Below are 57,671 nucleotides of genomic sequence, written 5' to 3'. Positions count from 1 at the left end.
AATCGCCGACACCCTGGGCGTGGCGCGGTCCAACGTCAGCAACAGCCTCAAGGAACTGCAAGCCTGGCGCCTGGCCAAGGTGGTGCACGTCATGGACGACCGCCGCGACCATTTCGAGACGTCCACCGACATCTGGGAACTGTTCAAGCTGATCGTAGAAGGCCGCCGCCAGCGCGAGATCGACCCCACCCTGACCGTGCTGCGCGACAGCCTGGCCAGCCCCGAGATGGCCAACGAAAGCCAGCTGACCGAACAACGCGTGCGCGAAACGCTGGAATTCATGGAAATCCTCACCACCTGGTCCGACGAAATGCTGCGCATGAAACCGGAAACCCTGATGAAGACGCTAGGCATGGGCGCCAAGATCAGCAAGACGATGCGGCGCGGCAAAAGCTGATGCGACGGGCCTGGGGCGGCTTGGCCAACATTGCCGTCCTTGAGCCCCTTTTTTTTAAACCATTATTTCTGTCTATACAGAAATAACAGAAATAAAAGAATCGATCGATGCACCCACCTGACGAGGGCAACGGCATGAACATCCTGGTCTGCGGCGCCAACGGCTTTGTCGGCCGGGCCCTGTGCGAGGCCCTGCTGCAAGACGGCCACCGGGTCCTGAAAGGCGTGCGCCACCCCATGCAGCCCGACGAGATCGCCATCGATTACCTGGCGGACACGGACCCGGCCGCCTGGACCGACCGGCTGCGCGGCATCCACGTGGTGGTGAACGCCGCCGGCATCCTGGTCGAGCGCGGCGACGCCACCTTCGACCGGATTCACCGCCGCGCACCCATCGCGCTGTTCGACGCCGCCTGCCAGGCGGGCGTGCGGGGCATCGTGCAACTGTCGGCGCTGGGCGCCGCCACGGGCGACACGCCCTACTTCCAGAGCAAGCGCGCGGCCGACGTGCATCTGCAATCGCTGCCGGTGGCGCACTGCATCCTGCGGCCGGCGCTGGTCTATGGCGCGCAAGGGGCATCGGCGCGGTTCTTTCGTGCGCTGGCGTCGGCGCCGCTGCACTGGCTGCCAGCAGGCGGCCTTCAGCGCCTGCGCCCGATGCAGGTGGACGAGCTGGCCGAGGTCGTCGTGCGGTGGCTGCGCGGATGGACAGCGGGCCCGGACGACCGCGCCGCCGTATTGGACCTGGTCGGCGGCACCGAGGTCACGTACCGCGACATGCTGGCCGCCTATCGGGCATCGATGGGCTTTGCGCCGGCCTGGCGGGTCACCGTGCCCGGCTGGCTGATCGGCGCCAGCGCAGCGCTGCTGGACCGCGTGCCCGGCTCGATGCTGACGCGCGACACCTGGCGGATGCTGCGGGCGGGCAACACGGCCGACGTCGCCACCACCGCCCAGGCGCTGGGCCGCCTGCCGGCCGGCATCGACACCTTCATCCGCCCGGCGGATGCCCCCGCCCTGCGCCAGCAAGCCCTGGCCGCCTGGCGGCCCGGCCTGCTGCGCGGCGCGCTGGCGCTGATCTGGCTGTGGACGGCGGTGTGCAGCGCTTTTCTGTATCCCGTGGACGGCAGCCTGGCGCTGCTGGCGCCGGTGGGCCTGCATGGCACGCCCGCCCTGGCGGCCCTGTATGGCGCGGCGGCGCTGGATTTCGGGCTGGGCATCGCCACGCTGTGGCGGCCCGGCCGCCGGCTATGGACCCTGCAAGCCGGGCTGGTGCTGGTCTATTCCGTGGTGATTGCCGTGGCGTTGCCGGCGTTCCTGTTGCATCCCTTCGGCCCGGTCCTGAAAAACGCGGCCGTGCTTGCCCTGTTAATCATGCTGCTCAGCGAGGAAACCCGGCCATGAATGCGTATCTCACGATCAAGACCCTGCACATCCTGTCTTCAGTGCTGCTGGTGGGCACGGGCTTTGGCACGGCGTTCTACCTGTTCTTCGCCAACCGCACCGGCAATATTGCGGCGATTGCGGCCGTGTCGAAACTGGTGGTGCGCGCCGACCTGTGGTTCACGACCCCGGCGGTGATCTTCCAGCCTTTGTCGGGCCTGTGGCTGGCGCATATCGCCGGATGGCACTGGACGACGCCGTGGGTCAGCCTGTCGATCGGGCTGTACCTGCTGGCGGGCGTGTGCTGGCTGCCGGTGGTGTGGCTGCAATACGAAATGGCCAAGATGGCCGCCCAGGCGCACAGTGGCGGCGCGGTGGCCTTGCCGGCGCGTTACTGGCGCTTTGCCACGTGGTGGGAACGGCTGGGCTACCCGGCCTTTCTGGCGATGGTGGCGGTGTATTTCCTGATGGTGGTCAAGCCGGCGCTGTGGGCGGCTTAGGTAGCCACGCATTCCGCCCGCTGGCGTGTCGGCGGCCTTTACCGCGCAGCACACGCCAGTCCACTTTGACGCAATTTCGCTGAACCAGAATCGGCCGCCTTCCCGCCCATGGGGCGGCCGACGTACCGTTTCCCCAGGGAGCCGCCCACCGCTCCCCCCGCCCCGGTTTTCCTTGCGCCACCGACGCCGTGTTTTCCCTCATGGACACAAAGTGTCCTGAAAGACACATTGCGCCCGACGGTCCGACCGGCGTTTCCCGGCCGGCCGCAATCAAGGGGAACCGCTTTGAACGTTTCAAGAGTCTTTACCGCAATGGGCCTGGCCCTGCTCTGCGCGCACGCCGCGCAGGCCGGGACCACTTTCGATACCGTGAAGAAGCGCGGCTTCGTGCAGTGCGGCGTCACCACCGACCTGCCGGGCTTTGCCTACACCGACAGCAAGGGCGTGTGGCAAGGCATCGACGTGTCCACCTGCCGCGCCATCGCCGCCACGATGTTCGGCGATGCCACGAAAGCCAAGATCGTGCCGTTGACCACCCAGGCGCGTTTTACCGCGCTGCAATCGGGCGAGGTCGACGTGCTGACGCGCAACACCACCCAGACGATGACGCGCGACACGACGCTGGGGCTGATCGGCACGGGGGTCAATTACTACGACAGCCAGGGCCTGATGGTGCATACCGCGCTGGGCGTGAAAAGCGCCAAGGAACTGGGCGGGGCCACCGTGTGCGTGCTGCCGGGCACCACGACCGAACTGAACCTGGCCGACTGGTTTCGCGGCAACGGCCTGGAATTCAAGCCTGTGGTGCTGGAACGTTTCGACGAGATCCTGCGCAGCTTTGCCGCGGGCCGCTGCGACGCCATCACGGCCGACAAGTCCATGCTGGCCGCCACCCGCCGCAACCTGGGCGAGGCCGACCTGGTGATCCTGCCCGAACCGCTGTCCAAGGAACCGCTGGGGCCGATGGTGCGCCAGGGCGACGAGCAATGGTTCAACACCGTGCGCTGGACGCTGAACGCGTTGCTCGAAGCCGAGGAATACGGCATTACCCAAGACAACGTGGACGCGCAGTTGAAGTCCGGCAATCCCAATATCCAGCGCATCCTGGGCGTGACGCCCGGGCTGGGCAAGAACCTGGGCGTGGACGACAGGTGGGCCTACAACATCGTCAAGCAGCTGGGCAATTACGGCGAAATCTACGAACGCACGCTGGGCATGCAAAGCGCGCTGAAGCTGGAACGCGGCATGAATGCCCTGTATACGCACGGCGGCCTGATGTACGGCTGGCCGATCCGCTGACCCCGAACCCCTTTTGCGCCCATTCCAGGAGCCCCGCATGAAAGCGCGCGACCCGCACCCCGACGTTCACTTCGCCACCCAGGCCATCCACCACGGCTACGACCCGGCCGCCCATCAGGGCGCGGTGTCGCCGCCCGTGTTCCTGACATCGACCTATGCGTTCGAGTCGACCGCCGAGTTCGACGCCGTGTTCACCGGCGAAAGCGACCGCTGCGTCTACGGCCGCCAGCAGAACCCCACGCAGCAGTTGCTGGAAACGCGGCTGGCGGCGCTGGAAGGCGGCCAGGCGGCGCTGGTGACGGCATCCGGCATGGGCGCGATTGCGTCCACGCTGCTGTCGTTGCTGTCCGCGGGCGACGAGATCGCCGTGCACCACACCATCTACAACACGGCCAGCGCGTTGATGACCGAGGGGCTGCCGCGCTTTGGCATCAAGGTGGTGCGCGGCGACCTGAGCACACCGCAGGGCACGGCGGCGGCGATCGGGCCGGCCACCAGACTGGTGTATTTCGAGACGCCGATCAATCCGTCGGCCGACGTGCTGGATATCGCCCGCATCGCCGCGGCGGCGCAGCGCGCGGGCGCCCGGGTGATCGTGGATTCGACCTTTGCGTCGCCGGCCCTGCAACGGCCACTGGAACTGGGCGCGGACCTGGTGATCCATTCGCTGACCAAGTACCTGAACGGCCACGGCGACGTGCTGGGCGGCGCGGTGATCGGCGACCGCGAAACCATCGACCTGATCCGCGCGTCGGGCACCAAGTACCTGACCGGCGCGACGCCATCGCCGATGTCGTGCTTTCTGGTGCTGCGCGGGCTGAAGACGCTGGACCTGCGGATGCGCCAGCACAGCAGCAACGCGCTGGCGGTGGCCGAGATGCTGCAAGGCCACCCGGCCGTGGCCAAGGTGACCTATCCGTTCCTGGCGGGGTTTGCGAACGGGGACATTGCGCGGCGGCAGATGTCGGCCGGCAGCGGCATGGTGTCGTTCGAGTTGCAGGCCGGCTATGACGGCGTGGCGCCGATGATGGACCGGCTCAGGATCATTTCGCGCGGCATCAGCCTGGGCGATACGGATTCGCTGATCTACCACACGGCCGGCATGATCCGCGCCCGCCAGAAGGTCAATCCGGCGCTGCGGCTGAGCCCGGGCGTGTCGCCCGCGCTGGTGCGGCTGTCGGTGGGGCTGGAAGACGTGCGCGATCTGCTGGCCGACCTGGAACAGGCCTTGTCGCCGGTAAGATGAGGATTGCTTCTTCCCTGCCCCGCCGTCGCCATGCCCCGAGTCGTCAAAGCCGTCGAACTGCCCGTCCTGTCGCCGCTGGACCGCCAGGCCGGCCCGCTGGGCCGCCAGTTGGCCGCGCAACTGCGCGACGCGATCCGCAGCGGCGCCTTGCGGCCCGGCGAGCTGCTGCCGGCCACGCGCCTGCTCGCGGCGTCGCTGGGCGTGGCCCGGGGCACAGTGGTCGACGCGTTCGACCAGTTGGCCGCCGAAGGGCTGCTGCAACCGAAAGGCGGCGGCGGCACCCGGGTGGCGCGGCAGGCTGCCAATCGGGCCGCCACGGCCCCCGCGGCGCCCGCCGACTATGTGCGGCCGCTGCCGGCCGCCGCCGCGCGCTACGCCGAGATCGCCGCCACGATGTACCCGCTGCCCGCCGCGCCCTTCGCCATTTCGGTGCCCACCGGCCGGGTCGCGCCCGACGACAGCTGGCGCAAGCTCAGCAACCGGGTGCGCGCCACGCGGGTCGGCGCGCCGGCCGGCTACGCCGATCCGCAAGGGCTGCGGTCGCTGCGCGTGGCCATTGCCGACTATGTGCGCCGCGCCCGCTCGGTGGTGTGCACGCCCGACCAGGTCATCGTCACGGCGGGCACGCAGCAAGGGCTGTACCTGGCCTGCGCCGTGCTGCTGGGGGAAAACGACCAGGCGTGGGTCGAAGACCCGGCCTATCTGGGCATCACGGCGCTGCTGGAAAGCACGGGGCGGCCCGGCCGCATCGTGCGGGTGCCGGTGGACGCCGACGGGCTGCGGGTGGACGAGGGCCTGCGCCGTGCCCCGCACGCCCGCGCCGCGTTCGTGACGCCCTCGCACCAGTACCCGCTGGGCATGCCGATGGCGCCGCCGCGGCGCGAGGCGCTGCTGGCCTGGGCGCGGGCGCGCAACGCCTGGATCGTGGAAGACGACTACGACAGTGAACTGCGCTATGCCGGCCACCCCTACCCCGCGCTGCAAGGGCAAGACAGCCGCCATGTGGTCTACCTGGGCACGTTCAGCAAGATCCTGTTTCCGTCGCTGCGCATCGGCTACCTGATCGCGCCGCCCGACCTGGCGCCGGCGTTCTGCGGCGCGCGCATCATGATGGACCGCCATCCGCCCACGGCCGACCAGCACGTGCTGGCCGCCTTCATTGCCGAAGGCCTGCTGGACCGCCACGTGCGCCGCATCCGCAAGGCCTATGCCGACAGCCGCAGCGCGCTGATCGCCCTGCTGCGCGCGACCCTGCCCCCCGGGCTGGCCGAGGTACAGCCCATCGACCAGGGCGTGCATCTGCTGGTGTGGCTGCATGCATCGCTGGACGACGTGCGCCTGGCGCGTCAGGCGGCCGAGGCCGGCGTGGCGGTGCGGCCCTTGTCGGTGACGTATTCGGCGCAGGCGCCGCAGCGCCGCCCCGGACTGATCCTGGGGTTTGGCGGCTATGCGCTCGACAAAATGACCCAGGCCGCGCAGACGCTGGCCGCGTTGATCGCGCAATCCGCGCCAGGCCGCTGACCCGGCGCCTGGGCGTGCCAGGGTCCGCGTCCGGCCCTGGGCCGACGAGCCCCTACTTCAACCCCAGCATCCCGCGCATCCGCGTGCGGATCGCGCCGGCATACGCCCAGCACCACACCGCCAAGGCCAGCATGGCCACGGTGAAATAGGCGCGCGCGTCCAGCGGCACCGGGTTCAGTTCGGACACGGTCTTGAACGGCTCGAAACCGATGAAGTCGCTGGCGGCCAGGGCGCTGAACAGCATGGCCAGCACCGGGCCGGTGAAATGCGGGCGTTCGCCGCGCGTCTGCGGGTCGGCCCGGAGTTGCCAGTGAATCAAACGGAATAGCTGGATGACGACGGCCACCAGCGGGATGACCAGGGCAAGCTGCAGAACCAGCAGCGCAACGATGACTTGAGTAGGAAGCATGGCCGCGATTTTACGGGCATCGGGACAACCCCTATTACTCGGCCGGTTTCAAACAACTATCGTATTCGAGAATTATCAAATAAGAGAATTCTCGCTTCCGACAAACATGACGACAGACACGCTGTACGACTACGCCGTGATCGGCGCCGGCATCGCCGGGGCATCCGTGGCCTACCGCCTGAGCGCGGCGGCTTCCGTGGCGGTGCTGGAACGCGAAGCCCAGCCGGGCTACCACTCGACCGGCCGCTCGGCGGCCATGTTCATGGAAACCTACGGCACGCCCCAGATCAAGGCGCTGACCCGCGCCAGCCGCGCGTTCTACGAACAGCCGCCACAGGGCTTTGCGGACCATCCGCTGCTGCATCCGCGCGGCGTGCTGTACATCGCCACGCCTGAACAGCGCAACCTGCTGCACGACGTGTTCGACGATTTCCGCCGCCAGTCGCCCAACGTGACGCTGATCGACGCCGACCAGGCCGTGGCGCGGGTGCCCTGTCTGCGCGGCGACCAGCTCTGCGGCGCCATCGAGGAACCCGACGCCCGCGACATCGACGTGCATGCGCTGCACCAGGGGTTCCTGCGCGGCATGGCGCGCCAGGGCGCGGTGCTGCGCAACCAGGCCGAACTGACGGCGGCGTCTTTTGACGACGGCATCTGGACGCTGACGCTGGCGGGCGGCGCCACGCTGCGGGCGCGGGTGGTGGTCAACGCTGCGGGCGCCTGGGCCGACCAGACCGCGGCGCAGTGCGGCGCCCGGCCGGTGGGCCTGCAGCCTTGCCGACGTACCGCCTTTACCTTTGCCGGCCCGGCCGACGTGGATTTTTCGCACTGGCCGGCGGTGGTGGGCGTGGACGAAAGCTATTACTTCAAGCCGGACGCGGGCCAGTTGCTGGGTTCGCCCGCCAACGCCGACCCGGTGGCCGCGCACGATGTCATGCCTGAAGAACTGGACGTGGCCACGGGCATCTACCGCATCGAAGCGGCCACCTCGATGACCATCCGGCGCCCCAAACACACCTGGGCCGGCCTGCGCTCGTTCGTGCGCGACGGCGATTTCGTGGTGGGCTGGGACGCCGATGCGCCCGCCTTTTTCTGGCTGGCGGCCCAGGGCGGCTACGGCATCCAGACGGCCGCCGCGACGTCTGAACTGGCCGCGGCGCTTTTGACTCACCAGCCCGTACCCACCCATTTACAGGCGCACGGGGTGGATGCCCACGCGGTACGCCCCGAGCGCTTGCGCTGAACGCAGTCCCCGTTGTATCCCCTTCATCCCTTTTCGAGCGGAGCGGTTGCATGAAGATATTTTCCGGGTCCCTGGCGACCGAAACGAACACCTTTTCCCCCATCCCGACCGGTCTGTCGGCCTACCGGGCCCGCGGCTATTACCCCGCCGGCCAGCACCCGGATCGCATGCAGATGTTCTCGGGGCCGCTGTGGGCGGCGCGCCAGCGCGCCCAGGGCAAGGACTGGACGCTGGTCGAGGGCATGACGGCGGGCGCGACCCCGGCCGGCATCACCACCCGCGACGCCTACGAAACCCTGCGCGACGAGCTGCTGGACGACCTGCGCCGCGCCGGCAAGGTGGACATCGCCCTGTTCGGCCTGCATGGCGCCATGGTGGCCGACGGCTACGACGACTGCGAAGGCGACCTGCTGCGCCGGGCCCGCGACATCGTCGGCCCGGACACGGTCATTGGCGCCGAGCTGGACCCGCACTGCCACCTGACCGACACCATGGTGCAAAGCGCCGACTTCCTGGTGTGCTTCAAGGAATACCCGCACACCGACATCCTGGACCGCGCCTACGACCTGGTGGACCTGTGCGTGGCGCGCGCCGAAGGCCGCATCAAGCCCACCCGCGCGGTGTTCGACTGCAACATGATCTCGATCATGCACACCAGCCGCGAACCCATGCGCAGCTTCGTCGACCGCCTGCTGGCCATGGAAGGCAAGGAAGGCGTGCTGTCGGTGTCCATCGCCCACGGCTTTCCGTGGGGCGACACGCCGGACATGGGGTCCAAGGTGCTGGTCTATACCGACGGCGACCAAGGCCAGGCGGACGCGCTGGCCAAGGCCCTGGGCGAAGAACTGATCGGTTTCCGCGACCGCCTTGCCCCCCCCTACCCCGGCGCCGACGAGGCGCTGGACCAGGCGCTGGCGCGGGACGCTTTTCCGGTGGTGCTGGCCGACTCGGCCGACAACGCCGGCGGCGGCGCGCCTAGCGACGCGACCTTCATCCTGGACCGGGTGCTGGCGCGCGGCATCCGCGACGTGGCCACCGGCCCGTTCTGGGACCCGGTGGCCGTGCTGCTCTGTTTCGAGGCGGGCCAGGGTGCGCGCATCCAGCTGCGCATCGGCGGCAAGGTCGCGCCGGTGTCGGGGCAACCCCTGGACGTGGAAGGCGAGATCGTGGCGCTCAAGCGCGATGCCGTCATGACCGGGCTGGCGGGCACGCCGGCCTTGCTGGGCGACGTGGCCGTGGTGCTCTGCCAGGGGGTGACGATCGTGCTGACCACCAACCGCATCCAGGCCATGGACACCGACCTGTTCACCCAGTTCGGCGTCGACCTGAACGCGATGAAGCTGATCATCGTGAAATCGTCGCAGCACTTCTATGCCTCGTACTCGAAGGTGGGCCGCCACGTCATCTATGTGGAAACGCCGGGCGCCATCACCAACGACCTGAACGCCTTGCCCTTCACCAAGCGCAAGCTGCCGAAATGGCCCTTCACGGGCTGATGCCTTCAATCGCTGACATCACAGCCGCCGCCCACGCAGGCGGCGGCCGACAAGACCAAGGGGATGACCATGATGAAACGTTTCAGCCTGCTGGGCGCAGCCGCCCTGCTGGCGCTGGGCGCGGCCACCGCGCCGCAGGCCCAGGCCCAGCCCAAGCCAACCACGCTGCGGATGGTGCCGCACGCCGACCTGAAGACGCTGGACCCGCTGTTCAACACCGCCTACATCACGCGCAACCATGGCTACATGGTGTTCGACACCCTGTTCGCGCAGGACAGTCATGGCCAGCCCAAGCCGCAGATGGTGCAAAGCTGGACCACCTCGCCCGACGGCAAGCGCTGGACCTTCACCTTGCGGCCCGGCCTGAAATTCAATGACGGCACGCCGGTCACCGCCGAAGACTGCGTGGCTTCGCTGCAGCGCTGGGCCAAGAAAGACACGCTGGGCCAGGCGATGATGGCCGCGGGCGCCGAACTGGCCGCCACCAGCGCCGATACCTTCACGCTGACGCTCAAGCAGCCGTTCGGCCTGGTACTGGACGCGCTGGCCAAGCCGTCGGGCATGCCGCCGTTCATCCTGCCCAAGCGGCTGGCGCTGACCGACCCGAACACCCAGGTCACCGAGATGGTGGGTTCGGGCCCGTTTCTCTTCAAGCGCGATGAATGGGTGCCCGGCAACAAGGTGGTGTACGTGAAGAACCCGGCCTACGTGCCGCGCGCAGAACCCGCCGACGGGCTGGCGGGCGGCAAGGTGGCCAAGGTCGACCGGGTGGAATGGATCTACATCCCCGACGGCAACACGGCCACCGCCGCGCTGATGAATGGCGAAGTCGACATGATCGAGCAGACCACGCCGGATTTCCTGCCGGTGCTGGAAAGCAATCCCGACATCACCTTGAGCACGTCCGTGGCCTCGCAGGGCATGGTGATCGTGAACGCGCTGCACCCGCCGTTCGACAAGCCGCAGGCGCGCCAGGCGCTATATTACCTGGTGAACCAGAAGGAAATGGTGTCGGCCATCGGCTACCCCGAGAAGTACCGGGTGGACTACTGCCCCACGTTGTACATCTGCGGCTCGCCGCTGGCCACCGACGCGGGCGCCGCGCCCTACGCCAAGACCGACCTGGCCCGCGCCAAGCAATTGCTGCAAGAGGCCGGCTACCAGGGTGAAAAGGTGGTGCTGCTGTACCCCACCGACCACATCAGCGCCCCGGCGGTGATGGTGATGGCGCAGAACATGAAAAAGGCCGGCATCAATGTCGACCTGCAATCGATGGACTGGGCCTCGCTGGCGGCGCGCCGCCTGAAGAAAGACCCGCCCGCCCAGGGCGGCTGGAACGTGTTCCTGACCTGGGGCGGCTATTTCGACGCCAGCACGCCGGTCACCAACCCGTGGCTGTCGGCCGCCTGCGGCAACAGCCTGCCGGGCTGGCCCTGCGACAAGGAACTGGACACGCTGCGCACCCAATGGATCCAGGAAACCGACGCCGCCAGGCGCAAGGAGATTGCCGCGCAGCTGCAAGCGCGGGCCTACCAGACGGTGCCGTACGTGATGTGGGGCGAATTCAAGCCGGTATCGGCCGTGCGCGGCCTGAAACACACCGAGTTGATGAAGACCGGCATCCCCGTGATGTGGAACGTGGAAAAGCCGTAGCGGCCGGCGTATCGGACAAGCGAACAAGCGGCACCCGGGCGCCTTGCGCGTCCGGCCGTCCGCCAGGGGGATAGCCACCGTGAAATACATCCTGCGCCGCGTTGCGGCCGTCATACCCGTCATGGCCGTGGTCGCGGTCGTGGTGTTCATGCTGATCCACCTGTCGCCGGGCGACCCGGCGGCGGTCATCGCGGGCGACAACGCCACGGCCGACGACGTGGAAAAGATCCGCCAGAACCTGGGGCTGGACAAGCCGCTGCTGCAGCAATTCGGCATCTGGCTGGGGCACCTGGCCACCGGCGACCTGGGCACGTCCATCGCCACCCAGATGCCGGTGGCGCAACTGATCGGCCAGCGCCTGGGGCCGACGCTGTCGATTGCCGCCTTCACCATGCTGTTTGCCGTGCTGATCGCCGTGCCGCTGGGCGTATTGGCCGCCTGGCATGCCGGCCGGCTGCTGGACCGGCTGGTGATGGTGGGCGCGGTGTGCGCGTTTTCGGTGCCGGTATTCCTGATCGGCTACTGCCTGGTGTATGGCTTTTCGATCAAGCTGGGCTGGCTGCCGGTGCAGGGCTACAAACCGCTGGCCGACGGGCTGGTGCCGTATCTGCGGCACCTGGTGCTGCCGTGCCTGTCGCTGGGCCTGGTGTACATCGCGCTGCTGACGCGCATGACCCGCGCCACCATGCTCGAAGCGCTGTCCGAAGACTACATCCGCACTGCCCGGGCCAAGGGCCTGTCGGCCGGCCCGGTCGTCTGGCATGCGCTGAAAAACGCCGCCAACCCCATCGTCACCACCATCGGCGTGGGCGTGGCGCTGCTGATCGGCGGCGTGGTGGTCACCGAGACCGTGTTCGCCATTCCCGGCCTGGGCCGCCTGACCATCGACGCCGTGCTGCGCCACGACTACCCGGTGATCCAGGGCGTGCTGCTGGTGGCCTCGGGCATCTACGTGCTGATCAACCTGCTGGTCGACCTGAGCTATCGCCTGTTCGACCCGCGCATCCGTTATTGAAAGGGGCCACCCATGACCACCGCTACCCTGCCCCTGGCTGTTGCCCGACCGCGCTGGCGCCGCGCCGCCCGGTCGCTGCGGCGCCATCCCATGCTGTACGTCGGCTGCGCCATCCTGGTGGCCCTGGCCCTGATGGCGCTGGCCGCGCCCTGGCTGGCCACCGTCGACCCGCAGGACATCAACCCGATGGCGCGCATGAAGCCGCCGTCGGCCGAACACCTGTTCGGCACCGACGCGCTGGGCCGCGACGTGTATTCGCGCACCGTCTGGGGCGCGCGGATCTCGCTGCTGGTGGGCGTGGTGGTGGCGCTGGCGGCCACCGTGGGCGGCGTGCTGCTGGGCATGCTGGCCGGGTATTTTCGCCGGCTGGATGCGCTGATCATGCGCATCATGGACGGCCTGATGGCCATCCCCGGCGTGCTGCTGGCGATTGCGCTGATGGCCACCCTGAAAGGCGGGCTGGGCACGGTGATCGTGGCGATCGTGGTGCCGGAAATTCCCCGCGTGGTGCGGCTGGTGCGCGCGCTGGTGCTGACGATCCGCGAGCAACCCTACATTGAAGCCGCGGTGGCGTCCGGCACGCGCGTGCCCGCCATTTTGCTGCGCCACATCCTGCCCAATCTGTTCGCGCCGCTGATGGTGCAGGCCACCTTCATCGCCGCGTCCGCCATCCTGACCGAGGCCGTGCTGAGTTTTCTGGGCGTGGGCATTCCGCCGCACACGCCCAGCTGGGGCAACATCATGGCCGAGGGCCGCAATTTCGTGGCGGTGGCGTTTCACATCATCCTGTATCCGGGCCTGTTCCTGGGCGTGGCCGTGCTGGCCGTCAACCTGGTGGGCGACGGGCTGCGCGACATGCTCGATCCGCGCCTGGCGAAAAAGATCTAGGAGCCGCCATGCGATCCGATCCCGTACTCAAAGTGCATGACCTGACCACCTGTTTCGATGGCGACGAGACCACGGTCGTGGCGGTGGACGGCCTGTCGTTCGACCTGATGCCGGGCGAAACCCTGGGCCTGGTCGGCGAATCCGGCTGCGGCAAGAGCGTCACGTCGCTGTCCATCATGCGGCTGCTGCGCGCCCCGGGCCGGGTGGCCCGCGGCCGCGTCGACTTCGAAGGCCGCGACCTCTTGGCCCTGCCCGAGAAAACCATGCGGGCGATCCGCGGCAACCAGGTGTCGATGATTTTCCAGGAACCGATGACGTCGTTGAACCCGGTGTTCACCGTGGGCCGGCAGATCAGCGAATCGTTGATGCTGCACCAGGGTCTGACCAAACGGCAGGCCTTGAAACAGGCCGAGGCCTTGCTGGAACTGGTGCAGATTTCGGACCCGGCCCGGCGGGTGCGTGAATATCCCTACCAGCTGTCCGGCGGCATGCGCCAGCGCGCCATGATCGCGATGGCGCTGGCCTGCCAGCCCAAGGTACTGATCGCCGATGAACCGACCACGGCGCTGGACGTCACCATCCAGGCGCAGATCCTGCACCTGCTGCGCGACATCCAGGCGCGGCTGGGCACCGCCATCGTGCTGATCACGCACGACCTGGGCGTGGTGGCGCAGATGTGCCAGCGCGTCATCGTGATGTATGCCGGGCGCAAGGTCGAGGAAGGCCCGGTCGACGACATCCTGGACCACGCCGCGCATCCCTATACCCAGGCGTTGATCCGGTCGCTGCCTGATTTTGTCGACGGCCAGGACCATACGGCGCGGCTGGCGGAATTGCCCGGCATCGTGCCGGTGATGACGCCGGACTCGCGCGGCTGCGCCTTTGCGGCGCGCTGCCCGCAGGCGTTGCCGCGCTGCACCGATGAGACGCCGCCAGAGGTCGCGGCCGGGGAACGCCACCGGGTATGGTGCTGGGCGCGGCTGGAAGAACCGGTGGCGATGATGACGGGAGAAGCGCGATGAACCTGCACGATGCACCGCTTGCGCCGGACGTGTCTGCGTCCGCCATGTCTTCGCCCGCCTCGAACTCGCCCCCATCGGCCCCGCCGCTGTTGCAGGTCGAAGGCCTGAAGAAGCACTTTGCCGTCGAAGGCGGCCGCGTGCTGCGGGCCGTGGATGGCGTATCGCTGTCGGTTGCGCGCGGCCAAACGCTGAGCCTGGTGGGGGAATCCGGCTGCGGCAAGTCCACCACCGGCAAGTGCCTGATCCGCCTGACCGACCCCACCGAAGGCCGCATCCTGCTCGAAGGCGCGGACCTGGCCGACATGAACAGCCGCGCGCTGCGGGCCATGCGCCAGCGCATGCAGTTCATTTTCCAGGACCCGTTTTCGTCGATGAACCCGCGCATGCGGGTGCGCGACATCATCGGCGAGCCGCTGCGCAATTTCGGCCACGGCCAGGGCGCCATCCGTGAACGCGTGGCGCAGTTGCTGGCCCGCGTCAGCCTGCGGCCGGATGCCGCCGACCGCTACCCGCACGAATTCTCGGGCGGCCAGCGCCAGCGCATCGTGATCGCGCGCGCCCTGGCGCTGGACCCCGGCCTGATCGTCTGCGACGAACCGGTGTCGGCGCTGGACGTGTCGGTGCAGGCGCAGGTGATCAACCTGTTAATGGACCTGCAACGCGACCTGGGGCTGACCTATGTGTTCATTTCGCACGACCTGAGCGTGGTGCGCCACATCAGCCACCGCGTGGCCGTGATGTACCTGGGCAAGATCGTCGAAACCGGCAGCCGCGACGCGGTGTTCAACCAGCCGGCGCACCCGTACACCCGAGCGCTGCTGGCGGCCGTACCGTCGGCCCGCCGGGGCGAACGCGCCCCTGTGGCCGTGCTGAAAGGCGAAATTCCCAGCCCGCTGGCGCCGCCGTCCGGCTGCGCGTTCCGCACCCGCTGCCCGATGGCCCAGGCGCGCTGCGCCGAAGAAACGCCCGCCCCGCGCCTGGTCGGACCCGACCAGGAGGTGGCGTGCCACTTCGCCGCCCAGTCCTGACGTCGACGACCCTCCCTATATAGAGATCGCGCCCCCCTTCAGCCGGAGCCTTCCATGTCCCACCCCGACACCCAGCCCTTTGACCTGATTCTTGCCGGCGGCACCGTCATCGACGGCAGCAACTCCCCGGGCCGGCGCGCCGACGTCGGCGTGCGCGGCGACCGCATTGCCGCCGTGGGCGACCTGGCCGGCGCCGCCGCGCACCGGCGCGTCGACGTGTCGGGCCAGATCGTGGCGCCCGGCTTCATCGATTCGCACACGCACGACGACAACTACCTGCTCAAGCACCGCCACATGACGCCCAAGATCTCGCAGGGCGTCACCACCGTGGTCACCGGCAACTGCGGCATCAGCCTGGCGCCGCTGACGCACGCCACCCCGCCCCCGCCGCTGGACCTGCTGGACGAAGGCGGCTCGTACCACTTCACGCGGTTCGCCGACTACCTGGCCGCGCTGCGCGCCACGCCGGCCGCCGTCAATGCGGCCTGCATGGTCGGCCATTCCACCCTGCGCGCCGCCGTCATGCCGGACCTGCACCGCGCCGCCAGCCCCGCCGAGATCCAGGCCATGCAGGCGTTGGCCGAAGAAGCCATGGCCAGCGGCGCCATCGGTATCTCGACCGGCACGTTCTACCCGCCCGCGGCCCACGCCACCACCGAAGAGATCATCGAGGTCTGCCGGCCGCTGCACACCCATGGCGGCGTGTACGCCACCCATATGCGGGACGAAGGCGAGCATGTCGTCGAAGCCCTGGAAGAAACCTTCCGCATCGGCCGCGAGCTGGACGTGCCGGTCGTGATCTCGCACCACAAGGTCATGGGGCAGCCCAACTTCGGCCGTTCGCGCGAAACGCTGCCGCTGATCGAAGCCGCCATGGCGCGCCAGGACGTGTCGCTGGACGCCTACCCCTACGTGGCCGGGTCCACCATGCTCAAGCAGGACCGCGTGCTGCTGGCCGGGCGCACCGTCATCACCTGGTGCAAGCCCTTTCCCGAACTGAGCGGACGCGACCTCGACGAAGTAGCCGCCGAACGCGGCAAGTCCAAATTCGACGTGGTGCCCGACCTGCAACCGGCCGGCGCCATCTATTTCATGATGGACGAGCCCGACGTGCAGCGCATCCTGGCGTTCGGCCCCACGATGATCGGGTCCGACGGGCTGCCGCATGACGAGCGCCCCCACCCGCGCCTGTGGGGCACCTTTCCCCGCGTGCTGGGCCACTATTCGCGCGACCTGGGCCTGTTCCCGCTGGAAACCGCCGTGTGGAAGATGACCGGCCTGACCGCCGCCCGCTTCGGCCTGGCGCAGCGCGGCCAGGTGCAGCCGGGCTACTACGCCGACCTGGTGGTGTTCGACGCAGCCACGGTGGCCGACACCGCCACGTTCGAACGCCCCACCGAACGCGCCGCCGGCATCCATTCGGTGTACGTGAACGGCGTGGCGGTGTGGCAGGACCAGGCGTTCACCGGCCAGCACACCGGCCGGGTGCTGGCCCGTACCGCGGCCTGAACTGCTGACTGACCTGCCGACTGAACCGCCGCCGGAGCTGCCCGCCCTGACTGCCGTCTGAACCGCGCCAACCCTTACAATCCGCGATACGCCTCCAAACCCTAGACGCCAGACCGCTACATGGCCCCACCCCGCAATACGCCCCCGCCCGACATCGTGGGCAAGGAAGAAATGGGCGCCCGCCTGCGCGCCGAGCGCAAGGCGCGGAAAATGACGCTGCAGGCGCTATCGCAGGCCAGCGGCATCGCGGTGTCGACCCTGTCCAAGGCCGAGCTGGGGCAGATTGCCCTGAGCTACGAGAAATTCGCCGCGCTGGCCCGCGCCCTGGGCATCGACATGACGCGCATGTTCATGCTGCGCGATGCCTCGCAGGCGGCCCAGGCGCCCACGTTCGTCAAGAACACGCTGCGCGACGCGCGCGATTACGTCACCGACAACTACCACTACCGCCTGCTGATGGGCGAGTACCCGGGCAAGAAGATGATGCCCATGGTGGCGCTGATCGACGCGCGCGAGGTCGTGGAATTCGAGGACTACATCCGCCACCCCGGCCAGGAATTCGCCCTGGTGCTGTCGGGCAAGGTGCGCATCCAGTTCGAAAACGGCGACAGCGTGGTGCTGGACAAGCTGGAATCCGCCTATTTCGACAGCGGCATCGGCCACGTGTACCTGTCGCTGAGCAAGAAGCCGGCCGAAGTGCTGGCCGTGTGCAGCGACCTGGACGACGTGCCGTCCCGGATCAAGCCGGCGCGGCAGGACACCTAGCGCGGGCGGTCCTGCGGCACGGCCTCGAACAGATAGACGTTATCCGGTTGCAGATAACGCAACCGATACTGGCCGACGCGCGTCTTGCCGTCGGGCAGCAGGTAGTCCACCTGCAAGCCGTCGGGTTCCGCCTCGCCGCCCGCCCCCAGATAGGTATTGACGGGGTAGCTGAACCCCTGCCCCGGCGCCTCGCGCACGGCGGCGCAGGCCGAGAACAGGCGCGGCAGCGCATACAGGCGGCTGCCCTGCGCCACCAGCACCTGCGGATAGCGCCCGCCCCGGCCGCTGGCATTGAAATGCAGTTCCACGCAGGCCCATCCCGGCCGCCGCCAGACGGCGACCTGGGCGAGGTTTTCCGGGTCGATGGCGGCGATGGCTGGCTGCGAGACCTTGGCGGCAGCGCCTTTGCCCAACTCAGTGGCCGATGCGGCGCGGCCCGGGCCAGTCATCGCCAAATCTGTTCCCTGCGCCAGTCGCCAGCGCCGATCGCCGATCGACAAGGACTTTCCATCGAAGCCGATGCCCGGCGTGCCCTTGGGCGGGTCCATGTCCAATTCCCCCGGCGCGATCCATTGGGTCGCCGAGTAGCGCCGCACGGCGACGGTCATCGCGTTGACCCACAGGCAATGGCGCGGCGTGTCGGTGCAGGCCTGCGCCAAAGGCACGCCATCGCCCGGGAACAGGTTGCCGCCCAGGGATTCGTAGAAGGCCTGGTAGCCGGTGAAAGGCGCGGCCGGTGGAGCGGCGGCGGCAACGGGAGCAGCTGACATCGCTGGCGTTGATGCCGCCGCGGCCCCCACGGCCTGAGCCTGCGCCAGGCTGCCGCCCGCCGCCAGCCCCAAGACGCCCAAGGCCGCAACCCTTCTGGCCGCCCCGTAACGACCCGGCGCGGAACGCCCTGGCGGGAACCAGGACGGTGACATGACACGCAGCGAAATATTCATGGCCGCCAGCCTAGCGGTTACCGCCTGCGTTGACCACCCCTACGGGAAATCCCGTAGAAACTTTCCTTGGCCGACGGGGGTCCCTCTTTATTCAGCTAATTGTCAGACTATTGGACTTGTCAGACTTTTTGTCTGGCCGTACTCGTCTGGCCGGCCGCGTGCCCGCGCGTCGGCGACCTACCGGGAGAATTCCATGCCGCCTGTCACCCGCCCCATGCGCCACAGCCCCAGTGCAGCCGGCGCGCAGGGCGGCGGCGCGGCGGCGGGGGCGTTGGGGCCGCCCGGACTGTCGGTCATGGACGCCACCGTGGTGCTGGTCGGCGTGGTGATCGGCATCGGTATCTTCGGCTTTCCGCCGCTGGTGGCGCAGCATGCCTCGTCCGAAGCCATGTACCTGGCGTTCTGGCTAGCCGGCGGGCTGGTGATGCTGGTGGGCGCGCTGTGCTACGCCGAGCTGGGCGCGGCCTACCCCGGCGCGGGCGGCGAATACCTGTACCTGTCGCGCGCCTGGGGGCCTCGAGTCGGCCTGCTGTTCGCCTGGGCCCGCTGCACCGTCATCCAGACCGGCGCCATCGCGGTCGTGGCCTTCATCTATGGCGACTACGCCCAGCAGCTGTTACCCCTGGGCACTCACGGCGCAACGGCGCACGCGGCCCTGTCGGTGGTGGCGCTGACGGCCCTGAACGTGGCCGGCACCCGCCATTCCAAGCGCCTGCAATGGCTGTTCACCCTGCTGACGCTGGCCGCGCTGGCGACCGTGCTGACCGCCGCCCTCTTCACCCAGTCTCCCGTCTCGCCCGTGCCGGCGCCCCTGACCGGCAATGCTGCCGGCCTGATGGGCATGGGCATGGTGTTCGTGCTGCTCACCTACGGCGGCTGGAACGAAGCGGCCTACCTCAGCGGCGAACTGCGCAACCCCGGGCGCAACATGGCGCGGGTGCTGCTGATCGGCACCGCGGTGGTGACCGGGGCGTACCTGCTGACCAACCTGGCGTTGCTGGAACTGTTCGGCCTGCAAGGCCTGCGCGACACGCCGGCCCTGGGCGCGGCCGTCATGCAGCTGGCGGCCGGCCCCTATGCGGCGGCGTTGCTGAGCCTGGTCATCTGCGCCACGGCGCTCAGCACCATCAACGGCACCATCATCACCGGGGCGCGGGTGTATTACGCGCTGGGCCGCGACGTGCCGCGCCTGCGGGCCCTGGCCGGCTGGAACGACCGCAACGAAACCCCCGTCAGCGCCTTGCTGGCCCAGGGCGTGATCACGCTGGCCCTCTTGGCCGTGGGCGCCTTCAGCCAGAACAGCGTGCAGGCCATGGTGGCCTATACCGCGCCGGTGTTCTGGCTGTTCATGCTGCTGGTGGCTGCGTCCGTCTGGCGCCTGCGCCGGCGCGACCCCGACCGCCCGCGGCCGTTTCGCGTACCGCTGTATCCCTTGACCCCCGCGCTGCTGGCGCTGGCCTGCGCCGGGCTGGTGTATTCCAGCGCGGCCTATGCCGGCGCCGGTGCGCTGATCGGCCTGGCCGTGCTGGCCGCGGGCGTGCCGATGCTGCGGGTGCTCAAGCCGGCAAGCCCCCTTCCCTAGCCCCAGGAGTCTTCACCATGCAACGTGCCCACGCTTTCCTATCGCCCGTCCGCCGCCGCACCGTCATGGCATCCGCGCTGGCGCTGGCCTTGTCCCTGGCCGTCCTGGCCGAGGCCCGCGCCGCCGGGCCGGCCGCCCTGCCTGTCACCCCTGCGAAATCGGTCGCCGCCACCCCCGAGGCCAAGTCCGACGCCTATGTGCCCGACGTGGGCCAGGAGGGCAAGGACGTCATCTGGGTGCCCACGCCCCAGACCCTGGTCGACAAGATGCTGGACATGGCCGCCGTCACCCCGCAGGACCGCCTGATGGACCTGGGCTCGGGCGACGGCCGCACCGTCATCACCGCCGCCCAGCGTGGCCTGACCGCCAAGGGCATCGAATACAACCCGGACCTGGTCACGCTGTCGCGCAGCAACGCGGCCCAGGCCGGCGTGGCCAGCCGCGCCACCTTCGAGGTGGCCGACCTGTTCGAGACCGACCTGTCGCAGGCCGACGTGATCACCATGTTCCTGTTGTCGACCATCAACGAAAAGCTGCGCCCCCGGCTGCTGCAACTGGAACCGGGCACCCGCATCGTGTCCAACACCTTCCGCATGGGCGACTGGGAGCCGGATGCGTCCGAGACCATCACCGAGGCCTGCCAGACCTACTGCAACGCCTTGCTGTGGATCGTGCCGGCCAAGGTCGACGGCCAATGGGACGTGGCCGGCCAGACGCTGCGGCTGGAACAGCAGTACCAGAGGCTGACCGGCAAGCTGGGGTCCAGCGAGATTTCGGACGCCCGCATGGACGGCCGCACGATCTCGTTCACGGCCGACGGCGTGCGCTACACGGGCGAAGTGAACGGCACCACCATCAGCGGCAGCGCCGCCGGCAAGGGCGAGTGGCAGGCGCGGCGGATCTGAACCCTGCCCGGCGCCTGGACGGATCCGGGCGGTCGGGGCCACCAGCCTTTCAGCGCGCCGCGCCCTTGACCACCCGGTGCACGAACTGCAGCTTGCCCACCACCTCGCCCGGCAGCACGAAGGGGTAGAAATCGCGCTGCCCCATGCTGCGCGACAGCTCGTTGAGCACCCCGGTCAGCGCCACCCAGGCATTGACCAGGTCCAGGAAGCCCTGGCCCTCGGGGTCGTCCTGGTCGTACAGCGATATCCGGGTAAAGGGCTCGTAGGCCTGCTCCACCGCCATGCGCGTGACGCCAAAGCTGATGGCGGTGTCCAGCGTATCCATCATGTGCAGGTAGTGGGCCCAGGTCTCGGCCCAGTCTTCCCAGGGATGGCACGACGCGTACGTGCTGATGAAGTGCAGCGCCCAGTCGGCGGGCGGCCCCTGTTCGTAATTGCGCTGCAGCGCCTGGGCGTAGTCGGCGCGTTCGTCGCCGAACAGTTGGCGAAAGGGTTCCAGCCAGTCGCCGCCGGCCACCAGCTGGTCCCAGTAGAAATGACCGATCTCGTGGCGAAAATGCCCCAGCAGCGTGCGATAAGGTTCATGCATGGATTCACGCACCTGCACCCGGTAGGCGTCGTCGGCTTCCAGGATATTGATGGTGATCAGGCCCTGGTTGTGCCCGGTCAGCAACGGCGCGCCGTCCGGCCCCGGGGCCAGCAGGTCGAACGCCAGGCCGCCGTCACCCGGCTCTTGCGAGCGCCGGATCGGCAGGCCCAGCGTCATCAATTGCGCGATCAGCTGGCGCTTGGCGGCTTCCACCTTGAACCAGAGCGGGCCGTTCTCGGCGATCGACAGGTCGGGAATGGTGCGGTTCAGGCTGCACGCCAGGCAGAGCGACTCGGCGGACGTGGCCGGCAGCAGCCAGTTGCACAGGGCCGGCGTGGCGAAGTTGCCGCAGCGCTTGAAGGCCCTGCCCCGCACCCGGCCGGCTTCGGCCCACACGCCTTCCGTCTTGCCCGGGTCCAGCGCCAGCACGTGGCCGCGCTTGGGGTCGAAACCCAGCGCCCGGTGGCAGTTCAGGCATTCGGTATTGCCAAAGAAGATCTGTTGGCCGCAGACGCACTGGAACGCCTTGGCGCGGGCGTGCCGCGGGCGTTGGCGCTGGCGGCCGGGCGTGCTGAGCTGGCGCCGCAGGGCATCGAAGAAATAGGTCATGCGTCGGCCTCCGGAAACAAGGGCGGCGCCGGCTCGGTCGGGAATTCCGCCAACGGCGCCACCGTGACCTGCACACGCAATTCATGGCCGCCGCCGCGGATCACCCCGCGCAGCGGCGTCACGTCGCCATAGTCGCGGCCCTGGGCCAGCACCACGTGAGATACGCCCGGCACCAGGTCGTTGGTGGGGTCCAGGTCCAGCCAGCCGCCGTTGGCCGCCAAGCCCGGGCAATGCACCGACACCCAGGCATGCGACGCATCGGCCCCGATCAGGCGCGGACGGCCCGGGGGCGGTTGCGACATCAGGTAGCCGCTGATATAGCGCGCCGGCAGGCCGATGGCGCGCAGGCAGCCGATCATGACGTGGGCGAAATCCTGGCACACCCCGGCCCGCTGGCGAAACGCATCCAGGATGGGGGTGGACACCTGGGTATGGGCCGGATCGTAGGTGAAATCGTGATGGATGCGATGCATCAGGTCGATGGCCGCCAGCGCAATCGGCCGGCCCGGCGTGAACGACACCAGCGCGTAGTCGCGCAGTTCGCCGTGCAGCGGCACGTAGGGCGACGGAAACACGAATTCGCCCTCCGGCGCGTAGTCGGCGCCCGCGTCGTAGCGCAGGCGTTCGGCCGCGGCCTCCCAGGGGGCGGTGGCCGCCGGGTCCAGGCCGTCAAAGCGCGGGCGTACGGTGACCTGGCTGGTGGCGCGCACCGTCAGCGCCTCGTGCGGCGCATACAACGCAAAAGTGGCGCGGCGGTTGCCGAAGACGTCCAGCGATTCCGCGTAGTCGGCCGGTGCGGGGGTGATGGCCAGCGTGTAGTCGTCCACCTGCTGCCAGGCGTCGTGCAGCGGCCGCAGGTAGCACAGGTGGTGGGCCAGTTCCACGGGCGCTTCGTAGCGGTAAGCGGTGACGTGGCTGACACCCAGGGTCTGGGACGCGTCGGACGAGTCGGGCAAGGTCATGGCGGCGGTCTCGGGGTCAGTCGGCAGCGATCGGGCAGCAACGGTTCTGGTGGCAACATCGCGGTCACGCCGTCAGCGTCTGGTCGCGGACGGACACATGGCTGAAATAGCGGCGGCTGATGTCGTTGGACAAGGCGCTGGCGGCGGCATCGAGCTGCGCGGCCAGGTCCAGCAAGGCCTGGTAGCGGCCCTGGCCGTCGCGTTCGCACAAGGCCGCAAGCGCCGTGCCTGCCGCGCCGCCCTCGGCCAGCACGGGCAACAGGTCGGCCAGCGCCGCGCCGGGGCCGTCGGCCGCCCCCGGCAGGCGCGCCAGTTCCTTGCGCAGCACGCCCAGCACACAGGCGATGGACCGCGGGTTGGCCGGTTCCAGCACCAGCAGGTTCAGCAAGGCGGGAATTTCCTGGCGGCCCGGGTAGTGGGCGCGATAGGTAATGGTGCTGTCGAACAGGTCCAGCAGCAGGCCAAAGGCGCTGTCGCCCAGCACCGCGTTGCGCCGGAACAGCGCGCTGAGCAGATTGGCCATCGCGCACAGGCGTTCCAGCTGGCGGCCCAGGGTCAAGAGGCGCCAGCCATCGTCGCGCGTCATGCGGTCGGTCTGCGACCCCGTGATGGCCGACAGCTGCGTGCCCAGGCGTTTCAGGGCCGCCACCACGTCGGGCGCGGACACCGCGAAGCCTTCGTCCGCCAGGGCCGCCTGCGGGTCGACCGCCAGGCCTTCCAGGCAGCCGGCGGCCGTGACCACCAGGCGCCAGTGGTCGGGCGACAGGCGGTCGCGGATCTGGCCCGCGGCAAACGACAGCGCGGCCAGGTTGCGCGCCAGCCCGCCGCCATCGGCGGCCAGCTCGGCCACCAGGGTGTGTTCGAACATGCGCACCGACAAGGTGGGTGCCAGCGGCATCAGGCCGCTGCGCCGGCACAGCGTGGACACGGCCTCGAACAGGTCGCGGGCGTTGTCGTCGTCGCTGTTCAGCCAGGTCAGCGTCACCTGCGCCAGGCGCACGTCGTTTTCGGCGCGCTCGGTGTAGCGCCCCATCCAGAACAGGTTTTCGGCCGCGCGGCTGGATACCGGCCGGTGGCTGTGGGCCAGGTCTTCGGGCCGTAGCTTGGCCGGCAGCATCGAAAACGTATCGACCGCCCCGCGGGTGGTGACCCACGTATCCATGCTGCTGCCGCCGCGCTGCATCGACACGATCTGCTGCTCGCGGCTGGCGATGCGGGTCAGGCCGCCCGGCAGCATGTGCCACCCCCCCGCCCCGTCGGCAATGGCAAAGACCCGCAGCATGGCCGCGCGTGGCACGATGTGGCCCGCCGCCCAGGTCGGCGCCTGCGACAGCGGCAGGTACTGCTGGATGGTGTAGGCGTCCGGCTGCTCGGCAATGCGGGTCCGCAGCGCGTCGCGCTCGGCCGGCGACACCGCGCCACCGATCACCGGCTCGAAGCCGCCGCGAGCATGCCCCGGGTACGTGGCCTTGACCACCGCCCCCGGCAGGTCGGCCAGCACCTGTTCGCGCGCCGCGGCCTCGCCGCACCACCACGACGGCAGCGACGGCAAGAGCAGGTCCTGCCCCAGCAGCCGGCGGCTGATGGCGGGCAGAAAGCCATTGATGGCCGGTGATTCCAGGAAACTCGTGCCCAGTGAATTGGCCACCAGCACGTTGCCGGCGCGCATCACCTGCAGCAGCCCGGGCACGCCCAGCGTAGAGTCGGACCGCAGCTCCAGCGGGTCGCAGAAATCGTCGTCAAGCCGCCGCAGCACCGCGTGCACCCGTTCCAGCCCGTGCAGCGTTTTCAGGAACAGCAGGTTGTCGCGCACCACCAGGTCGCTGCCTTCCACCAGGGTCACGCCCAGGTAGCGCGCCAGGTAGGTCTGCTCGAAATAGGTTTCGTTGTAGGGGCCGGGGGTCAGCAGCACGATGCGGGCGGTGCCGGGGGCCGCCGCCGGGCTCAGGCGGTACAGCATGTCCATCAGCCGGCGGTAGCTGCTGGCCAGGTGCTGCACGCGCAGTTCCTTGAAGGCCTCGGGAAACAGGCCCGACACGGTTAGGCGATTTTCCAGCAGGTAGCCCAGCCCGGACGGCGCCTGGGTGCGCTGCGACACCACCCGCCAACCGCCGTCGCTGGCCCGCGCCAGGTCGAACGCGGCAATGTGCAGGTAGGTGCCGCCCGGCGGCAGGTACCCGCGCAGCGGCCGCAGGTAGCCGGGATGGCCCTGCACCAGGGCCGGAGGCAGCAGGTTTTCGCGCAGCAGTTCCTGCGTGCCGTAGACGTCGGCCAGCACCCGGTTGAGCAGCGCCGCGCGCTGCGAGAGGCCCTGCTCGATCGTGGCCCAGTCCTGGTCGTCGATGATGAACGGCAGCAGGTCCAGCGACCACGGCCGGGTCGGGCCGTTGGCGTCGGCGTAGATGTTGTAGGTGATGCCGTTTTCGCGGATCTGCCGGGCCACGCCGTCGGCGCGGCGGTCCAGGTCGGCAAAGCCGTCGGTGCCCAGCAGTTCGAAGAACCGGGGCCAGGGGTCGCGCAACCGGGTGGCGCCGGGCGCGTCGGCCGGCGCCCGCAGTTCGTCATAGTGCCCCGGCCGGGCGGCCAGGGCGGCGTGGACTGCCAGCGAGACCGCGTCCTGGGACGGGTCCGTCTGGAAGAGAAATTGCGGCATGCGCGTCGAAATCGGGTGACCAGAGGCGTCAATCGTGCCTTAAATCCAACGAGAACGGAAATTCCCGGCTGGGTCGGGCCGGCTCGGGGTCCAGCCGGCCCGCCGTATGGCCGATTCTTTCGAAACGGGCCAGGCGGCGGCTTTCGGCTTCGTAGGCATTGACCGGGAAGCTCTCGGGGTTCAGCCCGCCCGGATGCGCCACGTGGTAGCGGCAGCCGCCCAGCGACCGCTGGTTCCAGGTGTCGACGATGTCGAAGGTCAGCGGCGCGTGCACGCGGATGGTCGGATGCAGCGCCGACGGCGGCGACCAGGCCTTGTAGCGCACCCCGGCCACGTACTCGCCCACCGTGCCGGTCGGCTGCAACGGCAGCGTGCGACCATTGACGGTGACCACGTGGCGGCTGCCGTTCAGCCCGGTCACCCGGACTTCCAGCCGTTCCAGTGACGAATCCACATAGCGCACCGCGCCCGCCGACGAGCTTTCTTCGCCCATCACATGCCAGGGTTCCAGCGCGCCGCGCAGTTCCAGGTGGATGCCGCGCGCGGCCACGTCGCCGAACAGCGGAAAGCGGAACTCGAAATGCGGCGCGAACCAGGCCGCGTCAAAGGCATAGCCGGCCTCGTTCAGATCGGCCATCACATCGGCGAAATCCATCTTCACGAAAGCCGGCAAGAGGAAGCGGTCGTGCAGTTCGGTGCCCCAGCGGGTCAACCCGGCGGTATAGGGGGTTTTCCAGAAATGGGCCACCAGCCCGCGCAGCAGCAACTGCTGCGCCAGGCTCATGCGGGCGTGGGGCGGCATTTCGAAGGCGCGCAGCTCCAACAGGCCCAGCCGGCCCGTGGGGCCGTCGGGCGAATAGAGCTTGTCGATGCAGAATTCAGACCGATGGGTGTTGCCCGTCACGTCCACCAGAATGTTGCGCAGCGCCCGGTCCACCATCCAGGGCGGCACCTGGGCGCCCTGCTCCCGGCAGCGCTTGTGGATTTCCTGGAAGGCCAGTTCCAGCTCGTAGACCTGATCGTTGCGGGCCTCGTCGATGCGCGGCGCCTGGCTGGTCGGGCCGATGAACAGCCCCGAAAACAGGTACGACAAGGACGGATGGTTGACCCAGTACGCCAACAGGCTGGCCAGCACGTCGGGGCGGCGCAGGAACGGGCTGTCGGCCGGCGTCTTGCCGCCCAGCACGAAATGGTTGCCGCCCCCGGTGCCGGTATGGCGGCCGTCGGCCATGAACTTCTCGGTCGACAGGCGCGTCTCGAACGCCGCCTGGTAGAGGAATTCGGTATGGTCCACCAGTTCGGTCCAGTTGGACGCCGGGTGGATGTTGACCTCGATCACGCCGGGGTCGGGGGTGACCTGCAGCACCTTCAAGCGCGGATCGCGCGGGGGCGGATAGCCTTCCATCACGATCTTCACCGACAGGTCGCGGGCGGTGGCCTCCACCTGCATCACCAGGTCCAGGTAGTCCTCCAGGCGCTGCAAGGGCGGCATGAAGATGTACAGCACCCCGGCGCGGGCCTCGACGCACAGCGCCGTGCGGGTGACCCAGGCGGCGGACTCGAACTTGTCGGGGCTGCGGCCGGCGTTGCCGTTCGGGTCAGTGCCCGTGGCCGGGCTGGCATCGCCTGCCTGGCCCGTGGCCGCCTGTCCGTTCCCGCGCGGACCGTTGCCCTGGCCGGCGTCCCTGCCCGCCGCCCCTCCGGTCCACGGCTGCATCCGCAGCGGCGCCGCGGCCGGCAACGCCCGCCGCGCCTCGAACGGATCGCGCTCCAGCAGCACCGGCGCATCGGCCTCGGCCACCCAGGGCAGCGAATCCAGCGGCAGCCGGTAGCCCATGGGCGAATCCCCCGGGAACAGATACATGCGTTCATCGCGCAGGAACCAGGGGCCGGACACCCAGGTTGGTCCGTCCAGATCCGGCCCGTCGCCCCGGCGCACCGGCAGCGCATAGCCCGTCACGCTGTCCAGCCTGGCCTCGAACACGCGGCGCAGGCGCGCGCGTTCCATCTCGTCGTCCAGCCGCGAATCGAATGGGTCGACGTTGACCGGCAGGCGGCGCTCGCGCCACAGGTAATAGAAGACGTCCTCGTAGCCCGGCACGATGTATTCATCACCCAGCCCCAGCCGCGCGCACAGCGCGCCCATGAAGCGGCGCGCGTCGGCGGCACCGTAGCGGCTGCGTTCGCGTTCGTCGGCGAACAGCGCCGGGTCCTGCCAGCAGGCCTGGCCGTCTTCGCGCCAGTAGATCGACAGCGCCCAGCGCGGCAGTTGTTCGCCCGGATACCACTTGCCCTGGCCGAAGTGCAGAAAGCCGTTGGCGCCGTAGCGTTCGCGCAGCCGGTTCAACAGTGCCACGGCATAGCCGCGCTTGGTCGGCCCCAGCGCCGCGGTGTTCCATTCGGCGCCTTCGCGGTCCTCGACCGACACAAAGGTCGGCTCGCCGCCCATGGTCAGGCGCACGTCCATCTGGTCCAGCCGGTCGTCGATGCGCAGGCCCAGGTCGCGGATCGCCTGCCACTGGTCATCGGAATACGGCTGGGTCACGCGCGGCGATTCGAAGATGCGCGTCACTTCCATGGTGTGGGTGAATTCGACCTCGGCCTCGTCCACCGCGCCCGTCACCGGCGCCGCACTGCCGGGCTCGGGCGTGGCGGCCAGGGGAATGTGCCCTTCGCCCGCCAACAGGCCCGAGGTCGGGTCCAGCCCGATCCAGCCCGCGCCGGGCAGGTAGACCTCGCACCAGGCGTGCAGGTCGGTGAAGTCGCTTTCCGCGCCGCCGGGGCCGTCCAGCGCCTTCACGTCGGGTTTGAGCTGGATCAGGTAGCCCGACACGAAACGCGCCGCCAGGCCCAGGTGGCGCAGCGCCTGCACCAGCAGCCAGGCCGAATCGCGGCACGAGCCGGCGTTGCGGGTCAGCGTCACCTCGGGCGTCTGCACGCCCGGCTCCATGCGGATCAAGTACTTGATTTCCTGGTGAATCTGGCGGTTCAGGCCCACCAGGAAATCCACGGTGCGCTGATGCCGCACGTCCACCCGTTCCAGAAAATCGACAAAGCGCGGCGTGGCCTCGTCACGCACCCGGTACGGCGCCAGTTCGCGGGCCAGCCCGTCGTCGTAGTCAAACGGGTATTCCTCGGCGCCCGGTTCCAGGAAGAAATCGAACGGGTTGTACACCGCCATTTCGGCGACCAGGTCCACCGTGATCTTGAATTCGCGGGTCTTGTCGGGAAAATTCAGCCGCGCCAGGTAGTTGGCAAAGGGGTCCTGCTGCCAATTGATGAAGTGGTTTTCCGGTTCGACCTTCAGCGAATACGACAGGATCGGGGTGCGGCTATGCGGCGCCGGCCGCAGCCGCAACACCTGGGCGGACAGCCCCACCAGCCGGTCGTATCGGTACTGCGTCACATGCTTGAGCGCTACGTGGATCGTCACTGCCTTCTCCGAAGACCGGGCCTGGGGCCGGGATACTGAAACGCGCCTGGCCGGTGATCGGTCGCCCGGCCAGGCGCGGATTGAATGCCGCAAAAAATGGGGAAAGCGGGAAATCGCGTGCGTTCAGGCGCCGGCTTGCATCGTCACGGAAATCTGGGTGGACATGTCCGCGCCCTGCCCGTGCAGCCAGCGCACCGGCGAGGCCGAATCATGGTCGCGCGCCACCGCCAGCCGGCAGTGCCGGTCCGACGCAAAGCGGCGGTGGGTCACGTCCACGCTGACCCAGCCCGGCTCGGGCAGCCAGATGTCGGCCCAGGCATGGGCCACGGCCTGGTCTTCCTGGGTGTAGAGGTAGCCGCTGACATAGCGCGCGGGGGTGCCGCAGGCCCGGGCGCAGGCCAGGAACAGATGGGCCTGGTCGCGGCTGCCGCCTCGTCCCAGCGCCAGCACCTGGGCGGCGCCCGAAGGCTCGCCCCCCGCCGTCTCGTCCTCGGGGGCGTACACCACCCGGTCGCAGATGGCTTCGGCCAGCGACAACGCATCTTCAGGGGTGGACAGGCCGCGCGGCAACACCCGGCCCGAGAAGCCGCGCACGGCGTCGTCGCCGTGGGTCAGCGCGGTGGGCACGCAGTACACGTGCACGGGCAGCCGGTGGTCTTCCTGACCGACGTGGCCCTGGGCCCGCGGTTCGATCTCGACCTGGCCGGTGACCTGGATCTCGACCTCGCGGTGGCGCCGGTTCAGGATCAGGGTGTGCGCCACGTTGCCGTAGGCGTCGACCTGGGCCTGGATGTCGCCGGGCGCCTGGATGTGCCAGCGCAAGGCGCGCTGATGGTCGTCGAGCCGGGGCGTCAGCCGCAGGGTCTGGATGCTGTAGCTGACCGGCGCGGCATAGCGGTAACGGGTAACGTGCTTGACGAGATGCCTCACGAACGTCTCCTTTGCAAGATCACGCCGGCCCTGCCTGTCTTGGGCAGCTGCCGGCTTTGCGCTTATCTTGATGACCGTCTGTGACGTTACTGCTAGCAACTAGCGTGCCAAGCCCTGGCGGGATGCGCAGGTTGCGCCGTACGGAGGGAAATGCCGCCGCGGCAAACGCGGTGCGAATGAAAATAATGCCACGGCAAGGGGGTTGGCACCAAGCCGGTGCCGCCGCGACGCGCCATCGCGGGTCAACCCTTGGCGGCTGACCCGGCCATACCGGTGCGCCTACACCGCCACCGGCTGCTCCAGCCGCAGCCCGCGGCGCTGGGTATCCAGCGTCACCAGCGCCCCCAGGGGCAGCGTCAGGTTGGGATCGCCATGGCCGCTGGGCCAGGCCGCCAGCACGGGGATGCCGCGCGCCTGGAATTGTTCCTGCAACAGCGGAAATAGCTGAAACTGCCCCGCCGCATCGCCGCCCGGCAGCCCCAGGCGAGTGAAATTGCCCACCAGCACGCCCTTGATGCGGTCGAATTTACCGGCCGCGCGTAATTGCGACAGCAGGCGGTCGATGCGCGGCAGCGCCTCGTTGACGTCTTCGATGAACAGAATCGCGTCGCGCGTGGCGATCTCGTGGCGCGAGCCGATGGTCGCGGCGATCAGCGCCAGGTTGCCGCCCACCAGGCGGCCCGTGGCCACACCGGGCGCCAGCACCACCGGGTTCGATTCCGGAGGCGCATCGATCCAGGCGCCCTGCCCGATCTGCCCGCCCACCATGGCCAGCACGTGGCTGGCGGTGGGTTCGGCTTTGCCGGCGAGCAAGTCCTGCGCCAGCATCGGCCCGTGAAAGGTCACGAAACCGGCCTGTTTCTGGATGGCCAGGTGCAGCGCGGTGATGTCGCTATAGCCGATGAAGGGCTTGGGGTGCTTGCGCAGCAGGCCGAAATCCAGCTTGTCGGCAATGCGCCACGAACCGAAACCGCCTTGCAGGCACCACACCGCGCCAATCGCCGGGTCGGCAAACGCCGCGTGCAGGTCATTGAGCCGGGCGGCATCGTCGCCGGCCAGGTACTCGAACGGTGCGTCGCTGCGGGTCAGCGCCGCGGGCATGATCTGGGCTTCGAAGCCCCGGGCCTGCAACCAGTCGGCTGCTTCGAACGCCGCGCCATCGGCGGCCGACGCGGGCGCCACGATGGCCACGCGGCCGCCGGGCCGCAAGGCCGGTACCGGGCCGTCACGCCGGGGAGCGGCGTTGGACAGGGATTGGCCCGTTTGGCTGGCCGACAAGTCGCCGGGTGCGGTCTGCTCGCCTTCGTCGCGGCCCGGCGAACGGGTGGCGCAGCCCGCCAGCGCCAGGCCCGACAAGCCCATGGCGCCCACCGCGCGCAACACGCTGCGGCGGTGCGGGTTGAAAGCGGGCGACGAACGGCCGGGCGAGCGGGGCATGCAGCGTCCTTTTAAATTCTATTTATTCTTATTTATCAATTACTTAAACAATAAACTTAATGCAAACACTAAGTTATTCCAGAATCCACTTGAAGCTATTCGAGAAACCACATGAAGTCATTCGAGAATTCACGTGAAGTTATCCGAGAATTCACTTGAAGTCTTTCGAGGCCTGGAAGGGCCTAGAACCGCTCGTATTCCAACCGATAACGCCACTGCCCCACCGCCAGCCCCGCCATCGGCAGGCGGCCAATACGCAAGCGACGCAGCCCCAGCAATTGCAGCCCGGCGGTGTCGCAGACGTATTCGATGAACCCCAGCGCCGGCGTCTTCAGCGCAAAGCGCAGGTGGGTTTCGTTCTGCCAGCTGACCTTCATCGGCGTGGCGGGCCGGCCCTCGTAGGCCAGGCCGCGTTGCAGGCGCGCCAAGCCGGCCGCGTCCAGCGTGCCGCGCACCTGGGCGATGTATTCCTGTTCGACGTGCCGGCCCTCTTCGATCAGCTTGCGCGACACCGCGTATTCCTGCGTGTACACCACCAGCCCGCTGGCTGCGCGCTCGAGCGGCGTCGCCAGCTTCAGGCCGTTGAACATGCGCTTCAGATAACGCAGGCCCGAGCGGTCGCCCGGCATCAGGTTGGCGGGCACGATCAAGTCCAGTGCGGATTCCTGCGGGTCGGATGCCGACAGGCCCGCCGGCTTGTGCACCAGCACGCTCACCGGCCGCATGTCTTCCAGCTTGGCGCCGGCCAGCAAACTCACCGTCTGGTTGGCGCCGACGCGAAAGCCCGGTTCTTCCACCACCTTGCCATCCACGGCCACCCAGCCGCCTTCGATATAGCGTTCGGCGTCGCCGCGCGAGCACGATTGTTCGGTGGCCAGCCGCTTGGCCAGGCGGACGCTCTCGCTCATGGCCGGCCTCCCGAGTGCGTGAGGGTCACGAAGGCAAGGCGGGAAAGCGCGGGACGGGGCGTAGAGGAATTCAGCGGAAACATCGTCATCTTGGACACTGCGGAAAAGGCGAAACGGGGGCGTTGATGCAGACCTGAATCACGCAAGCCGTGCATTCACGGCGGCCCCAAGGCCAGAATGTTACGCGCTTTCCCCTGGCCGCGCGGCCCGTACGCAGAACCCGCCTCAAGCCAACGCCGACAGCGCCTGCTCCAGGTCCGCGATCAGCAGTGGCGCCGGTTCCAGCCCCACGTTCAGCCGCACCAGCCGGTCGCCATACGGCCGCACCGTGCGCCGCAGCTTGAAGTACGGCGCAACCAGGCTGGTCACGCCGCCCCAGCTGTAGCCGATCTTGAACAGCCGCAAGCGGTCCACGAAGGCCTCGATCTGCGCGCGGCTCGGCTGCGGCCCCAGCACGATCGAAAACACGCTGGCCGACCCGGTAAAGTCGCGCCGCCAGATCTCGTGGCCGGGGCAGGATGGCAGCGCCGGATGCAGCACCGTCTGCACCTCGGGCCTTGCGGCCAGCCATTGGGCGACCTCGAGCGTGCTGCGTTCCAGCTGGTCCAGCCGCACCGCCAGCGTCTGCAGGCCGCGCAGCGCCAGGCTGCAATCGTCCGGCGACGCCGCCATGCCCAGGAAATTGCGGGCTTCGCCCAGCGCCCGGTAATGCGCCTCGTCGCGGCAGGTCACCGACCCCAGCAATAGGTCGCTATGGCCGCCGATGTACTTGGTCAGCGCCTGCATCGTCACGTCCACGCCGTGCGCGAAGGCGTCGAACAGCACGCCCGCCGCATAGGTGTTGTCCAGCGCCACCACGGCGCCCGCCCGGTGCGCGGCCGCCGCAATCGCCGGCACGTCCTGGATTTCCATCGTGGCCGAGCCGGGGCTTTCGCACCAGACCAGCCGGGTATTGGGCCGGATCAGCGCCGCGATGCCCGCGCCGATCATCGGGTCGTAGGTTTCCACCTCGACACCCAGGCGTTGCATCAGGCCGCCGGCCAGCCCCTGGTTGGGGCCATAGGCCGTCTCGGGCAGCAAGGCGTGGTCGCCCGCGCCGCAGAACGCCAGGTAGATCAAGGCGATGGCCGCCTGCCCGCCCGGCGTGATGAAGCAGTGGCGGCCCTGTTCGATGCGGGCGATGCGCGCCCCCAGTTCCAGCACCGTTGGCGTGCCGTGCAAGCCATAGGTATAGGGGGACTTTTCGGCATCCCAATCGTCGCGCAGATCGGCGGCGCGCTCGAACAGCGTGGTCGAACCGCGGCTGGTCGGGGTGACCAGCGACCGGAATCCCTCGGGCGCCAAGGGCGCGGGGTCCACCACGGCGCTGCGCCAATCGAAGGGTTGCGAGGGGTCGGGCGTCACGGGCGGCTCCTGGTGGCGGGGTTGTCGTCTATGCCAAGGATAAGCCGCCCGCGCCGATAAGAATTGCACCAGCTTGCGGTGGCGCGGGGCCCAGGCCCGCGCTCAGAGCTCGGTCGGATGCTTCAGCGTGGCCGGCGCGTCCGCGTCGGGCGGCGGCACTTCGTCGACCCAGGCCTTGAGCAGTGTCGACGTCACGGCCAGGATCACCGGGCCGATGAACAGCCCCACGATGCCGAACGCGAACATGCCGCCCAGCACCCCGGCCAGGATCAGCAGCATCGACAGGTTCACGCCGCGCTTGATCAGCATGGGACGAAGCAGGTTGTCCAGCATCGTCACCAGCACGGCCCACACCAGCAGCATCACGGCTGCCAGCTTCATCTCGTTCTGGAACAGCCACACCACCCCGCCCAGCAACGGCAGGAAAGGCCCCAGCTGCGCCAGGCACAACATCAGCATCAGGGCCGTGATGATGCCGGCGGCCGGCACCCCGGCAATCCACAAGCCCAGTCCGCCCAGCGCCGACTGCACCACGGCGGTCACCACGATGCCCAGCGCCACCGCGCGGATCGACAGGCCCGCCAGGCGCACGGCCGCCACCCCCCGGTGCCCCGCCAGCCGGTTGGCGAAACGCTGCACGAAATTGGCCGCCACGTCGCCCTGGAAATACAGGATGCCCGCGATGACGATGGTGATGAGCATGTGCATGACGAACACGCCCACGATGGCCGCGTTGCTGAGCAGCCACTTGGCCGCCAGGGTCACGTAGGGTTCCAGCCGCGCCAGCAGGCCGCCCGCGCCGGCATCGGCCAGCGCCTGCCATTCCTGCGCGATACGCGGCCCGCCCAGCGGCACGCTGCGCACCCACCCCGGCGGCGCCATCAGGGCGTAGTCGGGCAGGCTCTTGATGGCGGTCATGATGGCGCCGCCGTGCAGCGCCAGGGTGGAAATCGCCTGGTACAGCGGCAGCACGATCACCACCAGCAGCACCACCAGCATCGCCAGCGTGGCCAGCCAGCGCCGCCCGCCGCAGCGCCGCTGGATCGCCAGCATCACCGGCCAGGTCGCCACCACGATGGTGGTGGCCCAGATCAGTCCGAACAGGAACGGTTTCAGTACATACAGGCTGCCGATCATCAGGGCCAGCAGGATGACGATGACCAGCAGGTTACGGGGCAGATCAGAGGTCGGGCGCGGGATCGGGTTCAAGCGGTGCTCCAGGCGGATGGGCCCAAGGTGCCTTGGGCGTGTACGAATTTATCCGAAATAGCCGTGGACGAGTCACCTGGGCGGGAGGAAAATGGCTCGGACAAGCCCGTCCCGCCGCCCCTCGCCCCGCCCCGGGCACGGCAATTGCTGCGGGCTTGCCCAACAAGCTGTTCCCTCCCAACACAAGACATGCTGAAGATCGCCTGTCGCCCGACGTGCCTGGCCCGCCTCCAGGATGCGCCGCGATAGCCCGCGCGCCGGCTGGTCCCGGCGCCCCGCCAGGCGATGGTGATGTGCCTGCCCTCGTTTCTGCCTGCCCGCCGGACGGCCCGCTTGCGGCTCCGGTCGGACAGGCATCATCGCGCCCGCATCCGGCGCGCATGTGGCACGCCGGAGTGGATGCAGGCGGAACCGGCCTGGCCGGCCCGTTTTTCCGGCAAGCGTCTTTGTGGAGGTTTGCAATGAAACTCTTGACCACGACCGGCATTGCGCTGGCTTTCCTGCTTGCGGGCTGCACCATGTCTGGCGGCAGCTCGCCAGGCAGCAACCGTTCGGGCAGCGGCATGTCGGGCAGCAGCACGTCCAGCATGCGCACCGACCCCGCCAACTACCATGCCGACAACTTCGGCGAGCCCGACAACACGCCGTTCCAGGGCGTCTACCCGGGACGCTGAGGCGCAGCGGCATTCATGGGGTGCCCCCCTTCCCGCGTTTACCGGGGGGGCACGCCATGCCTGGCTTCGGTCTGGCCTGTCCCCCCTTGCCGGGTCAAAGCTTGGGAGACTCCGGATCAAAGCGCTGGTTGACGCCTGCATTGGTGCGCTTGGCCGACCCCTGCGTGTCATCCAGCACGGAATCCACCGTGGCGCCCGGCTTGGCAAGCGCGTTATTGGCGATCGCATGAAAACGCGGGCCGTGGCCGGAAGGCATCGGACTCTTCAATGAATGCAGGTAATCACGCGCCGTGGTCAGGGCCATCATGGTTGAATCGCCCAACTGCCGGGCGAAATGACGTGTCAATGAACGCACATCGGATGACACCATCGTGAGGTTCAGCTTTTCCCTCATGGACGGCAGCAGGTCGGTCAATTGGGTCAGCGCTTTGCGACCCGCCATTTCAATGCTCGCGCTGACTTGTTTGTTCATCACGTTGTAGAGCGCGCGCACTTCCTTGCCACTGGGGTCCTTTCCGCCCGCAAGGCTGTCCTTGATGCCGGCCAGCAGCGATTCGGCTTTGTCCAACGCGGCATGGATGAGGTCGGCGTCCTGCGCCATCTGTGGCGAACGCCCCAGCTCGTTGGCGAAATTGCGGCAGGCCTGCAGAACGCGATCGGCCAGTCTTGCTCCTGCCTCCTTGTCGCTCATGCCGGCCTCGCGCAATGGCGCAGCCAGCTTGCTGCCCAGCGCCCGCACCGCTGCGTTCACATCAGGGTCGTCAGAGAGACCTTTGTTGATATGGTCCATCACCGCCTGGCCCAGCGGAGTCAGTTCGCCCTGTTCGTCGAGGGCGCCAAGGGATTGCAACCACCCCGGCAATGCCGCGTCTGTGACATCGCGCAATCCTTCCACCGTGCTGCGCGGCCCGGTGATCGGTCCCTCCCCCACATCAGTCCGGGTCCGCAGCCGATGCGTGGATTGTGCCAAGTCCGCCAGGCTGCGGGACGCCTGGCCGCGCGCATCGGCCTGGCTGACCGGCCCGTCATAGACGATAGGAAGCGTCGTCTTCGGAGACTTGATGGACAGGACGCCCGGCGGTAACTGGATGAATTCCGGGCCGTGATTCTGGGTATATGCGCGCTTCTGGACATACACCCCCGACTTCAGCCGGAAAGACGCTCCCCGGTACCCGTCGGCGCCCCGCATCTGGAACGTATTTTTCAGGGATAGCTTGCGGGTAATCTCGCTGGATAGTTTGTTCGCATTCTTGAAACTCTTGACCCCGGATCCCTTGGTGGCGACATCAGCCACTTGCTTCCAGGCAGTCCCTTTGGTCAGCAGGGAATTGATCATGTACATGGCTGCTACCCCCTATGCCCGCAACATCTGGGTGCCCAGCGGCACCGGACCATCGGGCAGCGGCTCGATGGGGGCTTCGCGCAGTGCCACCAGTTGCTGCTCCAGCTGGGCTGCGGCAGCCGCCAGCGTCGCCATGCGTTCGGCCAGCACGCCGGGGCGCACCTCGTCCAGCGCGGCCGACCACGCCACCACCGCCCGCTCGAACACCGGGTGCAAACCGATAGCCACGCCGATATCGGCCATGGCGCTTGTGCTCACCGTGGCGATCAGGCGCAACTGCGCGGGCGTCAATAACGCTTCATCACGATTCACCGAGGCCGACACCAGCAGCCTGGCGGCGTCCGAATCGATTTCGACGGACAGATCAACGTCGTCGTCCACACGCAGCGCCACCTGACCGTCGTCCGGCCAGGACTGGCCGGTTGCCTCTTCGAATTCCTGCGCCAACAAGGCGTGAGCCGGGGTCGATTGAGTCGTCACTTTTACCTCCTGGGAGATTCGCCGCGATTGGCCGGGACATAGGCCGCACACGTGGGCGACGCGCCACGGCGGCTTCTGCTGGCTTGAGTAACCGCGCTGGCGCAAAAGTTCCGACGGCAAACGGGGAAACGATTTCGCATCGTCCCCGACGTCCGCCCCCCCTCCCCTCAGCCCAGCAATTCCGCCGTCAACCGGGCAATGATCGCGTTGGACAGAATCACCGGCAGGCCCGAGGCCTGGGCCGCCACCTGCCGGTGCCGTTCGACAAACCCCATGCAATCGAGCACCAGCACCTGGGCGCCCTGGCGCCGCAGGTCCTGCGCGGCCTGCGCCAGTGAGGCGGTTTCCTCCGCATAAGGGGATGCTGCGGCGCACAATGGCGCGTATTCCAGCGCGCGCCACTTGTGCGCCTCGGACGCCATCTGCGACGCCAAGGGCACGATCACCCCCACCTGACGCCCGCCGGCCAGCGCCGCCACGGTGGGCGACACGATGCGGTCAGGCTCGATCAGCCAGGCATCGCCGGCCGCCAGATCATCGAACGCGCCGGTGCACAGCACCAGCACGTAACGGCACCCCTGGGCCGCCAGCGCCGCCGCTTTCTGCTTCAGCACTTCAAGCATCCGGGCCTTGTCCACCACCACCGACGACCCGTCCAGCAACCGCGTGATCAGCGTGGGCTGGTCGCCCTGGGGGGCATAGCGCTGTTCGATCTCGTCTCGCGTCAGGCCGTCGAGCAATCCGACGTGCACGCACGACACGCCGGGCGGCAAGTGCTGCTCGAGAATCGGCGTGATGTCGGGCCGCGGCGCCTGCCCGATGGTGATGGTGCCCAGCTGGGCGGGGGTGGACATGGCGATGCTCCTTGCGTATCAGCGCGGTATCAGTGCTTCTGGACCTGGACGCCCTGCAGATGCGCCAGCGAGCCGTACAGTTTCTGCAGCAAGGCGAATTCTTCGCGGTCGAAGAACTGGCACTTGCCCTGGGTGAATTCCTTGGCGACTTCCACGGCGAACTTGGCCGCCGCGGCAATGTCGACCTCGTGGCTGGCGCCGGTGCCGCAGCCGGGCACCACCGTCTCTGCGGTGATGGCCACGCCCACCACCGGGGCCGAGGTGGCCACCGACGGTTGCAGGATGCTGTTCACGTGGTAGACGCCGTTGTCGTACGGCGTGATGTCCTGGATCGAGATCGGAAAGGTCGCGGCCGGGCGGCCCGTGGTCGTTTCCATGATGCGCAGCAGATCTTCCGACATCCGCAGGATGTAGCCTTGCTTCACGGTGGGCGACAGCGCAAAGCCCTTGTGATTGATGATGCGGTTGCCCTTGGTGGTGTCGATCGACAGCACGGCGTCCATCTCGTCGCTCAGTTCATGGTCGTTCATGGCCTTCATGTCCACGGGCGAATCCATGAAATCCACCGGCTGGTGCGGGCGGGTGGGCGCATCGGGGCAGATGTGCGTGCCCACGATCACGTCGCCGGCCAGCACGTCGCCCTGCGACTGCATGTGCGCCAGCTTCAGCGCGGCGGCCACCGCCGCCACGGCGCCGTCGCCGTCGGACACCAGGCCCAGGCGGCTGGGCCGTGCGCCGATGCCGCCCAGGCGGCCGACGATGCCCAGCGTGGGCGCCGAACCGCCGGCACGCTTGCCCTGGGCGCCGGGAATGACCACGCGCACGAAGTCGGTCGAGCCATTGGCGCCGCGGATCTGAGTGACGGTGACGCTGGCGTTCGGGTACGGGGCCAGCAGCCTGGCCACGGTGTCGCCGGACGCGTATGCGCTGTCCAGCGCTTCAAAGGCCTGCAAGGTTTGGGAAAGACTCACAACGGGTTCCTTTCTGGGTAAGACAACAAGAAGGGGGAATCACTTCTTGCCAAAATGCGAGGTAATGGTGGCGTTGAAGAAACTGAAGATGGCGTCGCCGGCGATGATGCCCCCGGCAAACACTTCCATATGGTTGCGGTGCTTTTCGCCGCCGACCTTCTCGATCAAGAGGCGCAGCACGATGCCGGCCGCCACGGCCCAGCCGGCCAGCGGATTGGCGATCAACAGGCCCGTGGCGAGCAGCACGCCCAGCTGGCGCTTGGGGCCGCCGATCAACTGGATGACGGCGCCGGGTATGGCCCAGATCAGCAGCATGTGGGCGATGCCCGGGGTGGCGCCCGCGTTGATGGTGGCGACATACACCTTGGCCACCGGCGGCAATTGGCCGCTCTCGAACAGCGCGCCGTAGCTGAAATACACCACCGGAATGGCAATCAAAAAGGCGATCATGGCGGCGATCAGCTGCTGCTTGCGCCCTTCCAGTTCCAGCGCCATGTCGGCGCCGTTGCCGCGCAGCATGTAGCCGGCCTTCAGGTCGTAACCCATGTCGGCAAAGGCCGGGCCGGTCGCGACCGAGAAGCCGCACAGAATCGCCAGCGCGTGCGGCGGAAAGCCGATCAACAGGCCCAGCAGCAAGGTAATGAGCGCCACGGCAAACGCCGGAAACCACCCCGAATGCATGGCCGCGATGCCCACGATCAGCTCATGCACCAAGGCGGCAAAGGCGGCATACAGAATGAAGCCCAGCAGCATCGGCACCGACATGTCGGCATACAACCCCGCCAGCAGCGAAATGCCGGCGGACAGCAGGATGTAGCCCACGCCGCCCAGCCGCAGGCTGCTGCCCACGCTGGGGCCAGTCGGGCCACTGGCCTTGGGGCCGGACTTGCTGCGCATCACCATCACCACCTGCACCAGCGCCACCAGGCCCGCGCCGATCATCATGCCGTGCGGAATGTATTGCTTGCTGATGTCGGCGCCGAACAGCGGTTCGGAATAGCCGCGCAGCAGCAAGCCGATGCCGAACATGGCCAGCGCCCAGATGTTGCCGATGAAGGCCACCCCGAACGCCGACATGGGAATCTTGAACCACGAGCCCACCGTGCCCACCACGATGCCCAGGCCCAGCAGCTTGGCCTGCGTGCCGCCCTGGTCGCCGGCCTTGATGGCTTCGGCCGCCGCCACGCCCGGCGGCCAGGCGCCCGTGGCCGGAAACACCGTGCTGCCGAACAGGCGATACAGCATGTAGGCGTCCAGCAGCATCGCCAGGCCCACGCCCAGGAACATCGGCAGCACCATGTCGGGGCGGCCCAGCAGATACGGAATGGCCAGCGGCAGCAGCAGGCTGTTGGCCGCGCCGAAGGTGGCCGAGGAAATCGCGGTCTGCGCCAGGTTCTGCGCGTGCACCGAGCGGTACGAACGCAGCAGCTGCACCGGAATGCGCGACAGGATCATCGCGACCAGCGCGCCGATGATGGAGGTATTGGGCGTGACGCCCAGCGTGACGATCAGCTGGATGCCGATCACGGCGCCGAACACGCTCAGCGCGGCCAACAGGATCAGATTGGAAAGCGATAGTGCCCTGGGATGCGACGGGGGGCCCTCGTGTGCCGAAGCGCGATGGGGCTCTACGGCGGGTTGGGGGGTGGACTTGATCATCGTGCTCACACTTGAGTGACAGGAACGGGAGAACCCCAGGCCGGATCGCAAACCAGCCGTCCCAGGGTGGAGGCTTCCGCGAGCAGCTCAGCGGCCAGCGCCTTGACGCTGGCCGCATCGGCCTGCGCCGCCGGAAAGGAAAGACACATGGCAAAGCGTTCCATCGACACCGGATCGCTCACGGCGCAACTGATGGACGCCACGCCGGGAATGGCTTCATTGATCGCCACCGCAAAACCCGATTCCCGCACGCCCTGCAGCAGGGCCTGAACGTCTTGCACGGTGCGCGGCGCGTTGTCCGAAATGAAAGGCAGCGATTTGCCCAGCCGCTTGGCGACGTCCGCATCGCTGTCGCGCGCCAGCAGCACGCGGCCGGTGGACGTGGCCCAGCTGGGCGAACGGTGGCCGGGGTGGGTGGTGACGCGCAGGGGATGGGTGCCGTGCTGCACGTGCAGCACCATGATGTCCCTGCCCTCCAGCACCGAGATGTAGCCGGTATGGCCGCTTTGGGCGCTGAGCCGTTTCAGGGCGTCCTGCATCTGCGCGGACAGTGTGGTGGTCTCGCGCACCAGCCGCGACAGTTCCAGGATGATCACGCCCGGGCCATAGGCGCGGGTGCTTTCCTCACGCTCGAGCAGCCCCAGGTCCTTCATCTGCGCCAACAGGCGCGACGCCGAGCTTTTCGGCATGGCCAGATGCTCGACCAGATCGGTCACCGTGACCTTGCGATGCAGCTGGTTGATCAGGCGAAGGATGATGGCGGCGTTTTCGAGTGAGGCCATAAAGTTCCAAAAAATGAGACTTGGTTCCAGTTAATGAGCCAATTTTACGCCTGGCCAATCCCCTGAAAACGAGGACTAACCCTAGGTTCGGGCCGCTCGCCCCGCGCCGGATCGGGCCCCTGGCACCGGAAACAGGCAAAAAAAAGGACCGGCACAAAGCCGGTCCCTGTCCTGGCCGCCCTGGCGGGCGCGGCGGTCTTACCAGGCGTATTTCACGCCGATCTGGCCGCTGGCATCCTGGTAATTGCGGGCACCGGTTTCCAGCCCCAGGCTGCCGGACAACGTCAGCGACTTGGTGACATTGCCTTGCAGGCCGGCCTTCAGCTCCACCCGGTTGGCCGGCAGTTGCTCGCGCACCGCCTGGCCATCGAAGCGCACCGTCTGCGAGGCGGGGCCGCGCAACCAATTGAGTTCGGCGAACGGCAGCATCTGCGCCACGCCCTGGGCGTTGTCGATGCGTCCTTGCAGGCGCACGCCAACCCGGGTGGTGACGCTGGTCTGCGACGGATCGCTGACGCGCGTGCCGGTCTTTTCCAGGTGATCCCCCGCCTGGTAGCGGGTGACGATCGCCTGGGCCTGCGGCTGCAACGCAAGCTGACGCGTGCCGTTGTCGTAGAGCTTGAACGAGTAGCCCGCTTCGACCGACGCCGAGCTGGCGCGCGAACGGTAGTGTTCCTTGGCCAGGCCCTGCCCGTCGACGGTGTTGTCGTAGCGGCCCAGCATCATCCAGGTGTCCACGTACGGGCCGGTCAGGATATCGGCATTGCCGAACCACGTGCCATAGACCCCGACGTTGTAGCCTTCGACCTTGCCGCTGGCGCTCAGCCCATTGCTGCGAGCCCGGCTGCTGTTGGTGCCGTAAGACGCCATGGCGCCCACACGCATCGACCCTTCCTTGCCCACCGAGAAGCGCAACAGGTCGCTGCCGCCGTGGATCAGGTAGCTGGTGGACGTGTCCTTGATGGTGCCGGCGCCATCGCGGCTGTCCTGGCCACGCACCATGCGCACCCAACCGGCGCGTTCGGGCTTGCCGTCGGCGCCCGGGGCGTAGCCGATACGGTCGCGCAGCGAGTGCTGCTGCTGCGTGGACGCGGCCAGCTTGTTGTTCAGGTAGGCACCCACTTCGGGGCGGTAGTTGGCCTTGACGTCGGGTTGCGGAGCGGGTGTAACCGGATCCACGACCGGGCCCGGGTCCACGATCTGGCCCGGGACCAGGGGAACCACCGTGATCAAGGGCGGCAGGGTCGAGACGTGCGACACCAGGTACCAGTCGTCCGCGGTTCCACCCTGGCCGCCGCGGGCCAGGCGATAGTCATAGGCACCGGCTGCGATCAAGCCCACGCCCTGGCGGTAGCCGTCCGAGCGCGCATCCAGGTGGAAGGCGTTGGCGTCAGTCGTGCCGCCATTGACGGTTTCCACCAGGCGGATGCCTTCTGTGGTCATGGCGCCGCTACCTCCCCCATGGCGGATGACCAGCCCGGTATCGCCCGAAGCACTGCCGCCGTCCACCACCAGCTTGTCGGCCGCCGAGGTGTCGCCGCCCTTGAAGACGGCCATCACGATCGAACCGCCCTGCCCCACGTAGTTGCCCACCACGCGCACCGTATTGCCCACCACGCCGCCGGCTGCATACAAGGTGCCGCTGTTGGTCAGGCCATTGGCCAGCGTCAGCGTACCCGGCGTGGCCGACCGGCGGTTGTCCAGGGCATTGAATACGCCCAGCGAGCCAGCGTTGACCACGTCGCCGCTGACGGTGCCGTCGCCGATCAGCGCTGCACCAGCGGCCACCGTGACCGTGCCGGCGCCCGCGCCGCCCAGGGTCACCCCAGGCTGTGCCGGCCCGCCGAACACCAGGGTGCCCGCTTCGATCGAGGTCTTGCCCGTGTAAGCCAGGTTGCTGCCGACCGTGACCGTGCCACCGCCGCGCTTGGCCAGATTGCCGGTGCCGGAAACGGCGTTGTCCAGCGTCCAGGCGCCCGCGCCATCCAGAATCAGCGTGCCGGCGTTGGCGATGCTGGCCGTGCCCAGGTTGGCCGCCTGGGTGGCGGTCAGCGTGGTGCCGGTGTCGGTGGCAAAGCTACCCGAGAAGCCGCTGTTGTTGGCCGCGAGGGTGACGTTGGCCGCGTCGGTGAGCTTGACACTGCCGGCGCCGCTCAAGGCATTGCCCAGGGCGCCGTTTACGCCTTTCAGTTGCAACGTGCCGGCGTTGGCGATGCCGCCGCTGCCCAGGCCCGCGCCGCTGTTCAGCACCGCGGACGCACCGCTGTCGATGGTGGTGCGGGCGGACAGGCCTGTGTTGGCGCCCAACACGGTCAGCGTGCCGCCCGTCAGATTCAAGGCGCCCGCGCCCGCCAGTCGGCCAGCGGACGAACCGCCGTTGGCGATGGTCAGCACCCCGTCGTGCAGGTCAAGCAACGAGTCCGCCAGGCCTGCCAGGGTGCCGATGGCTTGCGTCTTGCCGTTCATGTCCACTGCGGCATTGGCGGCGATGCGCAACGCGCTGGTCTGGCCCAGTGCGCCGCTGGCGTCCAGCCGCAAGGTGCCGCTGGCCACGCCGGTTTCACCTTGGTAGGTGCTGTCCGCATTGGACAGCGACAGCACGCCGGTGCGGGCATCGATGGACACGCCCCCCGACCCCGACAACTTGGCCGACAGGTCGGCATCGGCACCCGTGGCGCCGGTGTCTTGGGCCAGCGTCAGCGTCTTGCCGGATTGCAGCGCCAGCGCCGTCAAGCCGTAGTTGATGTACAGGCCATCGCCCGGCGCCGTGGTCAGGCGGAAGTCGTAGGTGCCCTTGGCGACGACATCACCGCCTTGGGTGAAGTCCATTTCTCGGGCCGACGTGATGGCCGTGCCATTCTGGTCCTGCAGCGCGACCGCGCCGGCCGAGCCCAGCACCGCGCCGGCATTGACCAGTTTGAGGCTGGTGTTGGCATCGTCCTGCGCCAGCAGGTTCAGGCCGTTGGGGGTGTTGGGAGGACTGAGCACCAGGCTATCCGGTACCGTGACGCGCACCGCGCCGGCGCCGCTGGCATCCAGCGTGGTGACGTTGATGCTGCCCGATGCGGTGGCCTGGCCGGGCAACGTGGCGTTGAAGATCAGCGTGCCGCCGTCAAAGGTCAAGCCACTGATCGACTGCGTGCCGTTGCCCACCGATGTGACGCTGTTGGCCCCCATTTTCAACGTGGCGTGCGACAACGCCGCCGTATTGACGCCGGCCAGGGCAAAAGTGCCGCGGTCCATCGCCAGCGTGCCGGTAAAGGCGGTACCCGCGCTGCTGGCGAAATCGAAGGCGTGGCTGCCGCCGGTATCGACCTGAACCACGCCCGTCCCGGTCAGTACGTTGCCCAGGGTAAAGGCGGATGCCGTGACTGGCTTGATGGCCAGCGTGGTGTCCTTGCCGTCCAGGAAGATGGCCGCGCCCTGGGCCGGCTTGCCGATCAATGCAGTCTGCAGTGTCAGCGTCGACACATTGCGCAGGGAAACCTCATCGAACGCGCGAATAGCCTGGCTATCGCTGAGGGTATAGCTGGCATTGTCGAACACCGCGAGGGCGTAGCCAGTACCGCCGTACAGCGAGGTGAACTGGTTGCCCGCGCCCCGTATCGTGACGGTGTCGCTGCCCCCCGACCCCAGGAAGGACCCGATGCTTGAGCCGTTCGTGAGCGTCAAGGAATTGGTACCGCTTGCGCCGGTAAACCGGACTTCGCCAGTGATCGTGCCGCCGTCTTCGCTGAATGCGTTGTTGCCCAGGCCTGCCACCACATCGCCATCGATCGTGCCGTTGTTGTTCAGGATATTGCTGCCCGCCCCCAAGTCGACCAGTCCGGCGATACGACCCAGATTGACCAGCGTAGTGGACTGGTCGTCGAACGCCAGCGCCGTCCCCGCCCCATTGGGGGCCACGATGGAACCGGTAGCGGTGTTGAGAAAGTCATTGACCTTGTTGGTCGCGACGGTAGCCGCCACCGTGCTGGTCGAGGTCAGCCGGCCGCCGTTGACGACGGAGGTGACGCCATTGCCCAGCACCAGGGCCGAGCCGCCCGCCGCGTTATGGATGTCGACATTGACGGCGGTGTTGACCGTACCCGTGGTATTGGCCACGATCCCGCGCCCGCCTGCGCCGGTGACCTTGATGGTCAAGTCTTGCGAGTCGGAGAGGTCCAGGCTGCTGCCGATCTGGCTGCCGTCGGCCGCCTGGAAGGCGATGCCGGCGCCCGCGCCGGCCACGTTGATGGTGCCGCTATTTTCCTTGTTGATGGTGGCGCCCGTGCGCAGACCAATACCGTCGGTGACGTCGATGGTGGTATTGAGCAGCTGGATGCCGGCAATTTCGCCGGCGTTTTCAATGCCATTGCCACGGGCGCCAGCGGCGTTCACCACCAGATGCGCCCCGCGCACGTTCAGCGCGGTGGCGCCCGAATTGATCAGCACGGCGTGGGCGTCGCCACGGCCTTCGACCGTGCCCAAGCCGGAACCGAGCAGGTCCAGGCTGGCGCCCGAGCCCAGTTCAACGGCGGCGCGGCCATCCAGGGCCAGCACCTGGCCACCTTGATTATCGACGACGGCGCCCGCACCCTCGACATAAATGGCAGCGCCATTGGCGTGGATGTTGCCGGTATTACGGAATTCGCTGCCCAGCACGCGGATCGCCTGGGAGTCGGCACCGGAAAAGCGCAGATTGCCATTGTTGACCAGCACGCCCAGATTCTGGGTAATGAAACCCACGGCGCCCGTCTGCGTGGAATTGAGGGTGGCGCCGTTGGTCAGGGTAGCGCCCGTGTTGGAGGCCAGCACCGTCGTGCCATCCAGCGCGTACAGGTTGCCATCCACCAGTCCAGCGGTGGCGCCGGCTCGGGTCAGGTTCATTATCGTGCCATCGGCGACGGTGGCCTGCGCTCCGCCCGAGACATACAGGCCCTGGGCCCCCGCACCGCTCAGGTTGAATCGGCTACCGCTGGCCACGTTCACCGTCGTGCCCGCGCCGGTGGCATAGATGCTCTTGGCGTTTTCGCCACTGGCCGCGACCTGGATCTGGCCACTAAGCGAAGCGCCGTCGTCCAGGCGGTACAAGATGGCGTTCTTCGCCGAGGCATCGAACACGTTGCCGGCCGGCACGTTGGTGTTGATCGATGCGCCCGCACCGACCAGCCGGAACAGGATCTGGCCGGTAGCCCCCGCCGCGAAGCTGGGCGTGGCCGACCCGGACAAGTTGACCGTGGCGCCGTTCAGGGCCTCGACGCCGATCGCGCCGTTGCCATTGAGCTGGATGCTGCCACCGGTCATGTTGACGGTGGTGCTGGCGCCGCTGGCGCTGATGCCCACGGACCGGTTGGACACGTCGCCACCATTCAAGACCAGGTTGCCCGACGTATTGACGTTGGTGGCCAGCAGCCCGCTGGAATCGCGCGCGCGGATGCCGGTACCGCCGGCGCCAACCGTAATGGTGCCGCTATTGCCGCCGCGCGCGCCCGCCTCGACCAACAGGCCGGTGGCGCCGCTGCCGGTAAAGACAATGTCGCCGAAGTTCATGAGCTCGCCCCCGTTGCGGGCGATGTAGCCGGTGACCCCGCTGAGGTCGGAATTCAGCATCGCGCCGCTGACCAGGATGGTGCCCGTGCCAAAGCCACTGGCCCCGGCATCGACCATGCCGTTGGTGAGCACCCCGCCCACGGCATCGCCCACGGCGATGCCGGACAGGTCGTACTTCTGCCCATCAGCGATGCCGGCGATGGCGCCCGTGGCGGACGGATCGTTCATGTTGATGACTGCCGTGCTGGCGATCTTGCCTTGCGCCCCGCCCTCGATGCGCACACCGGTGGCCCCCACGCCTGCCAGGTCGATGGTCATGCCGCCCGAGTTGAACGCCGACACATCGGTGCCCGTGACCCCGGTCATCAGCATGGCCACGGAATTCTTGCCCGAGGCGATCAGCGTGGACGTCGCGCCGGCCGCGCCGGTGAAGTCCGCACCGTCTGCCACGCGGAACAGCGTGGAGCCTTCGGTCGAGACGTTCTGCGCACTGCTGCTGTTGTTTGTGATTTTCGACCCGGGGCCGAAGGCAAAGTAGCCGATCTGATTGGTGCCGCCCGTGAAGTTCACCACGCCCGAGCCCGCCACGCCGACACTGCCACTGTTGCGCGCATGCACGCCGATGGCGCCATCGCCAGACAGGTTCACCACGCCGGACAGGGTCGCTTTACTGTTGGCCCCTTCTGACCAGATCGCATAGTTGCGCAACCCCGAGGCGTCATCGACCCCGGCCACCACGTTGATGGTGCCGCTGGAACTGGCCCGGCCACCCCATAAGGCCTGGACGCCGACGTTGTTGATGCCCCGCAGATTGATGATGCCGGCATTGTCCACCACGCCCGACTGCGACGTGCTTTGCATGCCGGAGTTGACCAGGGGCGCGTCGCTATAGTGCCCGTAGACTTCGATGGTGCCCGAATTGATGACGTTGACCCCCGAACCGGTGGCCAGCATGCCTATCCCGGCCTGGACTTTGTCACCGATCACGATGGTTCCTTCGTTGCGGACCAAGGTATTGCCGGATGAGGCCTGGATGCCCACCGCGCCGCGGGCAAGCTTCACATCGGCACCACCTCGGTCGACGGGTGCGGCAGTCACGTTGGAGGACGCCGCCCGGCCCAGGTAAATCACCCCGTCGGCGCTATTGGTAAAGCTGGCAATGCCAGTACCGCCACCAACCACCACGCCTGTGGGCCGACCGTTACTGGTGCCCGGGCGCGTGCCGACGTTGAACGTGCCGTGGTTGACGGCCTCTGCCCCGGCGCTGACGCTCAGCGCAAAGCTGTTGACGGTGCTGAATTGATCCCAGCTCCACTGGGCAAGGTTCACGACGCCGTTGTTCACATACGTGGTGCCGACCCCGGCCACGGTGTCCGTTCGGATTTCGGCATTGCGGCCGGACTGATCGCCCAGATTCCGCACGCCGTTGTTGATGAGGTGCCCGCCCGAGTCGGCCGCCATGCCGGTGACGAGGCGAATGCTCGTGACGATACCGTCGTTGATGATCGTGCCGCCATTGCTGGCTTTCAGCAGCGTGCCGCCGCCGGCGTCAAAGGCATTGGCCAAAACGCCGGTGGCCGTCACGTGCCCGGTCGCGTTGGCGCCATCGGCCAGCATTCCTACCTGGGTGCCAGCGGGCTGAAGCATGGGATTGGTTGGATCGACCGGACCGGCTGAGGGGGTTGCCTGGTAGCTGATGGTGCTATTGGTGTAGGCGCGCCCCAGGGCGTTGTCATAGGCGGCCTGCGCCGCCGCGCCGACGCCCAGCTTTCCGGCCTGAAGCTGGCCAATCAGCCACGTGTTGTACGCCCTGAGTTGGTTGAGATTGCCGACGGTGTGGGTATATTTCTGGCCATCGGCCAACTGAACCTCGAACGTACCGTTGAAGGTCGACGACGTGATGTTCAGGGTGTAGGGATCCAGTTGGTTAGGCGCAACGGTTTGTTCCCTGCTGGCAAACGTGACGGTATTGTTGGAATTCCAGTTCGCCACGCCGTCTGTCACGCTGATGTAGACGGTGTTCTTGACCGTATCGTTCCCGATCGAGCCCGTTGCGTTCATGTTGAAGGTGCCGCCTCCAGACACCTCGGCCAGCGAAGCGCCGATGAACATATCAACGGAACCGGGCGTTGACGCGCCGCCGAAGATGGTCATGGTGTTCGGCACCGCACCGGACGAAATCGCCGCGTCTGAATAGGTATTGACGACAACACTGCTCTGGGTAACGGGATCGACCACGATCTGGCCGGAATTTTTTGAACCAAAGCGGATCGTAATCAGCGAATCCGGATCGACCGGACCGGTCAAGTAACCCAATCGATAGGCCTCGCCCGCCCGTACTGGCCGGCTGGGAGGACCCGCGTTCGGCGAGAATTTGACTTCGCCATCCAGCGATGCCGTGCCCCCATTGACGGCAATGGTTTGCCCGCCATTGTTGGCGGTGTCGGGGGTGTACTCGGTTACCTGGCCAAACGCCAGCCCCGGCCCACAAGCCAATGCCAGCACCCCGCCGGCATGGGCAATGGCCCGGGAGCGCCGGGAGGCACGCCGCACGCCGCTGCGTTTGCCGCGGGTGCGGGTGCACTCAGACACCACGACCCAGGCTTGGGACGCGGCACTCCAGATGATGCGGTAGGCGATGTTCATGGCGGAAAGGCCTCTAATGAATCTTGATGGGCCCATGATGCAATTGCGCAAGTGCGCCAAGGTGTCGCTATTTCCGACAGTACTGAGGAAATTTCCTCTCGTTCAGCCCAGCCTCTTCGGACTCGGGTTGTGTAGGAATTTTCCACATGCTGACCCGTCCATTTCCTACACGGCCTGCACTGCAATTAGGGCATTCTGGCCTAAGCCATGCCCCGCTCAATCTCACCCTTAACTTCCGATGACCCGCCATACCAAGGCAACGATGGTCAAGACGAAGCGCCCGGCATCACGACCAGGCCCCCGGCCATGCTGCCTTCCTCGGTCTATGCGTTGCCGATGGCTATCCGGCTTAGCCTCGCCGCTGGCGATCGCAGCGCATTGCATGCCTGGCGTTGCCACCAAGGCCTGTCAGCGCGGGAAGTGGCAGAGCAAGGCCAACTGAACCCCCGCACGCTGCACGCCATCGACAGCGGTTTTGTCGCGCTGTGCGAATGGACCGTGACGCCCATTGCTCGGGCGATGTGTATTGGCGATGACCAATTGCTGATGGCTCAACGATTGGCCGATGAGGTTGCCGGCACGGCCACCCAAGACGGTCTGCCCGCTGCCCCGTGGACCTCCGGCCGGCCTCAGTGACCCGAGTCCGCTTCCCGGGCGCATCTCTGACGGGCAGCAATCTCGCGATGCCCCAGCCTTTGCCCGCGTAGCGGCCCGACGACTCGGCGGCCGCGCAGCCACTGGCGAGCCAGAAGGCGGCTCAAGCCATAGCGAATCCATACTGGCGGAGCCCAGTCCATAAAAGGATGAGATGCGCTATTCTCCCCCTATTACTTAGTACTGAAAGGAACGTCTTCCTTGACTACCGTTCTCATTGTTGACGACCACCCAGTACTGCGCCTGGTCCTGAAGACCCATTTGGCCCAGATAATGGGCGTCACCCAGATCCTCGAGGCCGACAACGGCCAGTCCGCCATCCAGGCCGTACGGGACTCCCGCCCTGGCCTGGTCATCCTGGACATCGACATTCCCCGCATCAACGGGCTGGACGCCATCCCCCGCATTCGCGCGATCGACCCCAGGGTGGGCATACTTGTCATCACCGGGCAGGACCAATCCGTGTTCGCACCGCGGGTGAAAGAAGCGGGCGCCAATGGCTATGTGAGCAAATCGCAGGATTTGTCCGAAATCGTCCGCTGCGTCGAGGCGGTGCTGGCCGGCTATATCGTGTTCCCCAGCGCCAACGTGCTGCCAAGCGCGCCGCGCGCCGAAAGCCCGAACAACTATGTGGAACGGCTGGACCGCCTGTCCGACAAGCAGGTCATCATCATGCAGATGCTGGCGCGGGGCATGTCGAACAAACAGATCGGCGAGGCCCTTTTCACCAGCAATAAAACCGTCAGCACCCACAAGACCCGCATCCTGGCCAAGCTTGAATTGCGCACCCTGGTCGAGCTGGTCGATTTTGCCCGTCAATGTCATCTCGCACCGTAAGTGGCCCGTCGCCTTTGAGCCGAGCCCTGGTGCTCGGCCCCGCCGGCGACCTGCGCCGGCAACTGGCCGCCCAGCTTTCCCATCTGGGCCTGGACGTCATCAGCCTGCAGCAGTTGGCGCGCAAGGACCTGGCACGGGTCAGCGGCGCCGGCATCGTGGTGTTTTTTCAGACCGACGTGGCGCAACCTCCTGATGCGCAGCAACTGCGCGACTACGGCCTGGCCCGTGCAGTGCCCTTGACGGTGGGTATGCCGGGCGACCCGTCGGCGCGGACAAGCGATGCGTTGACCGCGCCGGTACACGACACCGATCTGCTCGATGCGCTGGCGGCTGCGGGCTACCAGGTGCCCGCCCATGAAGAACTGCTGCGCTTGTCCGATACCCTCTTGCGGCTGGTCGCCGGCAACACTGCCGTCACGGCCGAACTCGTCACCAGCTTGCTTGCCACCGGCGAGTCCGACCTTGCCGACTATCAGCGCGAATGCGCGGACTACAACTGGATCAACGCCGGGTCGCGGGCGCACCGGCTGGGCGGCACAGCCCGCATGAGCGGATGCCATACGCTCATTGCACTGTGCGCGCGGGCCGAAGCCTTGTGCAGGCAAGGCGATGCCGCCGGCATCCGGGTGCTGAATGCGCTGCTGGTGCCAGGCGTGCAGCGGCTGTGTGCCATGCTACGGATTCTGGCGGACCGCAACGGCTAGCGCCGCGTGATATTGCCGCCCAGGACGGCCGCCAGCATGACGTTCACACCCGCCACGTCCGTGTTGCGGATGTCGGCGACGCCATGGGCGCCCATTTGTTCGGCCAGGTATTCGAAGTTGGCGGGCTCGGCCTGTTTCTGCACCAGGATCTTGGCTTGGGGAAACACGGCGCGCAGGCGGGCGACCTCGGCCAGGCATTTGGTGGCATTGCGCACGATATCGAGCACCACGATCTCGGGCGCTGGCGGCACCAAGGTACGCAAAGCCTTGTGCAGATGGCGCAATTCCACGCAGGTCAACGGATCGAAATGGGCGGCGAATCGGTGCGCGCAATCGGCATGCGCCGCCGGGGTATCTGTAATGATCAACGCTTTCAAAGCTTGCTTCCTTCGGCGGCCGCCTGTGCCTTTATCCGCGGCTTCCAATGCCGCAGAGCTGCGGTATTCTGCGCCGTCGGTGAATTGGTCCTAGGTTGGAAATTTCTCCAAACTGGATCGGAAATTTCCGCTAAACAGGGCGGCCGCCTGGCACCGGGTCAGGCGGCGCCCTGCGCCAGAAGCCGCTCGAATTGCGGCACCGTGCCATCGAACCGGATCTGCCCCTGGTTGACGTAGATGACACGGTCCACCAGTGCCAGCAGATTGGCCTTGTCGGTCGCCAGCAGCAGCGTGGCGCCTTGGGCCCGCTTGGCTTGCAGAATGGCGATCAACCGTTGTTCGGCCTGCGGATCCATGCATTCGGAGGGCGTATCCAACGCGTAGAGGGCTCGCCGGCTGAGCAACAGTCGCGCCAACGCCAACCGTTCGAGCGTGCGCCGACCCAATGCCGGCAGCGAGGCGCAGGGCGTGGCGAGTCCCTGGGGCCAGCGCGCCACGACCGGCGCCAAACCCGCGTGCTGCACGGCCGCCGCCAGGTCGTCAGGGCTGTGCCCGCCTTCCAGGGCCAGGTATTCGCGCGGCGTGGCGCCGATCAGCTCGGCGCTTTGCCAGCCGTAATGGATTTCCTCACGCAAGGCCCGGGCGGGGTCTGTGGCCAGTGCGCAGCCATCCCATTGGACACTGCCCTGAGTGGGCGTCAAGATGCCGAGCAACAGCTTGAGCAGCGTGGTCTTGCCCCCCGCCGCCGGCCCGACGATGGCGATACGCTCGCCGCGGCGGATATCCAGCGATACGTCCTTGAGCGCCAGCGGTGCGTCGTTGCCATAACGCAAGGACACGTCGCGCAGACTCCAGCCCGTGTCGGCATGGGCCATGCCAGCGGACGGTGGCGCCGCATCGACCGCGACACCGAGCGTGTCGTTCACCTGGCGCAGGCAGACCGTCATCTGGCGCAAACTGGGCAGCGCCGTCATCAGCGAACTCAGGGGCTGCAGCATGCGGCCCGACAACAGGATGACCGCGAAGATGCCGGCCGGCTGCATGTGGTGGGTCAGGACCAGGTAATACGCCAGGACCACGATCAACAGCGTCTGGCCATTGCCCAGCAGGGTCAACACCGCGCCACAACGCGATTGCAGCGCGTAGCGGCGCTGTTCGCGCTGGCGCAGGGATTCGGTGGCGACCAGGTACTCGGACGCCAGCATGGATTCCGCGTTGGCGGCCCGGTACAGCGCGTAGCGGTCGGCCGTAAGGGAGAACGCGGTGCCGTCGTCCTGCCCCATCGCGTTCAGTTGGCGGTCGTAGCGCCACACCGCCCAGGCGCCGATGGTCATGATGGCGGCGGGCGCCACCACCAGCAGGCCACCGAGCCAGGCGATGATGGCCAGATAGAGCACAGCAAAACCCAGGTCTAGCACCGAACTGCCGACCAGGGTCCAGTACAGCGAGCGCAACCGGGACAAGGCCGCCAGGCCGCGTACGGCGCCATGCCCCCATTCCAGGGCCTGCGACAAGGGGGCGCGACTGATCCAGTGCGTCAGCTGTGGCAGGCAGGTGGTCTGGAATTCATCGGCCAATCGCATCAGGGCGCGGCTGCGCTCGTTGCGCAGCAGGTATTCCAACCCCAGGCACAGCGCCGCGCCCAGCGACAGCACCCACAGCGACATGTCGGCCTGCGCCGGCAGCACCCGGTCGTAGATGGCGTTCATGTATAGCGGGATGACCAGGGCAAAAGCATTGATGACGAGGGTGGCCAGCCCGATTTCCCTGAGCAACCGGGTGTCCGACAAGGCGGCCTGGCGAAACTCGCGCCAGCCCAGTTTGGCGAACGTCTGGCTGGGCACGACGCGGTAGAGCACCCCGCCTTGGGGGGCCGCGGCCTGCCGCGTACCCCCCATGCGCCAACCGTTGCCGCTATGGGTGGCCGCCTGGGCAAGATCGTCCTTGATCCAGAGATAGGTGCCGGGCACCAGGGCGGCATCCGTCGCCGCCGCGGCCCCCACCGCCACGCAGTCGACGCGCAGGTGCCTGGCGGCGGCGTCGAACCAGGGTTGCAGCGCCGCCTGGCCCGCCAACAGCCGGGCCTGGCGGCGCCATTGCCACTGCGCGGCCGGGCCAAGCAAGTGCTCGGCCGCGTCGAGCAAGGCGACGTCAAGACCGACAGGGGCCAACGAGGCCGGCCGAGAGACGGCGGGGCCGACGAGGGGCGCCGGGGCGAAACTGAGAGTATCCATGTGAAATGCCTTGATGGGGACGTGACGGGCGGCGGCGGTGATCAACAGGCGCTGGCTAGTGCGACACCACGACGGTCTGCCCGCCCTGCGACCAGGTCTGGTGATCGGCGGTGTTTTCCGTCATGGTCCAGCCGGTCTGGGAAACACTGAAGGTGTCGTGGGCGTCCAGCCGGACGGTCAACGACGTGTTGCCGGCGCCCGCCATCAGCTCGTTGAGGTTGATGGCGACGTTGTCGGCCTTGCCGTCCGAGAAGTCGATGGCCGAGATGTGCGAGATGCGCACGCTGGCGTCCAGGCTGAAACGGCCGCCGTCGCCTTGCTTGACCATGACGTCGTTGCCTGCCGCGCCGCCGTCGATCTGGTAGCGCCCCAGGTCGCCCTGGTTCGAGAAGATGAAGCGGTCGTTGGCGGCCGAGCCGACGATCTTGCCGATCTGGACCAACGTATCGAACGCCCCGAAGCCGTCCTGCACCTGCCCCGAGGACAGGTTGGCCTCGATGCCCTGGGGCGACGTGTAGTAGCTGGCGGTGGTCAGGCCATCGGCGCCGCCGATAAGGATGTCGTTGCCGCCGTTGCCTACCAGCACGTCGGCGCCGCCGCCGCCGATCAGGGTATTGCTGTCATTGCTGCCGATGATCGTGTCGGCATGCGCCGTGCCCGTGATATTGCGGGCGCCCGTCAGCCGGTCGGTGCCGTTTTCAAATTTGTTCACGGACTGCGCGGCGCTGCTGATGTTGGCGATGATGCCGCGATCCAGCAGCGAATAGTCCACGGTGTTGTTGCCGCTACCCAGGTTCAGGGTGTCGTTGCCCTTGCTGCCGTAGATGTAGTTGTTGCCGCTGGTCTCGGTGATGACGTTGTTGTTGTCGTTGCCCCAGATCGTGTCGTTAAAACCTGTGGTGCCGGTGACGTTGTTGACGTTGACCAGCCGGTCCTGGGAGCCGTAGCCGTCGTTCAGCGCCATGCCGATACCGGACGAAACCCCTGTATTTCCGCCACCGCCCAGGTCCAGCACGATGCCCTGGGTAGCGCCCCAGCCATAGTAGGCGGTGCCGCCGGTGATCGTGTCGTTGCCCTTGCCGCCGAACAGCAGGGTGCTGGCGTTGGTTGCCGTCAATGTGTCGTCGAAGGCGCTGCCCCAGACGCCCTCGATTCTCTGCAGGGTGTCGGTGTACGCGCCATGCGTGACCGTGCCATTGCCGACGTTGTCCAGGATTGCCGTGACGCCGCCGGCGCTCGTGGCGTACATGGCGTAGTCGGACGTGCCGCTTGATCCGTCCAGCGTGTTGTTGCCGCCCCGGCCTTCGTAATAGTTGGCGTTGCGGCCGCCCTTCAAGTAATTGTCGACATTGGAGCCCGCCAGATAGTTCACGGCAGCCGTGAATGACCCGTAGACGTTTTCGATGCTTGTCAATGTATCGGCACTGAATCCCAGGCCATTATTGCGGTTGAACTGCAGCGTGCCGTTCACATGGCCGATGGTCAGCCCCGAGGCTTGCCCGCTCAGCAGATCCACATAAAGGGCCTGGGATATCCCGGTGTAATCCACCAGGTCGTTGCCGTTGCCACCGTCCAGGGTGCTGGCGCCTGGCGAACCCTTGAAGGTGTCGTCGCCATCGCCGCCGCGCAACGTGGAACCTGCCACGGCAAAGAAAGTGTCGTTGCCGCCCGTGCCGATGACCTCGGTGAAGTTGGAGACGCGGTCGACGCCGCCCCCTCCTTTTTGCACCATGCCGCTGGGCAGGTTGGCCGTTATCGCGGCCGTCAGCCGGGAGTAGTCCAGCGTATTGCGGCCCGCGCCGCCATCCAGCGTGTCGGAGCCGCCACTACCGATGATCGTATCGTTGCCATCGCCGCCGTCCAGAATGTTGTCGCCGGCGTCGCCTTCAAGCGTGTCGTTGAAACGCGAACCGATCAGGCCTTCGATGCCTTCGTAGGTATCGGTACCGCCTGAACCGTTGCGTCCGTCCTGGGTCTTGCCTTCGGCCAGGCTGGCCGCCACGCCGCGGGTATCGGTGGACTGGCTGTAGTCGACTCGGTCGTAACCGGCGCCACCGGACAGCAGGTTCTGGCCCGCGCCGGAGACGAAGGTATCGTTGCCCTCGCCGCCATACAGCTTGGCGTCCGCGCTGCCTGCGATCAGGATGTCGTCAAAACGCGTGCCGATGAGGCTCTCGATGTCGACCAGCGTATGCAAGGTGTTGCCGCCCTGGGTGGTGGTGCCCGTGAGCAGGTCGCCGACGATACCGGCTTCGAAACCGCTGTAGTCCACCGTGTCCGTGCCTGCGCCACCGTCATACAGGCCGGTGGCCATCGAGGCCACGATCCGGTCGTTGCCGGCGCCGGCGTGGATTTCCACGGTCGTGTATCCCGCGTGGATCGTATCGTCGCCGCTGCCGGTGGTGATCAGCGTCGTGCCTTGCGCGGAGGCCAGCGCGAAGGTGCCGTCGGCGCGTTGGATTTCGTAGGGGGTATCCATGACGACGAAGCTCGCCTGGTGTTCACGCGAGGTACCGTCGGCGGTCTCGTATTTGAAGGTCAATGCCAACGAGTCCTGGCGGCCCTTGGGGTACAGCAGCAGGACGTCGCCGGGATTGAGCCCGTATGCCCTGCCCTCGTCCGTGCCGTATTCCACAACCCGGTAGCCGATGGGCAGGCCGCGCAATACGTGCACCACTCCGACTGCGTCGAGCAGGTGCAGGACGCGCGTCATGGTGTCGGCAGAAAGCCGGGCGGGATCGTCGGCATAGACGGTCCAGCCTTCGGTTTCCGCACTCAGGTCGATGGTCTTGACGCCGTATTGCATGGTCAATGCGGGATCCACCTGCGCGCCTTGGGTCGCGGCACCGCCACGGTAGACATGCGCATCGGCGTCGATATGGGCGTCCAGCTGGAGCAGGTGCAGGTCCTTGTCCAGCGGCAAAATGCCCGGATCCACTGGCGGATTGGGCTTGACCGGAGGCGGCGGCGGCGGAGGAGGCGGCGGG

General features: G+C 67.5%; 42 protein-coding genes (1 of these 42 running past the window's edge). 21 read left to right on the top strand and 21 right to left on the bottom strand.

Annotated features, from left to right (window positions below):
• The 6 genes from U858_RS0118300 to U858_RS0118275 all read left to right on the top strand — a co-directional run.
• On the top strand, positions 1–397 hold the 3' portion of the coding sequence (locus tag U858_RS0118300; RefSeq protein WP_025138603.1) for a GbsR/MarR family transcriptional regulator. Its footprint begins 134 nt before the window's first position; the window shows 397 of its 531 coding nt (coding positions 135–531); its start codon lies off the left edge, out of view; it ends in the stop codon at positions 395–397.
• Between the two features lie 107 nt (positions 398–504).
• On the top strand, positions 505–1,800 hold the full coding sequence (locus U858_RS0118295; protein WP_029954033.1) for an SDR family oxidoreductase: 1,296 nt from the start codon (positions 505–507) through the stop codon (positions 1,798–1,800).
• A complete protein-coding gene (locus U858_RS0118290; RefSeq protein WP_025138601.1) occupies positions 1,797–2,279 on the top strand; it encodes a DUF2269 domain-containing protein in 483 nt (160 codons plus the stop codon). The genes U858_RS0118295 and U858_RS0118290 overlap by 4 nt, the downstream gene beginning before the upstream one ends.
• 312 nt (positions 2,280–2,591) lie before the next feature.
• Positions 2,592–3,578: an amino acid ABC transporter substrate-binding protein gene (locus U858_RS0118285; RefSeq protein ID WP_042885181.1), complete on the top strand. Its 987-nt coding sequence runs from the start codon at positions 2,592–2,594 to the stop codon at positions 3,576–3,578.
• Between the two features lie 37 nt (positions 3,579–3,615).
• A complete protein-coding gene (locus U858_RS0118280; RefSeq protein ID WP_025138599.1) occupies positions 3,616–4,824 on the top strand; it encodes a PLP-dependent aspartate aminotransferase family protein in 1,209 nt (402 codons plus the stop codon).
• Positions 4,825–4,854: 30 nt separating this feature from the next.
• Positions 4,855–6,345 carry a PLP-dependent aminotransferase family protein gene (locus tag U858_RS0118275; protein ID WP_025138598.1) on the top strand — a complete coding sequence of 497 codons (1,491 nt, stop codon included), beginning with the start codon at positions 4,855–4,857 and terminating at the stop codon, positions 6,343–6,345.
• 52 nt (positions 6,346–6,397) lie between these two features.
• On the opposite strand, the gene U858_RS0118270 is transcribed toward U858_RS0118275, so the two are convergent.
• A complete protein-coding gene (locus U858_RS0118270; protein WP_025138597.1) occupies positions 6,398–6,754 on the bottom strand; it encodes a hypothetical protein in 357 nt (118 codons plus the stop codon).
• A gap of 106 nt (positions 6,755–6,860) precedes the next feature.
• Here U858_RS0118270 and U858_RS0118265 point away from each other — a divergent pair, with 106 nt between their 5' ends.
• The 9 genes from U858_RS0118265 to U858_RS0118225 all read left to right on the top strand — a co-directional run bounded on the left by U858_RS0118265 (position 6,861) and on the right by U858_RS0118225 (position 17,373).
• Entirely contained in the window at positions 6,861–7,997 is a 1,137-nt protein-coding gene (locus U858_RS0118265) for an FAD-binding oxidoreductase (protein ID WP_025138596.1), read from the top strand.
• A 50-nt stretch (positions 7,998–8,047) separates the two neighbouring features.
• Entirely contained in the window at positions 8,048–9,493 is a 1,446-nt protein-coding gene (locus tag U858_RS0118260; RefSeq protein WP_025138595.1) for a M81 family metallopeptidase, read from the top strand.
• Positions 9,494–9,562: 69 nt separating this feature from the next.
• Entirely contained in the window at positions 9,563–11,146 is a 1,584-nt protein-coding gene (locus U858_RS0118255) for an ABC transporter substrate-binding protein (protein ID WP_025138594.1), read from the top strand.
• Between the two features lie 79 nt (positions 11,147–11,225).
• Positions 11,226–12,161 carry an ABC transporter permease gene (locus U858_RS0118250; RefSeq protein ID WP_025138593.1) on the top strand — a complete coding sequence of 312 codons (936 nt, stop codon included), beginning with the start codon at positions 11,226–11,228 and terminating at the stop codon, positions 12,159–12,161.
• A 12-nt stretch (positions 12,162–12,173) separates the two neighbouring features.
• The gene (locus tag U858_RS0118245) at positions 12,174–13,049 is read left to right on the top strand and encodes an ABC transporter permease (RefSeq protein WP_025138592.1); all 876 of its coding nucleotides are present in this window, start codon (positions 12,174–12,176) and stop codon (positions 13,047–13,049) included.
• Positions 13,050–13,057: 8 nt separating this feature from the next.
• Entirely contained in the window at positions 13,058–14,071 is a 1,014-nt protein-coding gene (locus U858_RS0118240; protein WP_025138591.1) for an ABC transporter ATP-binding protein, read from the top strand.
• A complete protein-coding gene (locus U858_RS0118235) occupies positions 14,068–15,099 on the top strand; it encodes an ABC transporter ATP-binding protein (RefSeq protein WP_025138590.1) in 1,032 nt (343 codons plus the stop codon). The genes U858_RS0118240 and U858_RS0118235 overlap by 4 nt, the downstream gene beginning before the upstream one ends.
• 54 nt (positions 15,100–15,153) lie before the next feature.
• Complete coding sequence (locus tag U858_RS0118230) at positions 15,154–16,608, top strand: amidohydrolase family protein (protein WP_025138589.1); 1,455 nt, start codon at positions 15,154–15,156, stop codon at positions 16,606–16,608.
• 120 nt (positions 16,609–16,728) lie between these two features.
• On the top strand, positions 16,729–17,373 hold the full coding sequence (locus U858_RS0118225) for a helix-turn-helix domain-containing protein (protein ID WP_025138588.1): 645 nt from the start codon (positions 16,729–16,731) through the stop codon (positions 17,371–17,373).
• On the opposite strand, the gene U858_RS0118220 is transcribed toward U858_RS0118225, so the two are convergent.
• Entirely contained in the window at positions 17,370–18,143 is a 774-nt protein-coding gene (locus U858_RS0118220; RefSeq protein WP_025138587.1) for a hypothetical protein, read from the bottom strand. The genes U858_RS0118225 and U858_RS0118220 overlap by 4 nt on opposite strands.
• A gap of 469 nt (positions 18,144–18,612) precedes the next feature.
• Here U858_RS0118220 and U858_RS0118215 point away from each other — a divergent pair, with 469 nt between their 5' ends.
• A complete protein-coding gene (locus U858_RS0118215; protein ID WP_025138586.1) occupies positions 18,613–19,899 on the top strand; it encodes an APC family permease in 1,287 nt (428 codons plus the stop codon).
• 17 nt (positions 19,900–19,916) lie between these two features.
• Positions 19,917–20,804: a cyclopropane-fatty-acyl-phospholipid synthase family protein gene (locus U858_RS0118210; RefSeq protein WP_081821646.1), complete on the top strand. Its 888-nt coding sequence runs from the start codon at positions 19,917–19,919 to the stop codon at positions 20,802–20,804.
• A 49-nt stretch (positions 20,805–20,853) separates the two neighbouring features.
• On the opposite strand, the gene U858_RS0118205 is transcribed toward U858_RS0118210, so the two are convergent.
• From U858_RS0118205 to ydiK, 9 genes are all read right to left on the bottom strand, one after another.
• Positions 20,854–22,002 carry a putative zinc-binding metallopeptidase gene (locus tag U858_RS0118205; protein WP_025138584.1) on the bottom strand — a complete coding sequence of 383 codons (1,149 nt, stop codon included), beginning with the start codon at positions 22,000–22,002 and terminating at the stop codon, positions 20,854–20,856.
• Positions 21,999–22,964 (bottom strand): transglutaminase family protein, encoded by a 966-nt coding sequence (locus U858_RS0118200; protein ID WP_025138583.1) that lies wholly within the window; start codon positions 22,962–22,964, stop codon positions 21,999–22,001. Before U858_RS0118200 ends, U858_RS0118205 begins: the two co-directional genes overlap by 4 nt.
• A gap of 64 nt (positions 22,965–23,028) precedes the next feature.
• Positions 23,029–25,617: a circularly permuted type 2 ATP-grasp protein gene (locus tag U858_RS0118195; RefSeq protein ID WP_025138582.1), complete on the bottom strand. Its 2,589-nt coding sequence runs from the start codon at positions 25,615–25,617 to the stop codon at positions 23,029–23,031.
• 28 nt (positions 25,618–25,645) lie between these two features.
• On the bottom strand, positions 25,646–29,050 hold the full coding sequence (locus U858_RS0118190) for a DUF2126 domain-containing protein (RefSeq protein WP_025138581.1): 3,405 nt from the start codon (positions 29,048–29,050) through the stop codon (positions 25,646–25,648).
• Positions 29,051–29,173: 123 nt separating this feature from the next.
• Positions 29,174–29,980 carry a transglutaminase family protein gene (locus tag U858_RS0118185; protein ID WP_025138580.1) on the bottom strand — a complete coding sequence of 269 codons (807 nt, stop codon included), beginning with the start codon at positions 29,978–29,980 and terminating at the stop codon, positions 29,174–29,176.
• Between the two features lie 279 nt (positions 29,981–30,259).
• A complete protein-coding gene (locus U858_RS0118180; protein WP_025138579.1) occupies positions 30,260–31,417 on the bottom strand; it encodes an LD-carboxypeptidase in 1,158 nt (385 codons plus the stop codon).
• Positions 31,418–31,599: 182 nt separating this feature from the next.
• Positions 31,600–32,325, bottom strand: coding sequence for an RNA pseudouridine synthase (locus tag U858_RS0118175; RefSeq protein WP_025138578.1), 726 nt, complete (start codon positions 32,323–32,325; stop codon positions 31,600–31,602).
• 225 nt (positions 32,326–32,550) lie between these two features.
• Positions 32,551–33,729: a cystathionine beta-lyase gene (locus tag U858_RS0118170; protein ID WP_025138577.1), complete on the bottom strand. Its 1,179-nt coding sequence runs from the start codon at positions 33,727–33,729 to the stop codon at positions 32,551–32,553.
• A 102-nt stretch (positions 33,730–33,831) separates the two neighbouring features.
• Positions 33,832–34,938, bottom strand: a complete 1,107-nt coding sequence (ydiK, locus tag U858_RS0118165; RefSeq protein WP_025138576.1) for an AI-2E family transporter YdiK — start codon at positions 34,936–34,938, stop codon at positions 33,832–33,834.
• 461 nt (positions 34,939–35,399) lie between these two features.
• Between ydiK and U858_RS0118160 the strand changes: the two genes are divergently transcribed.
• Positions 35,400–35,612, top strand: a complete 213-nt coding sequence (locus U858_RS0118160) for a hypothetical protein (RefSeq protein WP_025138575.1) — start codon at positions 35,400–35,402, stop codon at positions 35,610–35,612.
• 94 nt (positions 35,613–35,706) lie between these two features.
• On the opposite strand, the gene U858_RS0118155 is transcribed toward U858_RS0118160, so the two are convergent.
• From U858_RS0118155 to U858_RS0118125, 7 genes are all read right to left on the bottom strand, one after another.
• Positions 35,707–36,948 (bottom strand): hypothetical protein, encoded by a 1,242-nt coding sequence (locus U858_RS0118155; RefSeq protein WP_157838822.1) that lies wholly within the window; start codon positions 36,946–36,948, stop codon positions 35,707–35,709.
• 18 nt (positions 36,949–36,966) lie between these two features.
• Positions 36,967–37,434, bottom strand: a complete 468-nt coding sequence (locus tag U858_RS0118150; RefSeq protein WP_157838821.1) for a hypothetical protein — start codon at positions 37,432–37,434, stop codon at positions 36,967–36,969.
• A 167-nt stretch (positions 37,435–37,601) separates the two neighbouring features.
• Positions 37,602–38,288, bottom strand: a complete 687-nt coding sequence (locus tag U858_RS0118145; protein WP_025138572.1) for an AroM family protein — start codon at positions 38,286–38,288, stop codon at positions 37,602–37,604.
• A 29-nt stretch (positions 38,289–38,317) separates the two neighbouring features.
• Positions 38,318–39,259, bottom strand: a complete 942-nt coding sequence (locus U858_RS0118140; protein WP_025138571.1) for a DUF1177 domain-containing protein — start codon at positions 39,257–39,259, stop codon at positions 38,318–38,320.
• A gap of 39 nt (positions 39,260–39,298) precedes the next feature.
• Positions 39,299–40,918: an OPT/YSL family transporter gene (locus U858_RS0118135; protein ID WP_025138570.1), complete on the bottom strand. Its 1,620-nt coding sequence runs from the start codon at positions 40,916–40,918 to the stop codon at positions 39,299–39,301.
• Positions 40,919–40,923: 5 nt separating this feature from the next.
• A complete protein-coding gene (locus tag U858_RS0118130) occupies positions 40,924–41,700 on the bottom strand; it encodes an IclR family transcriptional regulator (RefSeq protein ID WP_025138569.1) in 777 nt (258 codons plus the stop codon).
• Positions 41,701–41,898: 198 nt separating this feature from the next.
• A complete protein-coding gene (locus U858_RS0118125; RefSeq protein WP_025138568.1) occupies positions 41,899–49,878 on the bottom strand; it encodes an autotransporter outer membrane beta-barrel domain-containing protein in 7,980 nt (2,659 codons plus the stop codon).
• A gap of 306 nt (positions 49,879–50,184) precedes the next feature.
• Here U858_RS0118125 and U858_RS0118120 point away from each other — a divergent pair, with 306 nt between their 5' ends.
• From U858_RS0118120 to U858_RS34310, 3 genes are all read left to right on the top strand, one after another.
• The gene (locus U858_RS0118120; protein WP_157838820.1) at positions 50,185–50,514 is read left to right on the top strand and encodes a hypothetical protein; all 330 of its coding nucleotides are present in this window, start codon (positions 50,185–50,187) and stop codon (positions 50,512–50,514) included.
• Between the two features lie 219 nt (positions 50,515–50,733).
• The gene (locus U858_RS0118115) at positions 50,734–51,369 is read left to right on the top strand and encodes a response regulator transcription factor (RefSeq protein WP_025138566.1); all 636 of its coding nucleotides are present in this window, start codon (positions 50,734–50,736) and stop codon (positions 51,367–51,369) included.
• Positions 51,370–51,383: 14 nt separating this feature from the next.
• The gene (locus U858_RS34310) at positions 51,384–52,073 is read left to right on the top strand and encodes an Hpt domain-containing protein (RefSeq protein WP_157838819.1); all 690 of its coding nucleotides are present in this window, start codon (positions 51,384–51,386) and stop codon (positions 52,071–52,073) included.
• Here U858_RS34310 and U858_RS0118105 read toward each other — a convergent pair.
• From U858_RS0118105 to U858_RS0118095, 3 genes are all read right to left on the bottom strand, one after another.
• Positions 52,070–52,450 (bottom strand): hypothetical protein, encoded by a 381-nt coding sequence (locus U858_RS0118105; protein WP_157838818.1) that lies wholly within the window; start codon positions 52,448–52,450, stop codon positions 52,070–52,072. The two genes, U858_RS34310 and U858_RS0118105, sit on opposite strands and share 4 nt — an antisense overlap.
• A gap of 158 nt (positions 52,451–52,608) precedes the next feature.
• The gene (locus U858_RS0118100) at positions 52,609–54,684 is read right to left on the bottom strand and encodes an ATP-binding cassette domain-containing protein (protein ID WP_081821643.1); all 2,076 of its coding nucleotides are present in this window, start codon (positions 54,682–54,684) and stop codon (positions 52,609–52,611) included.
• Positions 54,685–54,739: 55 nt separating this feature from the next.
• Complete coding sequence (locus U858_RS0118095) at positions 54,740–57,622, bottom strand: calcium-binding protein (protein WP_157838817.1); 2,883 nt, start codon at positions 57,620–57,622, stop codon at positions 54,740–54,742.
• Between the last annotated feature and the right edge of the window lie 49 nt (positions 57,623–57,671).

It is taken from the genome of Achromobacter sp. DH1f (assembly GCF_000633435.1).
GTDB lineage: Bacteria > Pseudomonadota > Gammaproteobacteria > Burkholderiales > Burkholderiaceae_B > Achromobacter > Achromobacter deleyi.
The sequence above is the reverse complement of the archived record's forward strand: the minus strand, read 5'-3'. Positions and strand labels throughout refer to the sequence as shown.

Excerpts from the sequence above, each read along its gene's own strand:
- U858_RS0118295 (WP_029954033.1), top strand. The coding sequence starts at position 505 with ATGCACCCACCTGACGAGGGCAACGGCATGAACATCCTGGTCTGCGGC.
- U858_RS0118290 (WP_025138601.1), top strand. The coding sequence starts at position 1,797 with ATGAATGCGTATCTCACGATCAAGACCCTGCACATCCTGTCTTCAGTG.
- U858_RS0118285 (WP_042885181.1), top strand. The coding sequence starts at position 2,592 with ATGGGCCTGGCCCTGCTCTGCGCGCACGCCGCGCAGGCCGGGACCACT.
- U858_RS0118280 (WP_025138599.1), top strand. The coding sequence starts at position 3,616 with ATGAAAGCGCGCGACCCGCACCCCGACGTTCACTTCGCCACCCAGGCC.
- U858_RS0118275 (WP_025138598.1), top strand. The coding sequence starts at position 4,855 with ATGCCCCGAGTCGTCAAAGCCGTCGAACTGCCCGTCCTGTCGCCGCTG.
- U858_RS0118270 (WP_025138597.1), bottom strand. The coding sequence starts at position 6,754 with ATGCTTCCTACTCAAGTCATCGTTGCGCTGCTGGTTCTGCAGCTTGCC.
- U858_RS0118265 (WP_025138596.1), top strand. The coding sequence starts at position 6,861 with ATGACGACAGACACGCTGTACGACTACGCCGTGATCGGCGCCGGCATC.
- U858_RS0118260 (WP_025138595.1), top strand. The coding sequence starts at position 8,048 with ATGAAGATATTTTCCGGGTCCCTGGCGACCGAAACGAACACCTTTTCC.
- U858_RS0118255 (WP_025138594.1), top strand. The coding sequence starts at position 9,563 with ATGATGAAACGTTTCAGCCTGCTGGGCGCAGCCGCCCTGCTGGCGCTG.
- U858_RS0118245 (WP_025138592.1), top strand. The coding sequence starts at position 12,174 with ATGACCACCGCTACCCTGCCCCTGGCTGTTGCCCGACCGCGCTGGCGC.
- U858_RS0118240 (WP_025138591.1), top strand. The coding sequence starts at position 13,058 with ATGCGATCCGATCCCGTACTCAAAGTGCATGACCTGACCACCTGTTTC.
- U858_RS0118235 (WP_025138590.1), top strand. The coding sequence starts at position 14,068 with ATGAACCTGCACGATGCACCGCTTGCGCCGGACGTGTCTGCGTCCGCC.
- U858_RS0118230 (WP_025138589.1), top strand. The coding sequence starts at position 15,154 with ATGTCCCACCCCGACACCCAGCCCTTTGACCTGATTCTTGCCGGCGGC.
- U858_RS0118225 (WP_025138588.1), top strand. The coding sequence starts at position 16,729 with ATGGCCCCACCCCGCAATACGCCCCCGCCCGACATCGTGGGCAAGGAA.
- U858_RS0118220 (WP_025138587.1), bottom strand. The coding sequence starts at position 18,143 with ATGTCAGCTGCTCCCGTTGCCGCCGCCGCTCCACCGGCCGCGCCTTTC.
- U858_RS0118215 (WP_025138586.1), top strand. The coding sequence starts at position 18,613 with ATGGACGCCACCGTGGTGCTGGTCGGCGTGGTGATCGGCATCGGTATC.
- U858_RS0118210 (WP_081821646.1), top strand. The coding sequence starts at position 19,917 with ATGCAACGTGCCCACGCTTTCCTATCGCCCGTCCGCCGCCGCACCGTC.
- U858_RS0118205 (WP_025138584.1), bottom strand. The coding sequence starts at position 22,002 with ATGACCTATTTCTTCGATGCCCTGCGGCGCCAGCTCAGCACGCCCGGC.
- U858_RS0118200 (WP_025138583.1), bottom strand. The coding sequence starts at position 22,964 with ATGACCTTGCCCGACTCGTCCGACGCGTCCCAGACCCTGGGTGTCAGC.
- U858_RS0118195 (WP_025138582.1), bottom strand. The coding sequence starts at position 25,617 with ATGCCGCAATTTCTCTTCCAGACGGACCCGTCCCAGGACGCGGTCTCG.
- U858_RS0118180 (WP_025138579.1), bottom strand. The coding sequence starts at position 31,417 with ATGCCCCGCTCGCCCGGCCGTTCGTCGCCCGCTTTCAACCCGCACCGC.
- U858_RS0118175 (WP_025138578.1), bottom strand. The coding sequence starts at position 32,325 with ATGAGCGAGAGCGTCCGCCTGGCCAAGCGGCTGGCCACCGAACAATCG.
- U858_RS0118160 (WP_025138575.1), top strand. The coding sequence starts at position 35,400 with ATGAAACTCTTGACCACGACCGGCATTGCGCTGGCTTTCCTGCTTGCG.
- U858_RS0118155 (WP_157838822.1), bottom strand. The coding sequence starts at position 36,948 with ATGATCAATTCCCTGCTGACCAAAGGGACTGCCTGGAAGCAAGTGGCT.
- U858_RS0118145 (WP_025138572.1), bottom strand. The coding sequence starts at position 38,288 with ATGTCCACCCCCGCCCAGCTGGGCACCATCACCATCGGGCAGGCGCCG.
- U858_RS0118135 (WP_025138570.1), bottom strand. The coding sequence starts at position 40,918 with ATGATCAAGTCCACCCCCCAACCCGCCGTAGAGCCCCATCGCGCTTCG.
- U858_RS0118130 (WP_025138569.1), bottom strand. The coding sequence starts at position 41,700 with ATGGCCTCACTCGAAAACGCCGCCATCATCCTTCGCCTGATCAACCAG.
- U858_RS0118125 (WP_025138568.1), bottom strand. The coding sequence starts at position 49,878 with ATGAACATCGCCTACCGCATCATCTGGAGTGCCGCGTCCCAAGCCTGG.
- U858_RS0118120 (WP_157838820.1), top strand. The coding sequence starts at position 50,185 with ATGCTGCCTTCCTCGGTCTATGCGTTGCCGATGGCTATCCGGCTTAGC.
- U858_RS0118100 (WP_081821643.1), bottom strand. The coding sequence starts at position 54,684 with ATGGATACTCTCAGTTTCGCCCCGGCGCCCCTCGTCGGCCCCGCCGTC.